Here is a 53024-nt window from a genome sequence, read left to right on the forward strand (position 1 = left end):
AGCCATGATCAAACTCTTCAGTTTAAGATCAATGCGATCCTTACTCGCTGCCCGAAGGCAACAAAAGCGGATCAAACTTGGCTCAAGGTTCAAACGAATTCACTGTGATACTCCGAAGAGTATCTTGGTGTTCGCTTGCCTTGATATTCGGTGATGATTCACCCTCATCGGCAAGCGCCCACATGAATTACCTGATCAAATTGTTAAAGAGCCATCTGTCGGCGTTGCCGTTCGATGTGGGGCGTATTCTACCCAATTCTTTTTGATCGTCAAGTTTTTTTCTCATTCACCGTTCAAGCACCTGCGGGTCACCAATGGCCGGAAAGTTGACCTGAGGCAAGCCCTGCCCTTCCCCGCTTTTTTAGACTTGTTGAAGCACCGCTGAAAAGAACGGTGCACACCAGACCGGTCAAACAGGAGGGGGAAACCATGACAACATCACGTATTGCCATCGGACTTGCGAGTGTCGCGCTATTAGGCACGACTTCACTGTGGGCAGACGACGAACTCGGTAGCTACCGCGACAGGTTCGAACCGCTGCCCCACTTACCACCTTTGCCTGCCCACAATTCACAGACCGATGAAAAGGTGATGCTGGGCAACATGCTGTTTTTCGAGCCCAGGATCTCCGCCAGCGGTGTCATCAGCTGTGCCACTTGCCATAACCCAGCGCTCGGCTGGTCAGATCGCATTCCTAGAGCCGTGGGCCATAACGGTCAGGTTGGCGAACGCAACACACCCACCGTACTCAACAGTGGTTTCCTGGGATCGCAATTCTGGGATGGACGAGAGCCGGATTTGGAGGGTCAAGCACTGGGGCCCATCGAAGCCGATGTCGAGATGGCCATGCAGTTGGAACACGCCCTGGACAGGTTGACAGAGTTCGAGCTCTACCAGGAACGCTTCACGGAAGCGTACCCCGACCAGGATGACCCCATCAATGCCGAGAACCTGGCCAAGGCACTGGCCGCCTTCCAGAGAACGCTCAACACGCCCAACGCACCTTTCGATCGTTATTTGCGGGGTGATATGGACGCCATCAGCGATCAGGCAAAAGAGGGTATGGTGGCTTTCGTGGATAATGGCTGTATCGCCTGCCATCGCGGCGCCAACTTTACCGATAGCCAGTTCCACGCCATTCAGGTGCCGGGGTCGAAAGATTTGGGTCGCTACGTGGTGACTGGCGAGGAAAGAGACCAGTACCGCTTCCGCACCCCCACCTTGCGCAATGTCGGCGTCACTTACCCGTACATGAACAATGGTGCCACCGAAACGCTTGAAGAAGCTGTGGCCATCATGGGCCAGGAAATGCTGGGACGTGAGTTTGACGAACCCACCATCGATAACATCACGGCGTTTCTGCACTCCCTGACAGGTGAAATGCCCGATTTCGAGGTGCCCGCTCTACCCTGATGCACTATGCCGCCGCCCATAGGGGCGGCGGCAGGCTATGTCAGGCTGCCTCCAGGCGCTTCAGCAGTTCGGCGCGTCGCGCGTCGCTGACGAAGGCTTCTTCCATGGCATTGCGGTTCAGCCATTTGAAGGTATCTTCTCCCCAGCCAAAGGCATCGGCACAGGCGATATGATTTTCGAGCAGCCCACCACCAAAATAAGCAGGATCGTCAGAGCTTATAGTGACCTTCAGCCCCGCTTCCAACAACGCCGGTAGCGGATGCTGATCCAATTGATCGACCACTTTCAAGCTGACATTGGAGAGCGGGCACACGGTCAGTACCGTTTGAGACTCCTTGAGGCGCTGCACGACGTCTTCGCTTTCGAGACAGCGCACGCCGTGGTCGATGCGCTGAACGTCCAACAGGTCCAGGGCTTGCGTAATGTAAGCGGCAGGCCCCTCTTCGCCCGCATGGGCCACACGCACCAGCCCAAGCTCTTTGGCGCGCGCAAACAGGGCCTGAAACTTCTCGGGCGGGTTGTCACGCTCGGCGCTGTCCAAGCCAATGGCATCCAGCATTTTCCAGTAGGGTGCCGCCTGCTCGAGAACGTGAAGTGCCTCGTCGGCTGGCCGATCTCTCAGGAAGGCCATGATCATGCCTACTGAAAGATCCAGCTGACTCTCGGCCTCCTGCTTGGCCCTGAGCAGTCCCGCCATGACCACCTCCAGAGGCACTCCACGCTGCAGGTGAGCCTGGGGATCGAAGTGCATATCGATATGCAGAACGCCTTCCGAGCGGGCACGCTTGAAATAATCCATAGCCAGGTCATAGAAGTCCTGTTCGCTGCGCAAGACGTTCATGCCCTGGTAATAAAGATTCAGAAACCCTTGCAGGTCTTTGAAATCGTAAGCTGCCTTGGCCTCTTCGACCGTGGCATAGGGGAGTTCGATGCCGTTACGCTCCGCCAGTTGGAACATCAATTCCGGCTCGAGAGAACCTTCGATATGCAAGTGAAGCTCAGCCTTGGGAAGGTGTCGTAAAAAGTCGTTCATGGTCGCCGCCTACTTGCCGATTCGGTGAATATCAAAGTGAAGTATCGTGAATTAACTTACCACCATCAAGCCACCATTGATGAGCCAAACCCGGCACCAGGGCCGCATCATCCACTTGATGAACAAAGAAAATCGCCGTACGGCCTACCAACCAGGCGTCCAGCGAGGCCGCCACGTGCCGGGCGGTTGCCGCATCCACTCCCGCGAAGGGCTCATCCAGCAATACCACCGAGGGCGAGCGTAAGAACAGCCTCGCCAACGCCACTCTGCGCGCCTGCCCGCCTGAAAGCTGCTGCCCTCTTTCTCCCACCTGAGTCGCCAACTGACGAGGCTGGCGTTTCGCCCAGTCCGAGAGAGCGACCTGGGCAAGCACCTGCCAAAGCTCTTCGTCTGTCGCGTCAGGCTTGGCGATCCGCAGGTTATCGGCCAGCGAGCCATCGAACAGGTCTATTTGCTGGGGGAGGTACCCCATATGTGCTGCGCTACTTTCGAGGGTAATGACAGAGGGTGCATGCTCCGCCACCCACACGTCCCCTTCAGTGGGAGAGATGCGGCCCATGATCAAATTGGCCAGCGTCGATTTGCCCGAACCCGAAATACCCATGATGGCACCGCGTTGACCGGCGGGCAGGGTCAGGGAAACCTGGCATATCGCCCAGCCCGCCGCATCCGGATAACGGAACATGACCTCACGCAGTTGCAGGGCATGGCCACCATCGTCATCCGGAAGCGAGCCCACACGCGTTTGCCCTTGTGTCGCCTGCAGAGCATTCAGCCGCTGGGCCGCCCCGTGGCTGGCGCCAAACCGCACAAAAGCAGCAGGCAGGCTGGCCAACACTTCGTTGATACCAAACACGGCAATCACGGCCATGACCATGATGGGGCCCACCACGCGCTGCTCGGCCAGTGCCAGACTACCCAGCCAGAGCACACCGATGATCAACAGCCCCGTTACCGCCATCAGTAGCGCATTTCCCAGCGCGGCCTTCGCGGCCAACTGACGCTGGTTATCCAGCGCTTGCTGTTCGTGCGCTCGTATTTTCCTGCGGTACCAGTCACTGGTTCGGTAGCTCATCAGCTCAGCGGACGCCTGTACCTGATCCAACACCAGCCGCCGAAGCTCCTCCTGATCATCCACTTGCCGATGGCTGTTGGTGAAACCCAGCCTGGCAAAGCCCAGGGTGATGACCAGCCACAGCAGCGTCAATACACAGGCCACGACGGCTCCCACCAGCGGTAACCAGATAGCGATGAAACCTGCGACGATCCAGACACTCAACAAGGCCACTACTGGCGGCACCAGTAGGCGCAGATACAGGCTATCCAGGGCATCGATATCCGCCGTCAGGCGACTCAACCACTCACCGACTCGCCGACGCCGCAGCGATGCGTCATCCAGGCGCGTCAAGTCACCGAAGACGCGATAGCGTAAATCCGCCAGCAGCGTCAGCACGGTATTGTGGTTGTATAGCCGCTCGGTGTATCGAGCGACGGTGCGCAGCAAGGCAAAAAAACGAATGCCGCCGCCGGGCACATAAATATCCAGTGATGACGGCAACCCAGCCGCCAGCGCAATGCCCGCCAGGGCACACGCCGCAATGAACCAGCCGGACAAACCCAGCAGCGCAAGGCCAGCCAGCAACGTTACCCATACCAGCAGCGCACCCACGAGGAAGCGCTGCCTGCGCCTTAACATGAGTGCCAGCCATGGGCTCAGGTCATTGTGCAGAAATTTCATGGCGCCACCTCGTGAAGCTGGCCGTCTCGACACACCCAGTGGCGAGTGGCAACGGCCATCACCGCAGGGTGATGTGTTGCGATGACTAACGTTCGCCCTTCCGCCGACCAGGCCAGCAGTGCGTCGATCACGCTCTTTTCCGTCGCCGAATCAAGGCTGGCCGTGGGCTCATCCAATAACACCAGCGGTGCCTGGCTGAGAAATACTCGAGCCAGGGTCAAGCGCTGCGCCTGACCTCCCGACAAGCCGACCCCGCGCTCCCCTACCACCGTCTCCAGGCCATGGGGCAAGGCAGCCAACAGCTCACCCAGGCCTGCGCTTTCCAGAGCCTCCTGCATGGCAGCCGGTGTCGCCTCAGGCGCCGCCAGGCGCAGGTTATCGGCCAACGAGCCTTGAATGATGCAGGGTGATTGATCCAGCCACGCCACTTGTTCGCCCTGGCGGACTCTGCAAGCACCACGCAGAGGCGCCATAAAACCGGCCATCAGCGCCAGCAAGGAAGATTTGCCACTGCCTGACTCTCCGGTAATGACCACCACATCTGCCTGACGTATCGTGGCCGAGACGCCCGTCAAGACCGTCGAGTGCCGACCATAGCCCACCTCGACATCCACCAATTCAATCGATGCATCTGGTTCGACGGGGGCGTCAAACCGGGTCGGCACCACGTCAGGCTCATTGAGGATGGTCACGATACTCTCTGCCGCCCCCAGCGCCGCAGCACGGTCATGATAATGCTGCGAGAGGGTGCGCAAGGGCTGGAAGAACTCCGGAGCCAGTAGCAACACCGCCAGACCACTGAACAGGGTCAGCGAGGGGGAAGGACCGTAATCGATATAGCCCAACAGACCAAACCCCACGTACATGGCGACGACGGCGATGGCCACCGAGGCAAAAAATTCCAATACCGCTGACGAGAGAAATGCCAGCCTGAGAGTGCGCATGCTCAGGCGGCGATACTGGTCGGTGGCATACCAGACGTCCTGCTGGGCAGCACGCGTATGACCAAATAGCTGCAGCGTCGTCATGCCGCGCACGCGGTCGACGAAATGCGCCGAGAGCCTGGCAACGGAAGCAAACTGTTCCTTGTTGAGACGCTCTGCCCCCATGCCTACCAAGGCCATGAACAGCGGAATCAATGGCGCAGAGAGCAGCAAGAAGATGGCCACCAGATAGTCGAGCCAGCCCACCACGACGGCAATCAGCAGTGGCAGCAAAAGCACGATGCGCATTTGCGGGAGGAAGCGCGCGAAATAGCCATCGAAGGCTTCGATGTGCTCGACCGACTGGGTCGCCAGGGCCCCGCTCTGCTGCCGCGTCATCCAGACCGGGCCTAGCGCGGCGACCTTGTTCAAGACCAGCTCCCGAGCATACTGGCGGATGCGCAAGCTGGCGGTTGCACTGAACGACTCTTGCAGGGCAAGAAACAGTGAGCGCAACGCCACGGCCACCACCAGGCCGAGCAGCACGGGTACCAGCGTGACAGGTGAGCGGCCATGAACGACCAGTTGCTCGATCGACCACGCCAACCCGACCACCAGCAGGATCGTCTGAGCGCCGGACAGCACGCCGAAGCACGCTGCCAGCGCTAGCCGAGCACGCTCACGACGAGCCAGCGTGCTCAGCCAACGGCGCGGCGTCAACGAATTCGACTGGGCCGCAGGAGAAGCCATGAATCAGTGGTACCCTTCGCCGACGCGCACCTTGCCGCGGAAGACCCAGTAGGTCCAGGCGGTGTAGGTCAGGATGATCGGAATGACGAACAGCACACCGATCAGCAGGAACAGCTGAGATTCAGGGGCGGAGGCGGCATCCCACAGCGTGTAGTTCGGTGGCACGATGATGGGCCACTTGCTGACGATCAGCCCCAGGTAAGTGAACACGTAGATGCCGATGGTGGCCACGAAGGGAATGCCCTCGTCACGACGTTTCACGGAGCGATACACCATGAAGGCCGACAGCAACGCCAATGCCGGGAACACCCAGATCAGCTGCAAATGACCGAACCAGCGCTCCCAGACCACCGGATTCACGAACGGTGTCCAGATGCTGATGATACCGAAGACGCCCAGTACCAGCGCCAACAGCAGCGGCGTGATCTTGTACGCCCACTCCTGAATATGGCCCTCGGATTTCAAGATCAGCCAAGTGGCTCCCAGCAACGCATAACCTGCCATCAGGCCGAAGCCGGTCAGTACCGAGAATGGCGTCAGCCAATCGAAAGCGCCACCTGCAAAGGCAAAGTTTTCGACATGAAATCCTTGAATGTAAGCACCGACCACCGCCCCTTGAGCGAAAGCGGCCACGCCGGAGCCCCAGCAGAAGGCGCGGTTCCACCAGCGACGATTGCGCCGGGACTTGAAGCGGAACTCGAAGGCCACCCCCCGAAAAATAAGCCCCGCCAGCATCAAGAACACGCCAATATAGAGTGCGGGCAGGAAGACCGAATAGACCAGCGGGAAAGCCCCGAGCAAACCGGCACCCGCCAACACCAGCCACGTCTCGTTGCCGTCCCAGACCGGCGCCACGGAGTTCATCATCACATCCCGGGCGTCTTCGTCCGGGGCGAAGGGATACAGAATCCCAAGCCCCAGATCGAAACCGTCCATCAGCACGTACATCATCAACCCGAACCCGATGATGCCTGCCCAGATTATCGTCAGATCAAACATTTCCATGTCTCAGTTCCTCACCGGGTCGACATCGTCATCAAAGGGAGTTTCCGTGGCCGACAGTGGACGCATGGGGCGTCTGAAATTGTCGCCTGCCGTTTCACGCTCTTCCTTGGGCAGCATGCCGTTACGCACCACGCGGGTCAGATAGTAGATACCGGCACAGAACACCACCGCGTACACCAGCACGTAGCCCACCAGCGTAAACAGCGCCATAGGGCCGGTCAGCGAAGGCGTAACGCCTTCCGCATGGGTCATCATGCCGTATACCAGCCATGGGGCACGTCCTGACTCGGTCACGATCCAACCAGCCAGCACGGCGACGAACGGCATGGGGATCATGTACACCAGCGTCTTGAGGAACCCGGTGTGCTGATGGAATTTGCCTTTGCGACGCAGCAACAGTCCTGTCAGGGCGGTGGCAATCATCAACAGACCGATCCCCACCATCACGCGGAACGCCCAGAAGACGATCCAGACCGGTGGCTGCTCTTCAGGAGCAAATTCATTCAGCCCCTGAATAACCCCATCCGTAGAGTGGGTCAGGATGAGGCTGGCAAGATTGGGAATGCCGATTTCAAAGCGATTGGTTTGCGCTTCCTGGTCCGGGATGGCGAACAGCAGCAACGGAACGTTGCCAGAGGTTTCCCAATGCCCTTCCATGGCCGCCACTTTGGCCGGCTGGTGCTCCAGAGTATTCAAACCATGGAAGTCCCCCACGACCGCCTGGGCTGGCGCCAGAAACAGCAGCAACCAAAGGCACATGGAAAGCGCTCGACGGTTGGCTTCCGGGTCGCGACCACGAAGCAGGAACCAGGCACTCACACCGGCCACCACGAAGCCACCGGTCAAGAAGGATGCCATGGCCATGTGCGCGAAGCGATAAGGAAAGGAGGGATTGAATATCGCTTCGGTCCAGGAAACCACGTGGAACCGATAGTCGATGAGTTCTACCCCTGCCGGTGTATGCATCCAGCTGTTGGCAGAAAGAATCCAGAACGACGAAATGAACGTACCGATCGCCACCATGATGGCAGCAAACAGGTGCACCCCTTGTGGCACCTTGCCTCGGCCAAAGAGCAGGACACCGAGGAATGCCGCTTCAAGGAAGAAAGCGGTAACGACCTCGTAGCTGAGCACCGGCCCGAGGAAGTTGGACGCTGCCTGGGAGAAGTTGCTCCAGTTGGTGCCAAACTGGAAAGACATGACGATCCCGGAGACTACGCCCATTCCGAAGACCACGGCAAACACCTTGGTCCAGAACAGTGCCAGGCGGTCCCAAGCGGGGTTGTTGGTCTTGAAGAACAGCCCATGAAGCAGCGCTATGTAAGACGCCAGTCCGATGGTGAAGACCGGAAAGATCGCATGAAACGATACAACGAAGGCGAACTGCATTCGCGATAGTACAAGGGGGTCGAGTTCCATCACACGCTCCTAAGACCTGGATCAATATCCCATCAATGGGTTACACAAGCTTAGTTGAGCCTTAATGGCACCGCATTTTAGTTATAAGCACTAAGCTTATTCTTTAGCTGTGTTGCATTTTAACGCTTCGACACCCGTTATACAGCGCAAGTTTGCCCAAAAAGCTGTGTCGCATTGACGCATGTCATTCAGGCAAACTGCTCTTTTTCAATTAAAAAAAGTCATGTCATCACCACCAGACTGACCATGTAGCCGGTGTAGGCGACAAACAGGGAAAACAGCACGCCACCCTCCAGACGATTGATCCGCCGCGGACGGCCACGCCAGGAGAATGCAAACAGCACCATCATCAGCGTCATGAAGGTCATCACGCTCCAGTCACGCACCAGCACCTCACGACCCGCTTCGATAGGCGTGATGACCCCCGCCAACCCTACCACGGCCAAACTATTGAACAGATTGGAGCCCACCACGTTGCCCAGCACCATATCGTGCTCTTTGCGCCTCAAGGCACTGATGGACGAGGCAAGCTCGGGTAGCGACGTACCGACGGCCACCACCGTCAAACCGATGATGAGATCGCTGACACCAAAGCCTACGGCAATTTCTACCGCGCCCCACACCAACAGACGCGAGCTGGCCACCAACAGCACTAACCCCACCAGCGTCCACATTACTGCCATACCACGTGACAGCGGCTTGCTGTCCAGACTCTCCGTCACTTCATCGGTCAGTGCATCCGCCTGATGACGCCGTGACTGGATGATACTGACCGTAATGAAGATCCCCAGCGCGGCCAGCAGCAACACTGCCTCACCGCGGGAAATCCAGCCATCCATCAGCATGTAACCGGTCAGCAGCATGACCGCCACCAATAGCGGCATCTCCTTGCGAATAACGCTGGAGTGCACCGCCAGCGGCGCTATAAGTGCCACAAAACCCAGCACCAGCCCTATGTTGGCAATATTGGATCCGTAAGCATTGCCAACCGCCAGCCCGGGATTACCCTGCATGGCCGCCAGCACGGAGACCATCATTTCAGGGGCCGACGTTCCGAATCCGATCACCAGCATACCGATCAGCAGTGGCGACAACCCCAACCACCGCGAGGTAGCAGCAGCGCCATCGATAAATTTTTCAGCACTCCAGATCAGCAGGAGGAGCCCTACCACCACTGCTACAAAGGCAAGCAACATTTCGGTTCCTTAATGTCATCGTATTAGGCACTATCGCGGCTGCATCCTTGTCGAACCGGGAGGCGGGGTCAAGCACCGAGTTCAAGAGAAGCGAGGTGTCCCTGATTTGACACTCACGTCTCGGCTCTATATTGATTTAAAATGCGCCAACTATCGAGAGTTTGCTATTACCTGATGTCTCTTTCATGAAACGACCCACCCTTTCCATGCATACCCCCGCCGTGGACTGCACGCCCCCCGAGGCACGCGTCCAGCGCAGGCGGCTGCGCGCCTGCCATGAGTGCGACTGGGTCTCGGCCCTGCCCCCTTTGGGCTCGGGTGAGAAGGCCTCCTGCCCACGATGCTCCCATGTGCTGGTCAAGCGCCACCGCTACCCCGCGCAACGTAGCATGGCACTGGCCATTGCCTCACTGGTGGCACTCATCCTGGCCGTTTCGTTTCCTTTCGTCAGCTTCAGCGTAGGCGGTATCGGCAACCGCATCGAGCTGACCCAGACGGCCACGGCGCTGATCAATTTTCATCAGCCTGTCGTGGCCATCGCAGTGATCATGACCATCGTGGTACTGCCTGCGGTCTACCTGACGGGGGTCATCTGGCTGCAGTTCGGGCTACTGCGCGCCCGCCCGCTGCCATTGAGTCGTGATATCGCTCGCTCACTGGCCCACCTGACCCCCTGGATGATGGCCGATGTATTCATCATCGGCGCGCTGGTCAGCCTGATCAAAGTGGCCGGCATGGCACAGATCGAGCTGGGCATCTCCTTTTGGGCCTTCTGTGTGTTCGCGATCCTGCTACTGATGACCACACAGTCCATCGACGCGGACTGGATGTGGTTTTCATTGGAGGGCGAGCCATTGGCCCCGGAAGGCACCCTGACGGGTGCCACGGCGGCGAGCCAGAACGTGACGGGCTGCCCCACCTGCGGGCTGGTCAACCGCCTGGACAAGGGCCATGGACGGTGCGTTCGCTGCCACGAAAAATTGCACACACGGCTTCCGTACAGCTTGCAGCGCACCTGGGCGCTGCTCTTTGCTGCGGCGATCATGTATATTCCTGCCAATGTCTACCCCATCATGACCACTACCAGCCTTGGCCATACGGCACCCTCGACCATCATTGGCGGTGTCGTGCAGCTTCTGCAAATGGGGTCATGGCCCGTGGCTGCGGTGATTTTCATTGCCAGTGTCATCGTGCCTGTCGGCAAATTGGTCGCGCTGGTATGGTTATGCCTGATGATCAATCGCAGCGACGAGCTCAACGCCAACAGCCGCACGCGGCTTTACCGCATCACCGAGTTCATTGGCCGCTGGTCCATGGTGGATGTATTCGTGGTAGCGATTCTCGTTGCCCTGATCCGTGCCGGTTCGCTGATGTCGATCACTCCCGGCCCCGCAGCACTCGCTTTTGGCGCCGTGGTCGTGCTGACCATGCTGGCCGCCATGACGTTCGACTCTCGCTTGATCTGGGACTCCCCGACTCCACGCCCTGCCCGCCGCACGACGGCCACCAAGGACGCTATTGATGGCTAATGATGTAACCCCCAACACCGATACTGACAACGAACTCCACCGAGCCAAAGCCTCTCGGCAGACACGCCTGTCGCCCATCTGGATCGTACCGCTCGTGGCCGTCATCATTGGCCTGTGGCTGGTGTATGACAACTACACCAGCCGTGGCACCTTGATCACGTTGACCATGAGCAACGCCGAAGGCATCGAGGCAGGCAGCACCTTGATACGCAGCCGCAACGTCGAGATTGGTCGCGTACAAAGTGTGCGCCTGTCGGACGACCTCTCACAAGCCGTGATGACCGCCCGAATCCAGCCCGAAGCCGAAGCCATGCTCAGAGAGGACAGCCGATTCTGGGTCGTCAAGCCGCGTATTGGCCGCGAAGGCATCAGCGGCCTGGGCACCGTGCTATCCGGAGCCTATCTTCAATTGGAGCCCGGCCAATCGGACGAACCGAGAAGGGAGTTCTCCGTCAGCGACGTGCCGCCGGTGGCCACGGCAGGACAGGCCGGGCTTCAAATCAGCCTGGTCAGCCAACTGGGCAACTCCCTGCGCGTCGGCGATCCGGTTTCCTATCAGGGCTATACCGTTGGTCGCGTCGAAGACACCCGCTTCGATGCGGATTCGCGCACCATGTATCACCAGGTTTTCATCGAAGAACCTTATTCCCAATTGGTGACCGACAGCACCCGATTCTGGACGGCCAGCGGCGTCGATTTTCGCCTGGATGCCAATGGCTTTCGGGTCAATGTCGAATCGCTCGAAGCATTGCTGGGCGGCGGTGTGACCTTTGGCGTGCCCGAAGATCTGCCCATGGGACGACCCGTTGAGCATAACGCGCGCTTCAATCTTTACGCCGATGAAGACGACGCCCGCGAAGGTACCTTCAACCGCTACCTGGAATACGTGCTGCTGGTCGACGACACGGTGCGTGGTCTTTCCCGCGGAGCGCCAGTGGAGTTTCGCGGCGTGCGCATCGGTACCGTGGCAGCGGTACCCTGGAATTTTACCGCGCCTCAGCCAGATTCCAGAGCGCGGTTCGCGATACCGGTACTGATTCGCATCGAGCCACAACGGCTGGGCATCGAGAATGCCGATATCGATCTGGAAGATTGGGACAATCGCTTCACCAGGATGTTTGGCCTGGGACTGCGCGCATCGCTGAAAAACGGCAGTCTGCTCACCGGGGCGCTGTTCGTCGATCTGAACTTCCAGCGCGACCTGGCCGATGAATACATAGCGGAAACTTTCTCGGAACGGACGGTATTCCCCACCGTCGCCGGTGGCTTTGCCCAGATTCAGGGGCAGATTACCGATCTGCTGGAAAAGCTCAACGCACTCGAGGTCGAACCACTACTGGCAGGTCTGGACCGCAATTTGCAAGCCTCAGAGCATGTGCTCAACGAAGTGCGTGACGTCAGCCGTTCGATCAACGAACTGTTGAGCGACCCGGATACTCGCGCGATTGGCGGCAATTTGAACAGCACGCTGGAAGAGCTGCGCAGCACACTGCAGGGGGTATCGCCGTCGTCGCCCGCCTATCAGGAGCTGACCACGGCCATCGAGCGGCTGGACCGCCTGATGCGAGACCTGCAGCCGCTTACGCGTACGCTGAATGAAAATCCTCGCGCCCTGCTGTTCGATAACCTCGACACCCAGGACCCGACGCCCCGCGCCCCGCGCTGACAGGAGAGATCATGATTCAACCTTTTACACGACTGCTGATCATTGCCGCTGCCTGCATGGCCCTGACCGCGTGCGCAAGCAGCGTCACTCCCCCAGCTCGCTACATGCTGCCCAGCCCCGCGGCCAGCAGCGCCCCTAGCCAACCCACGGGCACGCTGGCCATCCGCGCTCCACGCTTGGCGCACTATCTGGACGTGGATGGCATCGTCATGCAGCTGGACGACATCACGTTGAACCAGGCTCGTGAACACCAGTGGGCCGAGGGCATTGGCCGTCAGCTGGAACGTAGCCTGCGGGCGCAGTTGGCCCTGCAGCTCCCCCAGCTGCAGGTGGTGCGTTCAGAGGGCGCGCTGCCAGACGCCTTGACGCTTTCAGTAGAGGTGGATCAGTTCCAGGGGCGCCACGATGGCATGGCGGTAGCCAGCGGGCAGTGGCAGCTGCGCCGCGCAGACAATAGCCTGGTCACACTGCAAAGCTTCACTACGCAAACGCCCCTGGAAGAAGATGGCTACCCTGCCCTGGTACGCGCGCTGGGTGAAAGCTGGAACCTGCTGAGCGTGGAAATCGCCGAGCAGATTCGGCGCAATGGCTATTTCACTGGCGGCTAATTCACGTCCGCATCGACAGCGCTGAGTGAGACTTTCGTGTTACACTCGGCGCCAGCGCCTTTCGCAAGCGCACCCCATCACTTCCACGCAGCCCTGCGGGCAATGGCTGCGTGGCTTTAGAACGCCCATCGTGGCTGCCCGATCTGATTCTTAGATGCGCCTTCATGGCGCAATTACATCCTCGTATCTTGAACATGACGCCAACCCCTCACTTAGAGAGTGAGGGGTTGGCGACTGCGGAGAATGCATGAGCTTTTCTGACCTTGGTCTGCACCCTGATCTACTCAGCGCCGTTGGCGCACAGGGCTATCATCAGCCCACCCCGATTCAACGCCAGGCCATTCCCGTCGTACTAGAAGGCCGAGACCTGCTGGCCAGCGCCCAGACGGGCACCGGCAAAACCGCAGGCTTCACGCTGCCCATGCTGCAACGCCTGATGCAAGGCAAACGCCCCGGCAAACGCCAGGTCCGTGCACTGGTTCTAACCCCTACTCGGGAGCTGGCCGCCCAGGTCGGTGAAAGCGTCACCGCTTACGGGCAGCACTTGTCACTGCGCTCGCACATCATTTTCGGCGGCGTCGGCCAACAGCCCCAGGTAGACGCCCTGAAAGCCGGTCTGGACGTACTGGTGGCTACCCCGGGCCGCCTGCTGGACCTTCACCAGCAGGGGCACGTGGATCTGTCTGGCGTGGAAATACTGGTGCTCGATGAAGCCGACCGCATGCTCGACATGGGTTTCATCCACGACATCAAGCGCCTGCTGCGCCTGGTGCCCAAACAGCGCCAGAACCTGCTGTTCTCGGCCACCTTCTCCAACGAGATTCAGGCCCTGGCCCAGCAATTGCTGAACAACCCGGCGATGATCGAAGTGGCCCCGCGCAACACCACTGCCGAAAAAATCGAGCAGGCCATCTACCGCGTGGACCGCGACAAGAAACGCGACCTGCTGGCCCATTTGATTCAGCGTCATGGCTGGTTTCAAGTACTGGTCTTCACGCGTACCAAGCACGGCGCCAATCGCCTGGCAGAGCAGCTGACCAAGCAGGACATTCCGGCCATGGCGATCCATGGCAACAAGAGCCAGGGCGCGCGTACTCGAGCGCTCGGGGCCTTCAAGAGTGGTGACCTGCAGGTACTGGTCGCCACCGACATTGCCGCACGTGGCCTGGATATCAGCGAACTTCCCCACGTGGTCAACTTTGACCTGCCCAACGTCGCCGAAGATTACGTGCACCGCATCGGGCGCACAGGCCGCGCGGGCAGCAACGGTGAAGCGGTATCACTGGTATGCGTCGATGAGCATGGCCTGCTCAAGAACATCGAGCGGCTGATCAATCAAACGCTGCCCAAGCACGTCGAGCCCGGCTTCGAGCCTGACCCCAATGCCAAGCCCGAACCCATCGAAAATGGCCGCCGCAGCCAGCGTCAACCTCGCGCCCGTCGCGCGTCCGAGAGCCCGCAAGCCAACAACGGCGGCGAGCGCCGCCGTCGCGCTCGCCGCTAGCCCCAACGACCGGAATGTGCGAAGGTATCGCCTCGCATATTCCGGCGTTTCGCTGAACCAATTCATGGAGTGACTATGGCGTCTTCACAACTGATGGCAGATTATCGCCAGTGGCTGACTTTTCAGCGTCAGGAGCAGCTGAGCCGCGAGCATCAGGGTATCTCACAGCGTCTGGAAGATGCTCGCGCTTCCTCGGCACAGGTCATTCAGGCCTATCGCAGCATGGCTGAAAAAGCCTCGAACGAAGGCGCCTGCTATCGAACACTGTTTCTGCGTGAATGCGATGACAACGCCTCCCTGCCTTGTGAAGGCTGGCTGTTCGTGCGTCGCGTGCTGAGTGAAGGCAACAGCACTCGCATCAGAGCGACACTGCTGGAAACCTTCAATTTGGCGGATGGCGCCATTGCATTAGGCGACAAACCGGCACGCAAGCTGACCCTGGAAATCTACGACAAGCTGGACATCAACAAAGGCATGCGCACCCAGGTACGTGTGGATGCCATCGATACGCCCCAGGACTACCACTTCATCACCCTGCTGGATGCCGTACGCGGTGACCTGCGTCCTTACATGAAATAAGCGCTCGTCATGGTGACACGCCGCTCCGTCAGCTTCATCCTCTTGATGTTCGTGGTTGGGCTCAATCTACGCCCGGCCATGTCTTCGGTGGCCCCCCTGCTGCACAGGCTGCAGGAAAGCGCGGGGCTGTCGCCTACCGCTGCCGGTATTTTGACCACGCTGCCCGTGCTGTGCCTGGGTCTTGCCGCACCGCTGGCACCCTGGCTCAGTAAACGCCTGGGCAGTGAGCGGGCGTTGAGTGCCGCACTGCTGCTGTTGGCGACCGGCCTGCTGGTACGGGGCGCTCCCTGGCCAGGGTTGCTGTACCTGGGGTCGGCCATGGCAGGCGGTGCTATCGGGATAGCGGGCACACTGCTTCCCGCCCTGGTCAAACGCGAACTGCCGCACAGCGCCGACCTGCTGACAGGACTGTACACCATGGCGCTCTGCTTTGGTGGCGCCTTGGGAGCAGGACTGAGCGTCCCGCTACTGACTTGGCTGGGCAGTTGGCAACTCAGCCTGATGAGCTGGTCACTACTGGCCTTGGCAGCCTGGCTGCTATGGTCGGGCTTTGCGCCACGCCCCGTCGCAGCGCCATCGCTTCAGCCCACCTTCCGAGTGCCGCTTGCCGCCTTGCTACGCCAACCCTTGACGTGGCATGTGATGCTCTTCATGGGCATTCAGTCTTCCATGGCTTACATCGTGTTTGGTTGGCTGCCCACCCTGCTCATCGACCGTGGCTATAGCGAAGCAGACGCTGGCTGGACCATGGCCGTCTCCATCATGAGCCAACTGGCCTCGGCGCTGGCGGCCCCATGGGTTGCCCGCTGGCACAAGGACCAACGTCCTGCCCTTCTCATGGTACTGGCCGCCACGGCCATCGGCTTGGCGCTGCTGTTGATTGCCCCGATGGCTTGGCGCTGGCCGGGCGCCGTCCTGCTGGGCCTTGGTCAGGGTGGCAGTTTCAGCCTGGCCCTGGCACTGCTCGTACTCCGCACCGCCAACGCACCCTTGGCTGGACAGCTTTCCGGACTGGTTCAGGGAGGCGGTTACACACTGGCCGCACTGGGCCCTTTTGGCGTGGGTGTGATGCTGCAGATGGGCGCCTCGACCGCGCACATTGCCTGGCTGCTGATCGGCTTGATTCTGGTCTGTTGCGGCTTTGCCTGTCTGGCAGGTCGCAATCGGCAGCTGGATGATCAAGGCGGTCAGCTGCGCGTCTACCTTCAATAACTCTTTTTTGCCTTTACCAGGACATGGCCATGAGTAACGCTCCTCGTTTGACAGACACCCCCTACCCACATGAGCGGGTACTGGTCATCTACACCGGCGGTACGATCGGCATGCAGCCCACTTCCGAGGGTCTGGTGCCCGCGGGCAACTTTGCCGAGAGGTTGCAAAACGCCCTTCAACAGCTGCCTATCGCTCGCCAGCAGACATTGCCTGCCTACGACATCATCAGCCATGACCGCTTGATCGACTCCAGCGCCGCCACACCCATGACGTGGCAAACGCTGGCCGCCGACATCGCCGAACGCTTTGCAACCTACCGAGGCTTTGTCATCCTGCACGGCACCGACACGCTCAGTTGGAGCGCCTCGAGCCTGGCCTATCAGCTTCAGGGGCTGGACAAGGCGGTCGTATTGACGGGGGCCATGCAACCGCTGGAGGCAGCCAATAGCGATGCTCTGGACAACGTATGCGGCGCCCTGCAATTCGCGGCCATGAGCGCCCTGCAGGAAGTAGCGATCTACTTTGCCGGACGCCTGATGCGGGGTGTCAGAACGGTAAAGCAGCACTGTGAAGCGATGACCGCGTTTGCCTCCCCCAACTACCCCCTGCTGGGTGAACGGGTAGACGATGACTGCGTGCTGTATCCCAGCCGAGGGCTGGCAATGCATCAGCGCGGCGCCCCCCGTTTCGAACTCCCAGACTACAGGTGCCTTGCCCAGGGGCAAGTAGTGCGCATTGCGCTGTGGCCAGGCATGGCCGCCTGGCAGCTCTCCAGCTGGTTGGCTCACGACAGCGTCAAGGGAGCACTGTTGCAACTCTGGGGAGCAGGCAACCTGCCTGACGACCCGGACCTGTTAGCGGTACTGGCGCGTGCCAGCGGGGAAGGAAAACTGATCGCGGCGGTCAGCCAGTGCCCACAGGGAACCCTTCACCTGGGCGCGTATTCGGCGGGCCATGGCCTGACGGATGCTGGCGTGCTTTCCGGGGGCTCCATGACGCCCGAGGCGGCTTACACCAAGCTGGTACATTTGCTGGCGCAGCCGCTTGCTCACGAAGACCGGGCAACGCGCTTTGTCACTCCCTTAGTGGGCGAGCGATAGCCAGACTGGCATCCCGGCACAGAACGGCTATGGTTAAACAGAACACATGGAGTGCAACATAACCTTCTGAAAACAGGTGGAAACGTATGGATCAACCGGTACATCATTTTAGCGAACTGTTTGAGCAACTGGGGCTGCGCTCGGATTCAGCCTCCATCGAACGCTTTATCGAACGGAACTCCCCGCTGCCCAAAGAGATGCCCTTGGCCGACGCCCCCTGCTGGAACGAGGGCCAAGCGGATTTTCTACGCGAAGCAGTGGAAGAAGATGCCGACTGGGCCGAGGTCGTCGATCATCTGGATGCCTCGATGCACAAAGCCGAATAGGCCTTCGCATCACGCCTGCTCCCGCGCCGCTTCCAGGCGGCGCCGGTACCAGGCCCCCGCCAGCAACAAAGCCGTCAACGCCAGAAGCGGCAGCAGTACGTCCATCTGCAGCGGGTCTTCTTCTTCGATGGCTTCCAGCGCACCGTAAATGGCACTGCTGTAGACAGCCCACTTCACGGCCAGCCCCAAGGCTGCAGCCAGCAGATAACGCCCCAGGGCAATATGCCCCAAGCCTGCCGCAAAATTGATCACTGAATGTGGAAAGCCCGGCAACACACGCATGGCACATTGCGTCAGCAGATCGCTACGCGCTTTCAGCGTGTCCATGACCTTGAGGGTCAGCCCCTTGGGCTGCCAACGCTCGCCGACCCGTGCAGCAAGCAGATAGGCTCCCCAGGCACCCGCGACACTGCTGATGGTCAACATCACCGTAGCGACCAAGGGGGGATAAAAGGGGGCAATCAACCACAGTCCAATACTGCCAGGCAAGCCAATCGCCAGGGTGACCGCCATGGTCAGCATGACCGTCACCACGACCACGGGATGATGAGACATGGTCGCGGCCCAGCGTTTCACCGCCATCAGGTCCGGAGAGTACCAAAGCCATATGTAGGCCAGCATGGCAGCCACCGCAAACGCGGCCGCCCAACGCCAGGAATAGAGAGATAATTTACGCATTGAGGCGTGCTTCAACCCGCTCGAGAATTTGTCGACTGACCTTTCCGACCAGCGGTTTGGCCGCCTTGTTCACCGCTTTTTCCATCAGACGATTGCGGATGTCATAGCTCAGCGTCAGCGACACCTCCGTCCCTTCGGGTACGGCACGCAGCTGATAGCGCCCCTGGTTTTTGACACCTTCCAGGGACTCCCAGGCCAGCACCGTTGGAGGATCGATATCGGTTACCTCCACGTCAAACGCCCAATCCATGCCCACTGCCCGCACGTGCCAGCGGTAGCGGTTTTCGCCAAGACGATCGATCGAGCGTATCAGGTCCGAATAATCCGCAAAATCTTCCACTCGGCGTAACAAGTCAAATACGCGCTCCGGGGAGGCTCTAACGATTTCACTATGTTCTATGGTGGCCATGCGTCCATCTCTAGCGGCTGTAGATGAGTAGCTTATCACGCCAATTCCATTGGCACACCGGATGCCACCACCCAGAACACTGGTCAGCAAGAGCGGCATTGCGTAAACTGCCCGCCTTCCGGACCGGACCCCGGAACACCGCCCTGCTGCTTGGGCAGGCACGACATAAATTCTCCGACCATGAGTACCCAGCATGTCATCCACTGCATCATCCGGCGCCCAGGCGCCATCCACCGTCGTCATCTACTCCGGCGGCATGGACTCCTATACCGTCCTTCACCGTGCGCTACGCGAGGGCCTCGCTGTCCATGCGCTATCCTTCGATTACGGTCAGCGCCACCGTCGTGAACTGGACGTTGCACGTCAGGTATGTGAGTCCTTGGCCATCCCTCATCAGGTCGTCGATATTCGCGCCATCCACGGGCTGATCGACAACTCGGCATTGACCAACGCTGCGTTGACCATGCCTCAAGGGGAGTACGATGCCGACTCGCTCCACAGCACCGTGGTGCCCAATCGCAACATGATTCTGCTGTCGTTGGCCATTGCCAAGGCAGTCAATATCGGTGCCAGCCGCGTGGATTATGGCGCGCACGGCGGCGATCACGTGCTTTACCCCGACTGCCGCCCGGCCTTCGTCGAAGCCATGAACGATGTGGCGCAGATTGCCAATTTCGAACCCGTCACCGTCCATGCCCCTTATCTGGCTTCCAGCAAAGCCGACATCCTGCGTGATGGGCTCGCCATGGGCCTGGATTACCGCCATACCTGGACCTGCTACGAAGGCCAGCAGCTCGCCTGCGGGCAGTGTGGCAGCTGCCGTGAACGGCTGGCGGCCTTTGCCGCCAATCAGGCCACCGACCCCCTCGCGTATGCTCCCCTTGCCGAGCGAGACTGCTGATGTACCACGTCAAAGAAGCGTTTTACACGCTGCAGGGCGAAGGTGCCCAGGCGGGGCGCGCCAGCGTTTTCTGTCGCTTTGCGGGCTGCAATCTCTGGTCGGGGCGTGACGCCGACCGAGCCACGGCCAAGTGCACTTTCTGCGATACCGATTTCATCGGCACCGATGGCGCCAATGGCGGTCGCTTCGAAAGCCCGCAGCAGTTGGCACGGCATATCAAACAGCTGTGGCCAGCCAACGCAGGCAGCGCGGTGCCCTATGTGGTGTTTACCGGAGGAGAGCCGTTACTGCAGCTCGATACCCCGCTCATCGCCATGCTGCACAGCGAAGGGTTCGAGGTCGCCGTGGAAACCAACGGCACGCTGCCCGCGCCCGCCGGAATCGACTGGCTATGCGTCAGCCCCAAGGGCAGCAACCCGCTGGCCATTCACCAAGGGGATGAGCTGAAGCTGGTGTACCCACAGCACGACGCCCCGCCCGAGCAGTTTGCCGCGCTGCACTTTCGACACTTTTACCTGCAGCCCATGGATCACGTCGCCCAGCATGCCGACACGATCCATACCACTGTCGCTGAGCGCAATGCCGCCACGGTGGCCGCCACGACGGCCTATTGCATGACCCACCCCCAGTGGCGCTTGTCGCTGCAAACCCACAAGATCGCAGGATTCGATTGATGGCTTTATTCGTTCACCACCTGACCCATATCGATGTCTCCCTTTGGTGCCCTGAGCGCGGCTTGACCGGCTGCAGTTGGCAGGTCGACGCCCATCTGGATGGCGAACTGGGTGAAGACGGCATGCTGTTCGATTTTGGTGAAGTGAAACCCTGGATCAAGCGCACGCTGGACAACGGGCTGGATCATACGCTGCTGGTGCCCACCAAAGCGCCCGGCATAGACATCAGCGAGTGCCCAGAAGGCCTGTGCGTTCGCACAGCCACGCCCTATCCGATGGAAGTTCGCGGTCCTGCCCAGGCGTTCACACTGCTCCCCTGGGAACACATCTCGCTGGCCAGGGTGACTCAGCTCCTGAGCGAAGAGCTGACACGCGCTCGGCCTCGCAACGTCACCCGTGTCACCCTGAACCTGCAGGAAGAGCGTATCGAAGGCGCATCCTATGGTTACAGTCACGGCCTGAAACGTCACCTGGGCAACTGCCAGCGTATCGCCCATGGCCACCGCTCCCGGCTGCATGTCTATCAACAGCAACAGCGCCAACCTGCCCTTGAGGCACAATGGAGTGAATGGCTGGATAACCGCTACCTGCTGGAACAGGCCGATGTGGCGGAACAGACAGCCACCACACTGACCTGTCGCTACACAGCCGAACAGGGTGAGTTCTCGATCACCCTGCCCGCTCACCGCTGCAGCGTATTGCCAGCGCCCACGACCGTGGAAAATATCGCCCGTTGGCTGGCCGACAGTATCGCCCAGCAAACTCAGCAGGAAACCTACGTGGAAGCCTTCGAAGGTATCAACAAGGGGGCTACGGCACAGGCAGCGCCATGACGACTCTGATCACCAGTGACCGAAAGGGCAGTTGTCGCATGGGCTGTGGCGCCTGCTGCATAGCGCCGTCCATCAGCTCGCCCATTCCCGGCATGCCAGACGGCAAGCCCTCAGGCGTTCGCTGTGTTCAGTTGAATGAGCAACATCTCTGCATGCTCTTTGGAGATGCCCGTCGCCCTGCCGTATGCAGCCAGTTCGACTTCGACAAGGAGGTATGTGGCGAGGACCGAGAAGAGGCCCTCGCCACACTCTACTGGTGGGAAACCGCCACAGCCGGTTAGACCTCGCCTCCCAGGCTCACCGGGTGCGGCAAGCGACGGTCCAGCAGGCTGATCCAGCGCACCAGCACCGGCGCATCGCTATGGCTTACCTCGCCCAACAGTCGACGAAACACCTCTTTCGCTTTCTGGTCATTGGGCTCTATACGCGTAAGCCATAGCTCCAGCGCCGCCAACTCCTGATGGCGGTTGCCATGCTCGCGGGATTGCTGAATGGCCATTTCCGCCAACGCCTTGACCTCGTGGGCAGGGTGACCCAGCAGGTCACGCACGCGGGCCAGCTGGGTGGCCAGTTCGGGCAGGAAAAGCGTCGTGCGCTCACGGGCAATCACCAGGCACTGGTCGAGATACTCTTCGGCTGCGTGCAGCTCACCCAGCTCGATACAGGCATCGGAGTACCACAACACGGGCCGCTGGAAGCGGTCTCGGCCGTTCAATTCGGCCATCTGATCCAGGCTGTCGCGCATTTGCACCAAGCCCCCCTGATCCCCCGCCAACGCACGCTGCCAACCCAACACTCCCTGAGCGGAAATCTGCCACAGCTGAAGGTCTGGCGTTCCTGTCATGGCCGCTGCTCGCTCGGCATGCCGGGCCGCCAAATGCACATGGCCCAACTGACGATACAGCGCTGCTGCAAACATCAGCGCCATGGCCAGGGTGCCGGGATGGCCGATCTGCTCCGCTAGCCGAATGGCCGCCGAGACATGCCGCTCAGCGCGATGGTAATCACCTCGCAAGCAGAGCGCCCAGCCCTGAAAACAGGCCGCCGTTACCTGGGGATGGTCCGAGAACGGCAGCCACTCGATCATCATCGGGGCATTCAGCGGATCGATTTCGTCCAGATGGTCGTGGGCCTGCTGAATGCGCCCCGCCCAGTATTCACAGTGCGCTCGTGCGTAATCTGCCAGTCGACGGTAGCGCGGGTCTTCCAGCCGAGCGGCAATATCCGCCAGGGTCGATGCCAACGCAAAGGCGTCGGCATGGGCATAGCGCTGGCTACGCCCCACCCATAGCCCCCACTTGACCAGGAAAATCTGCTCGAGGTCTTCCGGGTCTTCAGGGGTGTCGCCGCCGCTTTGACGCAGCAGCTCCCGGGCTCTCACAAAGCTTTCATGGGCCGTAGGCGAACCGTGCCCTTCCAGGGCGAACGCTGCCTGGCCACGCACCGTCAGCAGGCTGACTTCACGCTCCACCTCATGGGCTACGTGGCGCAGGCTGGCCAGGCCGAAATCGGCCATGCGCAGCGCCGTGCGGTTGGCGCTCACTTTGAGCGCTTCGCGCGCCGAGAGCTCGAAGTAGCGGGCCCCACGTGCATAGTGGCCGCTGCGCCGCAGATGCGTGGCAAAGTCTCCCGGATGGCGACTGATCCATACCGGAAAACGCTCTTCGATCAAGGTCACGACCTGCTGATGCAGCTTGACCCTGACATCACGAGGACAGGAAAGATAGGCAGCCTCCTGAAGCAGCTGGTGGCTGAACTGGTACTCGTGATCACCGCCCTCCTTGTCGATGGGTTCGATGATCTCCAACGCGCGCATGTGCTCCAGCGCCTGGCACAATCGCGGCTTTTCCCAACCGCTGCATTCCGTCAGAAAATCCAATCGGAAACGTTTGCCCAAGACCGCTGCGATATGGGCAATGACACGATCACCTTCCAACTGATCGATTCGGCTGGCCAGGAGCCCCAGCAGCCCCTTGGGCAGCTCGTCCAGGTGCACGCTGCGACCTTCGCGACGATCCATGTCGAGGCGCCGACAAATTTCCTGCATGTAAAGCGGTACGCCATCACAGCGCTCAATGATCTGGTTGCGCAGCCGTGGGCTCAGATGAATACGGTAGCGACGAGAAAGCTGCGACAGCAGCCGTGAGGACTGCAATGCATCCAGCCTGCCCAGGGTGATCTGCTGGTCCCAGTGCAGCTTGACCGGTAGCGGTTCGCGGCCGTGGTGGCTGGCCACCATCATGAAGGCCGTATTGATCGGCAGGCGGGCCTGCAGCCCTGCCAACACCTTGAAAGACGGCTCATCGAGCCACTGAAGGTCATCGATCATCAGCACCAGCGTTTGTGTCGCGGCACGATGGTCGATCAGCCGGTGCAAGAGCTTCACCACCAGCTCCACGGCTTCGCCATTTTGAGTCAGCTGGGTGATTTCCTGAACTTCACGAACCCCCAGAGCTTCTTCGAGCAGCTGTTGACGCGCACCGTCAGCAGTATCGAGCCCCAACGTTGCCTGCAGTGCATGCACCGACTCGAGCGTTGGTGGGTGCTCAAGGTGCCAAGCCAGCAGTGAACGCGCCACCCCGTAAGGGTCCAGTACCGAAAGCCGAGTGGTCGGAAGCCAGCAGATTGCCGCATCGCGACTCAACTCCAGCTGCCGGAATCCCACCATCAGCGCCGACTTGCCCATGCCCGAGGCACCACGCACCAGCACGCTTTGCCGCAAACCGATGCCAGCACGTGCCAGCGCATCGCGCAAGGTGCGTAGCGAGGTTTCCCTTCCCACCAGGCTCGGCGGCAAAGCGTCACGCCCGCCTTCGTTCTGACCCAGCACCAGCGCACGCAAACGCACTCGGCCATCGCTGGCCACCAAGCGCGATACCAGCCTGGGCTGCAGATCCAGCGCGGGGGGCATGTGCTGGCTGGCCTCCTGAGAGATGACCAGCTCGCTTCCCTCGGCGGCACTCATCAGCTCCAAAGACTCTTGCGTCACCTGGCCCAGCGGGTCGGCCAGCTGGCGCTCGGGCAAGTAGACCACGCGCCCGCTGTGCAGTCCGGCCGCCAGTTCGAACACCGGCGGTTCGGCGTCCCCGGCCCAGTGGCGACGGCTCTCCTGGGGTAGCGCCTGACGGCAGTGTTCATAAAGCGCCACCAGCTCCGCCAGTTGATGGGCGGGGCCATGGGTACCGAAGCAGGCCAGACCCAAGCCCCCCGTTGCCCCCGGCAGCCAGAAACCGCCCAGATGGTGGCACTGCTGCTCCAACCATCTCAACAGTTCCAGCTGCAGGGCCAAGCAGTTGCGTGTAGCCGCGCGATCCGGCCAGTCACCCTTCAAGCGCAAGCGGATGGCCATCACCGAAAGCTGACGCAGCTCGATCTCATCTTCGCGCAGCGGCTTGCTGTCCGCAGCCAACGCGCGCGAAAAGGCCCCTTGTGGCGACATCGCGCGGGGGTCGTGGTGACCATCCGACCAGAAACTGGCCAATTGCACGAAACTGGGCTCAGGCTGTTGTCCGGAGAGCGCCAGCAGTTGAAGGTAGCTGTTGTACTGCTCGTGAGCCGCAGCCATCTGGTTCTGCTCGGCTAGCTGCCGCACCCAGCGCTCGTGGAACGGGCCGTAGCCTGAAAAGCGGCTGACCAGTCCTTCCAGCATGGCATCCGGCACTTCGGCGTGTGCTTCCAGCACCTGTTCGGCAAAACGGATGACTCGTTGGCGCCACTCATTGCGCACTTGCACCAGCCAGCGCTGGAACTCGCTGCAGTTGCTGAGCTGCAGTTCCTCGATCAGATCCCCCTGGTAGCACTCCATCAGCGCTTCCAGCGTCTCCAGATCCTTGGGCCCTTCCAGCAGTTGCTGCAGCTCATGCAAATCCACCTGCCAGTGGGACGGCAGATGAAAGGCAATGGTCTGCCGCGACACATTCAGTACGTGATCGGCATGCTCGCCCATGGATTGGCGCAGGCAGTGCAGCGCATGGCGCAGGTTGGTTCTGCCCGAGGAGAGGCCTTGGTCTGGCCACAGCAGCTCCGCCAGGGCGGCACGATTGACGGGCTGGCGATGAAGTAGCAGGTACACCAGCAGCGCCTTGACTTTGTCGTAGCTGAAATGAGTGAGCACGTCCTCCCCTTGAGTCAAGGAGAAGTGACCAAACAGGGTCAACTGATCTGTCTGTTGAGCATCACGCATGTTACACATCCTGCCTTGGCTAGCGGCGCATCACGCAGGCACGCCACTATGAAAACGAAAAGCCGTATCTGGAGACATGATCAGCTCCGCCTCACGAGCAACGAAGAAGGCGATGCGTTCGTCGATAGGCGCATCGGTCTGCTGGCGAGCCAGCAAGAGATAGTCTTCGAAATGACGCCCTTCGGACTTGACCAGGGTGCGATAGAACTTGGCCAGCTCTTCGTCCAGGTAAGGAATGAGTCGCGCAAAGCGCTCACAGCTGCGCGCCTCGATCAGAGCGCCGATGATCAACAAGTCGATCAAGCGCTCAGGATCCTGACTGCGTAAATGCTTTCTAAGGCCTTCGGCGTAACGTGACGCCGTCAGATGGCGATAAGGAACGCCACGGCGTTCCATCAAGCCCACTACCTGCTCGAAATGAAGCAGCTCCTCGCGGGCCAATTGCGACATCTTGCTCAACAGCAGCGGCTGATCCACGTAGCGATACAGTAGGCTCATGGCCGTGGAAGCCGCTTTTTTTTCACACTGTGCGTGATCGATCAGCAGTGTTTCCGGGTTGGCCAATGCCCATTGCAACCAGGCATCGGGGGTCGGGCAAGCTAAAAAGTCATGCAAACTTTCTGGCAACAGATCATCCGCTTGCAGCGCATGTTCCGCTGTTTGCAACGCCATTAATTGTATCGACATAACACTAGCACCAAGCGTTTATCACACTATTGTACAATATATAAACGCCAATGGCGTCCGTTCCCTGATTGGTTCGAGGATGAACAAACGTGTCTTCCAGCCTCGCTTAAAAATGCATTGACACTAATGTATAGCAAGCCTGAATCACGCTCCACACGGGAATCCGGCTTGCCGAGGCTACCCAGCTCTACAGGCCAGCACTCGCTTGGCAACCATGGTAACGCGGCATCACGATAATCACACCAGCCGTCACCTAAAAACACGCCTCTCGGTAAAAATCTTTCATGTTTACGGCACATTAATCAAAAAAACCGCCCTCAGGAAAGCGGCTTTCAACATCTCAACACAAAGTACAAGTAGGCATCCCGCCTGACTTCTTAACATTGTCGACAGTTTCCCGTAGAATCCGAGCCATCCACCAGACGCTGATTCTCAAGCGTATGTCATGTGATCGAAGGATGTCCTTGTTACCGTGCAGGCGTCTTTTGCTACCACTGATGATCACTACCAAGAAGATGAGAGGGCCCCAACGTGCTTGAAGCTTACCGCCAACATGTCGAGGAACGCGCTGCAGAGGGCGTCCCAGCCAAGCCCCTGACCGCCGAACAAGTCGCCGACCTGATCGAGCTGCTGAAGAACCCGCCGGCCGGAGAAGAAGAGTTCATTCTGGACTTGATCACCAACCGGGTACCGCCGGGCGTCGATGAAGCCGCCTATGTCAAAGCGGGCTTCCTGACCGCGTTGGCCAAAGGCGAGGCGTCCTCGCCGCTGATCGACAAGGTCCATGCCGTCAAACTGCTGGGCACCATGCAGGGCGGCTATAACATCGTTTCCATGGTCGAGCTGCTCGATAACGAAGAGCTGGCCCGTGAAGCAGGTGAGCAGCTCAAGCACACTCTGCTGATGTTCGATGCGTTCCACGACGTGGAAGAGCGCGCCAAGAATGGCAACGCCGTCGCCAAGGACGTCATGCAGTCCTGGGCCGACGCCGAGTGGTTCCTTTCCAAGCCTGCGCTGGAAGAAAAAATCACGCTGACCGTCTTCAAGGTCCCGGGTGAAACCAACACCGACGACCTGTCGCCCGCGCCGGATGCCTGGTCGCGCCCTGACATCCCGCTGCACGCCAACGCCATGCTCAAGAACGAGCGTGACGGTATCGAGCCCGAAGTGCCCGGCACCACTGGCCCGCTCAAGCAAATCGAAGCCGTCAAAGCCAAAGGCTACCCAGTGGCTTACGTAGGCGACGTAGTCGGCACAGGCTCTTCGCGCAAATCAGCCACCAACTCGGTGCTGTGGTTCTTCGGTGACGATATCCCTTACGTGCCCAACAAGCGCGGCGGCGGTTTCTGCTTTGGCGGCAAGATTGCCCCGATCTTCTTCAACACCATGGAAGATTCAGGCGCCCTGCCGGTAGAGATGGATGTTTCCAAGCTTGAAATGGGCGATGTCATCGACATCTACCCCTATGAAGGCAAAGTGTGCAAGCACGGCACCGATGAAGTGCTCTCCACCTTCGAGCTGAAAACACAGCTGATTCTCGATGAAGTGCGTGCAGGCGGTCGTATTCCGCTGATCATCGGCCGTGGCCTGACCGGCAAGGCGCGCGAGTCCCTGGGCTTGGCGCCGTCAGACGTTTTCCGTCTGCCGGACCAGCCTGCCGATACCGGCAAAGGCTTCACGCTGGCACAGAAGATGGTTGGCAAGGCCTGCGGCCTGAACGGCGTTCGCCCCGGCATGTACTGCGAGCCGAAGATGTCTACCGTCGGCTCCCAGGACACCACTGGCCCGATGACCCGTGACGAGCTGAAAGACCTGGCCTGTCTGGGCTTCCAGGCCGACCTGGTCATGCAGTCCTTCTGCCACACGGCAGCCTATCCCAAGCCGGTGGACGTGGACACTCACCACACCCTGCCCGACTTCATCATGAACCGTGGCGGTGTCTCACTGCGCCCCGGCGACGGTATCATCCACAGCTGGCTGAACCGCATGCTGCTGCCGGACACGGTCGGCACCGGCGGTGACTCCCACACCCGCTTCCCGCTCGGCATCTCCTTCCCGGCAGGTTCTGGTCTGGTTGCCTTTGCTGCTGCCACTGGCGTCATGCCGCTGGATATGCCGGAGTCCGTTCTGGTGCGTTTCAAGGGTGAGCGTCAGCCTGGCGTCACGCTGCGCGACCTGGTTCATGCCATTCCTCTCTACGCCATCAAGCAGGGTCTGCTGACGGTCGAGAAATCCGGCAAGAAAAACGCCTTCTCCGGCCGCGTGCTGGAAATCGAAGGCCTCGAAGACCTCACCGTCGAGCAAGCTTTCGAGCTTTCCGATGCCTCGGCCGAGCGTAGTGCGGCTGGCTGTACCATCACGCTGTCCGAAGAGAGCGTGACCGAGTACCTGAAGTCCAACATCACGCTGCTGAAGTGGATGATTGCCAACGGTTATGGCGATGCCCGTACCATCAGCCGCCGTATCGAGGGGATGGAAGCCTGGCTGGCCAACCCGTCACTGATGCGTGCGGACAAAGATGCCGAGTACGCCGAAATCATCGAGATCGACCTCAGCGAGATCAAGGAGCCGGTGCTCTGCGCTCCCAACGATCCGGACGACGCTCGCCTGCTCTCCGACGTGGCTGGCGAGAAGATCGACGAAGTGTTTATCGGTTCGTGCATGACCAACATCGGTCACTTCCGTGCCGCCGGTAAGCTGCTGGAGAAACAGCCTGCGGGTAGCCTGAAGACCCGCCTGTGGTTGGCGCCGCCGACCAAGATGGATCAGCACCAGCTGACCGAAGAGGGTTACTACGGCATTTACGGCCGTGCAGGCGCCCGCATGGAAATGCCGGGATGTTCACTGTGTATGGGTAACCAGGCGCGTGTGGCTGCCAAGAGCACCGTCGTGTCTACGTCTACACGTAACTTCCCGAACCGCCTGGGAGATGGCGCGAACGTCTACCTCGCCTCGGCGGAGCTGGCAGCGGTCGCAGCGGTGGAAGGCCGTTTGCCGACAGTCGCTGAGTACCAGCGTTACATGGGCGAATTTGACGCCTTGGCTGGCGAAATCTATCGTTACATGAACTTCCACGAAATCGAGGAGTACCAGAAGGTCGCCTCGAACGTGATTCCAGTAGCCCAAGAGGCCTAAGCGCCACGGCTACTGCCCCATCGCCGATGCTCGCAACATCGCAGAGACGCCACGCGACTCTGAGCCGATGACCGAACGCCCCTTCCTTCGCAGGTCGGGGCGTTTTTATTATCAGCGGCTTCACTCACTGACAGGAGACCCTCATGACGACCACACCTTACGTCGTTACCCCCGATCTGTGCGACCAGTACCCCGAGGTCAAGGTGCTCGAGCCGATGTTTGCCAACTTCGGCGGCGTCGATCACTTTTACGGGCCTATTCGTACCGTCAAATGCTTCGAAGACAACTCCATGGTCAAGCAGGCCCTCGCCGAGCCCGGTGAAGGCGCCATCCTGGTAGTGGATGCAGGCGGCTCTCATCGCTGCGCCATGCTGGGCGACATGCTGGCTGAACAAGCCGCCAAAAACGGTTGGGCAGGCGTCATCATGTATGGCTGTGTGAGAGACGTGGACATTCTGGCGACCCTGCCACTTGGCGTGCAAGCGCTGGGCAGCCACCCTCGTCGCAGCGAAAAACATGGCGAAGGCCAGCGCGACGTGGCGGTGACCTTTGCAGGCGTCACGCTGCAGGTGGGTCAATGGCTCTACGCCGACAATAATGGCATCATCGTCGCCGAACAGCCGCTCAAACTCTCTTGAACGCGCCTAACCCCGGCTAACCCGCCAGACTTGTCAGTGGTGGCAGATAGTGCCACCCTGATATTTCATTTTCATGCCACGGACACCATGCAGCCGCTCAAGCCACTGGGCTATGCCCTACTTCGCACCCTTCGTGACCACCTGCGCCCACTGATTGCCTACCACCTGCTGTTCACGCTGTTGGCATCGGCCGTGGTGTTGCCGCTGGTGGCTTGGGCTTCCCAGCGATTCATGGCGCAGCTCAACCGAACCGTGGTCACCAACGATGCCTTGCTGGCGCTGCTGTTCAGCCCCCTGGGCCTGTTCACCCTGCTGGCGGGCCTTGCGGTCACTTTCTTGCTGATCTACTGGCAGCAAGCGGGCATGCTTCAAGTGGCCAGCAGGCCCAAGGACAACCACTACCGCCTGGCACTGGAGGCCCTGTGGCTCAGCACTCGGCGCCTACCAGCACTGCTGCTGCTGGTGATCCTGCAGGTGGGTGCCCACCTGCTGCTGCTGGCCCCCTTCATGGTCGCCATCGCCTGGCTATACGACCTATGGCTCAGCGGTCTTGACCCCTACTATCTACAGCGTGTACGCCCGCCGGCACTGTGGTACTTCATTGCCTGTGCGTTGCCGGTCGTGCTGCTGTGGATGAGCCTGGCTGCCTGGCTGTATCTGCGCTGGCTACTGGCTCTGCCGCTGGTGGCGCTGGAACAGTGCCACCCGCTGCAGGCCCTGAAGCGCAGCGTGCATCTTACCCGGGGCTGGCACCGCTCCATTGGCGCGGCGGTGCTGCTGTTACTGCTCGTCATCATTGCCTTGCCGATTGCCACCACCTGGCTCTACGACAAACTCATCACGCCGCTGCTATGGTGGCTGCCCGAGCACAGTGCCGTTCTGGTACCGGCGATGCTGGCCTATCTGACCGGCTATGTCCTGATCACCCTGACCATCACGTTTCTGGGTATTACCACCCACGCGCTGCTGTCGGCCTGCCTTTACTTGCAGCTTGCCTATCGGGAGGCCCGGCCTGCCGCTCCCGAGAGCGAACAGACAGGCCGCCTGGCCTGGGCATTGGAAGTGTGCGTCTTGCTGATTGCCGCGCTGCAAGCCTGGTGGATACTCAACAGCTTCGAAATACGCGACAACGTCGCCATCATCGCCCACCGAGGCAGCTCCATGGTGGCGCCTGAAAACACCTTGGCCGCCGTGCGCCAGGCACTGGACGATGGTGCCGATGCCGTCGAGCTGGACGTGCGTCTCAGCGCCGACCAGCAGGTCATGCTCTACCACGACCGCACGCTGGCTCGGCTCACGGGTGACCCCAGGGAGTTTGGCGAACTGACCCGCGACGAACTGAGCGAGTTCGATGTGGGCAGCTGGTTTGGCGATGCCTTCCAGAACGAACGAATCGCCGGGCTGGACGAGACCCTGGCGCTGGTGAAGGGCCGCGCCGCGCTGATGATCGACATGAAACCGCTCCCGGGCCAGGAGGAAGCGCTGGCTCAAGCGGTACTGGATGAACTGGATGAAGAAAACGATCGTCGCTACCGCTGCTGGGCCACCCAGCACGATGCATTGAATGGAATGGCCGCCTGCGGATTCCCGCATACGCTGCTGGAAATGCGCATGGCCACCATGTCGCCCGCACTGGTCAACTTCATCAAGCAGCGGGCGCCCGAGCTGAGGGTGACACTACTGGCGCAGCTGATACTCCCCGGCACGCTCGACCGTCGTCAATTCGATGCGCTGGGCTTGCGACATAACCGCATTACCCGACAGGAAATCCGTCTGGCGGCACTGTATGGTTATGAAATCCATGCCTGGACGGTGAATGACCGAGCCAGGATGTCGACGCTGATCGACCTTGGCGTGGATGCCATCATCACCGACTATCCTGACCGCTTGAGGGAACTGATCGAAGACCGCCATGCCATGAGCGATGGCGGCCTGATGCTGGTAAAACTGCGCAACTGGCTACGTCAGTAGCGCGAGACGGCGGGCAAGGACATCACTCACCCATGACCACGCCCTCACGACGCGGGTCGGCGCCACCGTACAAGGTGCCGTCCTCCAGCTTCATGATGGCTTGCAGGCCACTGGTCAACTCTCGCTCACTCACCTGATGTTCGCGCCCACGCAGTGCCTCGGCGGTCTCCTCCGAGAATCGTCCCTCCTCCAGGTAGACATCGCCTCCCAAGGTGATGGCATGAGGCAGATCCAGCGCTTCCTGAGCATCGAGCCCCCAGTCACGCATGGCCACCAGGCTTCTGGCCGTGTAATGAATGATCGCTGCGCCACCTGGCGAGCCCAGGCTGGCCACCAGCTCACCGCTTTCCAGATCGAAGACCAGCGTCGGGCTCATGCTGGAACGGGGACGTTTGCCGGGCTCAACGCGGTTGGCCACGGGGAGGCCTTCGCTTTCCGGCTCGAAGGCGAAATCGGTCAGCTCGTTATTGAGCAGATAGCCCCCTGCCAGCCCCGTGCCCCCGTCTGCCAGGATACGTGACCCAAAGGCTTGCTCGATGGTCGTGGTCATGGCCAGCGCATTGCCATCGCCGTCCACGATGCTGATGTGGCTGGTGCCATACTCAGGCTGTTCGGGCTGGCTGGCAAAGCTCACTTCCAGCTCACCGGGGTTGCCAGGCTCGACGCTATCGCCCAGTGACGCTTCGCCCATCAGGCGACTACGCTGATTGAGGTATTCAGGGGCCAGCATCGTGCGCCAATCGCCTCCCGGCGCCTCGACAAAATCAGGATCACCGATGTAGCGACCTCGGTCGGCAAAGGCCAGCCGAGACGCTTCGAGGAACTGATGCAGCCAACCGCTACTGGGAGCACCATTATCCAGCGGTGCTTCGATCAACGGCTGCTGATCGAGAATACCGAGGATTTGCATGACGGTGATATGACCCGACGACGGCGGCGGGAAGCCACACACTTCCCACTCCTGCCAAGGCGTACAGATCGGCTCACGCTCCACCGGCTCATAGCCGCTGAGGTCGTCCAGGCTCATCTCGCCCGGACGCTGCGGATGGGACTGCACTCGGGCCACCAGATCCTCGGCAATCGCACCTTCGTGGAACGCGCTGCTGCCCTCTTCTGCCACTCGGCGCAAAATGGCGGCCAGCGCGGGATTGGTCAATGTGTCACCAACGGCCAGCGGCTCGCCTTGCTCATCGTAGTAGAACGCTCGGGCCAACGGGTCCTCGCGCAGCGCCGTATCGTTGGCCAGGCTGGTATGCAGCCGATGGCTGACGGCAAAGCCCTCTTCCGCCAGCGTAATGGCAGGGGTGAAAAGCTCTCGCCAGGCGAGTTGACCATGTTCGGCGTGGGCCTGCTCCAGCATACGCAGTACCCCCGGCACCCCCACAGAGAGACCGCTGGCCACCGCCTCCATGAACGGCAGCGGCTCGCCATCTTCCATGAACAGCTCACCGGTGGCCGCGGCAGGCGCGGTCTCGCGACCATCGAAGGCCTGCACATTGCTGCCGTCGTAGTGCATCAAGAAGGCGCCGCCGCCGATCCCACTGGACTGCGGCTCTACCAGGGTCAGCACCATTTGCACGGCCACCGCCGCATCGATGGCGTTGCCACCGGCCTTGAGCACTTGATAACCCGCGTCAGTGGCCAGCGGGTTCGCCGCAGCAACGGCAAAGGATTCAACGGCCCAACCGGGCTTCTCCTCATACCCTGAGCCTACTTCCGGCGACATCTCGGGGGCTTGGTAACTAAACCCCCAGCTCACCATAGGAACGAGTAGTAGGCCCGTCAGGGGGATTGCCCGTTTAGGCAGCATAATTTCTCTCCTTTTAACCAGGACACAGGCAGACATCGCACAGCGCCTCGGGGGCGCCGTCATCCAGAGCGGTGTTATCCAGAACAAAGCGTAGCCTATAAAACCCGTGCGCCCGGCACAATGGCCGGGCGCAAAATCAAACAGCAGGCTAACGAATGTCATGCCACTCAGGCGATACTCTCTCCGGCCAGCATGAACCAGGTTTCGAGGACCGCGTCCGGGTTCAGCGACACCGAGTCGATTCCTTGCTCCATCAGCCATTTGGCCAGGTCCGGGTGATCCGAAGGCCCCTGACCACAAATCCCCACGTACTTGCCTCGTGCCTTGCACGCCTGAATGGCCATGGCCAAAAGTTTTTTCACCGCCGGATTACGTTCATCGAACAGGTGGGCCACGATGCCCGAGTCACGATCCAGCCCAAGGGTCAACTGTGTCAGGTCGTTGGAGCCAATCGAGAAGCCGTCGAAATATTCGAGGAACTCGTCGGCCAACAGCGCATTGGCAGGCAGCTCGCACATCATGATGACCTTGAGGCCGTCAGGGTCGCTGCTGCCACCGCGCTTCAGGCCGTTGGCGGCCAGCAGCTCGACTACTTCACGGGCTTCATCCGTGGTGCGTACGAAAGGCACCATGATCTCGACATTGGTGAAGCCCATCTCTTCACGCACGCGCTTCAGCGCCCGACACTCCAGCTCGAAACAGGGGCGGAAGGCATCGGAAATGTAGCGAGAAGCGCCACGGAAGCCCAGCATGGGGTTCTCTTCACCTGGCTCGTACAGCTTGCCGCCTATCAGGTTCTCGTATTCGTTGGATTTGAAGTCCGAGAGGCGAACGATCACCCGCTGCGGATGAAACGCCGCCGCCAAGGTGGAAATCCCCTCCACCAGCTTGTCGACGTAGAAACTGACCGGGTCGGCGTACCCTGCCGTACGCAGGTCGATCACCTGCTGAAGGTCAACCGGCAGCGTTTGATAATCCAGCAGCGCCTTGGGATGCACACCAATCATGCGGTTGATGATGAACTCCAGACGCGCCAGCCCCACGCCCGCATGGGGAAGGCTGGCAAAGCCAAAGGCACGGTCCGGGTTGCCCACGTTCATCATGATCTTGAAGGGAATCTCCGGCATGGCATCGACGCTGGAGACGTTGCAATCGAAGGCCAGCAGGCCTTCATATACATGGCCGGTATCGCCCTCGGCACAGGAGACCGTCACGTCGCAGCCTTCCTGCAGCTGCGTGGTGGCATCTCCACACCCCACCACCGCGGGAATGCCCAGCTCACGGGCAATGATCGCCGCATGACAGGTACGCCCGCCCCGGTTGGTGACGATGGCCGATGCCCGCTTCATGATCGGCTCCCAGTCGGGGTCGGTCATGTCGGTGACCAGAATGTCACCCTCTTGAATCTTGTCCATCTCGTCAGGACTGAGCACGATCTTGACCGCACCACGACCAATGCGTTGCCCGATGGCCCGGCCAGTGATCAGCGTGCGGCCCTTTTCGCGCAGCTGGAAGCGCTCCAGCTTGCCGCCCTCCTGCTGGGAAACGACGGTTTCAGGACGTGCCTGCACGATGTACAGCTTGCCGTCATCGCCATCCAGCGCCCACTCGATATCCATGGGCCGCTGGTAATGCTGCTCGATGGTGACCGCCTGACGGGCGAGGTCCATGATCTGCTCGTCGTCGATACAGAAACGCCCGCGATCCTTGTAAGGCACGTCAACGGTTTCCACCGAACGACCTGCGCTGGCATCCTTGCCGTACACCATCTTGATCAGTTTCGACCCCAGGGTACGACGCAACACGGCCGGACGCCCGGCGGCCAGCGTGGGCTTGTGCACATAGAACTCGTCAGGGTTGACCGCCCCTTGCACTACGGTCTCGCCCAGCCCCCAGGAGGCGGTGACGAACACCGCGTCCCGGTAGCCGGACTCGGTGTCCAGGGTAAACATGACACCGGACGCACCGGTCTCGGAGCGCACCATTTTCTGCACACCGGCCGACAGGGCAACGTTCTCATGGGCATAGCCCCGATGGACGCGGTAGGAAATTGCGCGATCATTGAACAATGAGGCAAAGACTTCGTGAACCGCATGCTTGATGTTGGCCAGGCCTTCGATATTGAGGAAGGTTTCCTGCTGACCGGCGAACGATGCATCCGGCAGGTCTTCCGCCGTTGCCGAGCTGCGCACCGCAACCTTCAGGCCGGGGTGTTTTGCCTGCAACTGCTGGTACGCCTGCTCCAATGCCGCTTCGAAGGTGGGCGGCAACGGCGTCTCGATGATCCACTGGCGGATACGCTTGCCAGCCTCGGCCAGCGCCTTGACGTCGTCGACGTCGAGCCGTGCCAGGGTGTCGTTGATACGGTCGTTGAGGCCTTCGTGGGAGAGAAACTCGCGGTATGCATGGGCCGTAGTGGCGAAACCGCCGGGCACCGTGACACCCACACCGGCCAGGTTGGAGATCATTTCGCCAAGCGAGGCGTTCTTACCACCCACGCGTTCGACGTCCGCCATACCCAGCTGATCGAACCACAGAATGTACTCTTCCACGCAACCCCCTCACTCAGACATTGATGCAACCGTTGGGACGACACCCATTCACGCTGTCACCCTAGCATCGCGGCCCCCTATTCGCCATTGGTCTAACAGCGCAGGGAGTGGAGGATTTTTACAACAACGGCCGGAAACACGGCGTTTATGTAGTCAGGACAGGACGCAGACCTGTTTGCGCGAGCACAATTGCGAGCCCAATCGCAAGTACCCTGCACACGCAAACCCTGCTCACGAAAACCCCCTGCACTCGAAAACGTTGTACTGCCATGGCGCACGGCACACAATGAGCGTTCGTAAATCAGTTGGATGAGGGTGGCGGACAGACTATGAAACGAACAGCCTTTTTTATTTCCGATGGCACGGGGATCACGGCAGAAAGCCTGGGGCGCAGCCTGTTGGCGCAGTTCAGTGACGTGGACATCAACATGATCACCAAGCCCTACATCGACACGTTGGAAAAGGCTCAGGCCGTCGCCGAAATCATCGAGTCCACCGCGATGCGCGACGGTGTTCGCCCCATCATCATCGACACCATCGTCGACCAGCAGATCCGCAACGTCATCCGACAGGCCTCCGGCTTCAAGGTCGATATCTTCTCGACGTTTCTGGAACCGCTGGAGCAAGAGCTGGGAACGCACTCTTCCTATAGCGTGGGGCGCACCCACTCCATAGGCAGCGACGATGTCTACATGGACCGTATCCACTCGGTGCATTTTGCACTGGATAACGATGACGGTGCCCGCACCCATCAATACGACAAGGCAGACATCATTCTGGTGGGGGTATCTCGCTGCGGTAAAACGCCGACGTCCTTGTACTTGGCGCTTCAATTCGGCATTCGCGCGGCCAACTATCCGCTGACCGAGGACGACTTGGATGAAGATGGCCACTTGAAATTGCCGAAAGCGCTGGCACCGCACCGGCACAAGCTGTTCGGCTTGACCATCGATGCTCGGCGACTGGCGGCCATTCGCAACGAGCGTCGCCCCAACAGCCGCTACAGCTCCATGGATCAGTGCCTGCAGGAAGTCGAGCAGGCCGAATCGCTCTACCGCAGCATGAACATTCCTTTCATCGACACCACACGCTTCTCCGTGGAGGAGATCTCCACCCGCATGATTGCCGAAACCGGCCTGGCAAGACGTTTCTCGCCCCGCTAGGCCAGTGCTTTACATGCCCTTGGGCGCAAAAATCCCCGGGGCATTCCGCCAGTAGCCTTTGTAGTCCATGCCGAAACCGAAGACGTAGCGGTCGGCGACTTCCAGACTGCAGTAATCGGCCTTCAGGCCAGGCACCGCTTTGCGGTCGTGCTGCTTGTCCACCAGGACGGCAGTGGTCACGCTGGCAGCCTGGGCTTCCTTGCAGTACGCCAGGATGGCCGCCAGGGTGGCGCCTTCATCGAGAATATCGTCGACGATCACCACATGCCGACCCGCCATGGGGACTTCCGGAGAGACCCGCCAGAACAGCTCGCCGCCGCGCAGTTCATTGCGGTAGCGGGTAGCGTGCAGGTAGTCCACTTCCAGAGGGAAACCCAGACGCGTCAGCAGATGACCGGTGGTGATCAACCCCCCGTTCATGACGCAGTAGAAAACCGGCAGCTTATCGCCCAGGTCTCGGGTAATCTCTTCCGCCATACGGTCCAGCGCACGCTCGACCTGCTCCTGTGAAATCAAGCAGTCGGCGTTGTCCATCAACTCGCGCATGGAGTCCAGCGACTCCAGCGCCTCTTTATCCAATTTGGACATCGAGCCTCTCCAAAACAGTCTATGGGTCAATTAGCTGGCGTCAGCGACCAGCGCTTCCAGCCTGGCGTGGGTCTTGCGCCAACGGCCCAGCGCGGCCAGTGCTTCCAGCTGCGGTCGCGCGCGACCATAACGCAGCTTGGCGGGCCGCTTGTTGAATACGTCATGACAGGCCTGCACCACTTCCAGCGCAGCCTCACGGTCGTTGCAGATCAGCAGCATGTCGCAGCCCGCTGCCAGGGCAGCCTTGGCACGCTCGGCGGGGCCACCCGCCTCATGAGCCCCCGCCATGCTCAGGTCATCCGAGAAGATGCAGCCTTTGAAGCCCAGCGACTCACGCAGCATGCCTAGCCAACTGGGCGAAAAACCGGCCGGACGCGAATCGAAGGCAGAGTAGACGATATGGGCGGGCATGACGCCGTTGAGCAGCGTGGCAAGCTGGCTGAAGGGCACCAGGTCGTGCTCCTTGATGGCCGAGAGCGGACGCTCATCGACAGGGAGGGCGGTGTGCGAATCGGCCCCCACGCCGCCGTGGCCGGGAAAGTGCTTGCCCACAGCTGCCATTCCCGCCTCATGCAATCCGTGCACGAAGGCTTGCCCCAGCAAGGCGACGTGCTGAGGGTCTCGGCTGAAGCTGCGCTCCCCGATCACGCTGGAAATACCGCTGTCCACGTCCAGCACGGGGGCAAAGCTGATGTCCAGGCCACAGGCGGCCATTTCCATGCCCAGCAGCCAGCCGGTATCTTTGGCCAGCGCCAGCCCTACCGACTGATCATGGGCAAACACGTCGCCAATCCGAGCCATGGGCGGCAGGCGCGTCACGCCTTGCCGGATACGCTGGACCCGACCGCCCTCTTGGTCGACGGCCAATAGCAGGTCGCCGCGCACACGACGAATGCTGTCACACAGCTCCCGCACTTGGGTGGCGCTTTCCACGTTACGAGCAAACAGAATCACGCCACCTACCGCGGGATTCTTCAGCAGGCGCTTGTCTTCCTTGGTCAGGGTCTGGCCTTCCAGGTCGAGCATGACCGGGCCTAAAGGTTGAGTCATCGTACTGGGTCCAGGAAAAAGGGCGTCATTCTAGACCACCCGTGTGATCTTTCAAAATGTGGAGTATGCCAGCGGGGAAAACGTCAATGCAGCCATACTGGCGTACCCGGCACAGCCCGTTTGAAAAGCCAGAGCAGGTCGGGATTACGTAGACGCACACAGCCGTGAGAAGCAGCAAGGCCCATGGGCTGGTCAGGGGGAGTACCGTGCAGGTAGATGTAGCGACGCTGGGAATCGACACAGCCGCCGCGATTGATACCGCGCTCCAGGCCACATAGCCACAGTATGCGGGTCAAGATCCAGTCGCGCTCGGGGAATTCGACCGCCAAATCGGCAGAGTAGACCTCTCCGGTCCAACGACGCCCCCGAAAGACCGCATCCTCGGGTTGCCCATCGCCAATCGCTGCTCGAATGTAGTGCCAACCCAACGGAGTACGTCCACTGCCCTCTTCTTGCCCTACGCCGGCCTTGCCCGTCGAAATGGCGCATTCGTGCTCTAACGCGCTCCCCTGCCACCAGCGCAGGCGTTGGGCCTCGGTGTCGATTTCCATCCAGCCACCTTCAACGGGCGGCAGGTCAGCCAATCTGGGCGTGTGCATGGGGCTTCTCATCCACGGTTGCTGCGGGCAACGGCATCGGCGCGCTCATGGCCGCCACCACGACGGGGCGCAGACGTCGGATCAAGTCGCGTACCGTTACCTGCTCTTGATAATCCTTGGCGGCGATATCGCGCAGTGCATCCAGGCCAGACAGAGTGAAAATCACCGTGCCCAGCATGAAGTGCAGCCGCCAGAAACGCTCGGCATCTGGCAGCTCGGGGGTCGCCCGGCGCACCAGCTCCGTGAAGCGCGTGAAGACATCGCCATACTGCTGCTGAATGTAGCGACGCAGGTGTCCTTGCGCCTGGCTGTAAGCCAGCCCCAGCAGCCGCATGAACACTTTCAGGCTATGCCGCTCGGCAGGCACGGCCAGCACGGTGGTGGCCATGGTTTCCAGCAGCACCTCCAGAGGAATGGCCTGGCCTTCGTAGCGCGCTTCCAGCTCGTCGAGCGCAGTATGGAAGCGTTCGGAGAACGGGTCCAGGTAACGGGCAAATACCGCCTGTATCAGCGCTTTCTTCGACCCGAAGTGATAATTGACGGCAGCAAGGTTGACCCGCGCTTTGCTGGTGATATTGCGCAGTGATGTTTCGGCAAACCCCCGCTCTGCAAAGAGCACCTCTGCCGTATCCAAAATACGTGTGACCGTATCCGACTGGGCCATAGCGCCCTCCCAAAACAGGTGTTTAAAACATGGCGATCGCGTTGGCGAATAGTATGCCATTACCCCTGCTGGCTCAAACGATTATCCCGCTCAAGGTTCAGGCCGCGTCCCCGGTACGGATTGCAACTCATCATGTACTGGACAGAGCAACATACTGTATACTTAAACACATACTGATTTTACGGACATGTAGCGACTGTCTTTTCACTGTTTGGAGTCTGATATGTCACGCCCACTCACCGCACGCCAGCAGCATGTATATGATTTTATCGTGAAGACCATGGGCGAGCTTGGCTACCCCCCTACCCGCGCCGAAATCGCCAAGGCGCTGGGCTTTCGTTCCCCCAACGCCGCCGAAGAGCATCTGCGCGCTCTGGAGCGCAAAGGTGCCATTCGCATCATTCGCAATACGTCCCGCGGCATTCGCCTGCCCAACCAGGAACCGCTCGACGCCACGCCCCCGGCAGCCGAGCCTGCCAGCGCCGCCAACGATGCCACGCCCAACGGGCTGCCGGTCATTGGCGAAGTCGCGGCAGGCAGTCCCATTCTGGCAGCGGAGCATATCGACCGTTACTGCCCGCTCCCTGCAGAGTACTTCACCCCCAAGGCCGACTATCTGCTGCGAGTTCGCGGCCTGTCGATGAAGGACGTGGGCATTCTGGAAGGCGATCTGCTGGCGGTGCATCGTACCGACCGCGTGCGTGACGGTCAGATCGTCGTCGCGCGCCTGGAAGACGAAGTCACGGTCAAGCGTTTTAAACGCCAGGGGCATCACGTCACGCTGCTCGCCGAGAACGAAGACTTCGCCCCCATCGAAATCGACCTGAGAACTCAACAGCTGGATATCGAAGGCGTCGGGGTAGGCGTCATCCGAGGCGGGAACGGCCAGGCACTGGGCTAAAATACTGGGCCAGGGCACTGGACCAAGCCACCGCCTACTGCATATCGATGTAACGATGGTCGTTGAACGTGGCGACCCAGTGCGGGTGGTAGACCAGCAAGATACTCAGCAGCATGCCGGTGATGAAGGCTTCCGAGGGCATCAGCAAGGGTAAAAAGCGGGCATACTCCTGAGCCAGATAGATCGCTTCAGGGTCGGTGCCCGCCACCAGAATCAGCCCCACGGCCGCCAGCCCGCCTCCTAGCGTGGCCAGCGCAGCACCGAAAAAACCGCAGGCAAACAGAAACACCATCAGATTGTCCGGCAAGCGGCGATCCACGATACGCCATACCACCCCCGTGATCACGGCGGGCACCAGTCCCGTCACCAACACGTTGGGCCCCAACAGCTCCCAGGCATTGCGCCCGATCACCACCATCGCCACGTTGAGCAGCAGGTTGCTGATCAAGGCCAGGGGCACCTTGAACACCAATGTCATCAGCACCGTGAACACCAGATGCAGGGTCAACCAATCGACCGCCTGGGCCCGCAGCTGCCACATCAGCATCACGGCAAGCGTCGCGGCCATCCAGCGATGCTGCAAACCGGTATCTTCCAGCAGCGGCTGCCAGGGGCGCTGCCAAAGCACCCACCCCAGCGCACCTGCCGACACCAGCCAGGTAACCAGCAGTGCCCAGGTGGCCAGCACGCTTTGTGCAAAGGACATGGCGCCCCTCCCCGGTGGGCGAGTTAGCTGAACACGACGGTCTTGTTACCGTGAATCAATACGCGGTCTTCCAGATGCCAGCGCAGGCCGCGAGCCAGCACGGCTTTTTCCACATCACGGCCAAAGCGCACCAGGTCGGTGGGCGTGTGGCAGTGGCTTACCCGATGGATATCCTGCTCGATGATGGGCCCCGCATCCAGCTCTTCGGTCACGTAATGGCAGGTGGCACCGATCAGCTTGACGCCACGCTCGTAAGCCTGGTGGTAAGGCTTTGCCCCGGCAAAGGAGGGCAAGAAGCTGTGATGAATATTGATGACGCGTCCGGCATAGCGCTCGCACAACGAGGGGGGCAGTATCTGCATGTACCGCGCCAACACGACACAGTCGGCCCGTGCCGCATCGATCTGGGTTTGTACCTGCTCGAAAGCCGCCTGCTTGTTGGCCGGGTCCACCGGCACGTGATGATAAGGAATGCCGTACCACTCGGTGAGCGAACGCATGTCGTCATGATTGGAAATGACGCTGACGATATCGCAATCCAGCTCGCCTGCCTGCCAGCGATACAGCAGATCCACCAGGCAGTGGGATTCCCGCGACACCATCAACACCACGCGGCGGCGCTTCTGGGTGTCCACCAGTGACCACTGCATATCGAATTCGGCGGCGACGGGTTCGAACGCCGTGCGCAGCGCCTCGGCCGACATGCCCAATGAATCGGCGAGAATTTCGTAACGCATGAAAAAGCGACCCGTCTCCAGGTCGGAGTGCTGGCTGGCCTCGGTAATCGAGCCGCCCTGCTGGGCAATGAAGCTGGAAACACGCGCCACGATGCCCACCTGATCCGGGCACGACACAACTAAACGGTAATAATGAGACATCAATGAACACTCTTGCGTATGTAACGGCACGTTCGCCAGGGACTTACCTGCCGACAGGCAAGCCTCACCAGGCGCGCTAGTGTAACGCAAGCGCTGCGACCAAGCACTGTGGTGCAGTGCCGCGATGATTGTTACAGGCCCCTCCCTTCCCGTATAGTTAAGAGATTACTTCCCAGGCTTTTCATGACCGATGCATCCACCACGCGTTCAACTTCGTCCCCGTCGCCGCCCGCCCCTGCACCTGCTTCCGCTAGGTGGATGCGGTGAAATTGGAATGAATCTTACGCTGTATGGATACGACGATCAGTGGATCGCCGTCGATTGCGGCATGATGATTCGTCAGGATCTGCCCAACTCGCCGCTGCAGGTACCCAACACCGACACCCTGCAGACCCTCGGTATCACGCCTGCCGCGCTGTTCATCACCCATGGTCATGAAGACCACATCGGCGCCGTGGCCTGGCTATGGCCGCGCTGGGGCTGCCCCATTTTTGCCACCCCGCTGGCAGCGGGCCTGCTGCGCCACAAGTTTGCCGAACACCAGCTCAGCAGCGCTGCCATCGAAATCATCGAACCCGGCGATGCAGTTGAGCGCGGGCCCTTTACCCTGCGTTACTTGAGTGTCACCCACTCCATACCTGAAAGCTGCGCCATCATGATGCAGGCAGGCGACTATCGGGTTCTGCACACAGGTGACTGGAAACTGGACCCGGAGCCGCTCATCGGCGCGCCGGTGAATGCCGCCCATTTCCGCGCGCTGGCCCCTCTGGACCTGGTGGTGGGTGACTCCACCAACGCCCCCATGCCAGGGCAGTCGGCCAGCGAAGGCGATGTCGCCAAGGCACTGGCCAGCACCCTTGCGAAGTGCAAGGGGCGCGTCGTGGTGTCGTGTTTCGCCAGCAACCTGGCGAGGGTTCTGGCCATCGGGCGTGCCGCACAAGCCTGCGGACGCCGCGTCAGCTTGATGGGCCGCTCCATGGAGCGCATGGTGAGCGTGGCCAGAGGGTTGGGCTACCTGGACGATTTTCCGGCACTGGTACCGCCCCACGATCTTGGCTATTTACCCCCCGAAGAAGTCGTGATCATTGCCACGGGCAGTCAGGGTGAGCCACGCGCTGCGCTTCAACGACTGGCGCAACGCCGTCATCCCTTCGTCGACCTGGAGCCCGGTGACAGCGTCATTTTTTCCGCCAAGGCCATCCCGGGCAATGAGCGCCCCATCGAACAGCTTAAAAAACGTTTGTTACAGCTGGGTGTCGATCTCTTCGATGAAAACAATCATCCCGAGCTGCATGCCACGGGACACCCAGCCCAGGAGGAGCTGAAAAAGCTCTATCAATGGGTGCGCCCCAAGGCCCTGCTACCCGTGCATGGTGAAGCGCGTCATCAGCAGGCTCATCAGGCACTCGCCGAGCAGCTAGGCATCAGTGCCCCCCTTACGCCCGTCAATGGCGACCTGATCCTGCTGGACAATCAGGGCCTGCGCCTGGAAACGCGCCATCCACAGCCGCCCTGCATCGTCGATCAAAACAGCGTAAGGCCCCACCCTGGCCTCGAACATCAGTCGTCTGGTTCACGGCGCGGCAGCCTGTTTCTGGCGCTACCGGTCACCGCCACCGAGACCGGCTGGTGGCGCATCGGGCGGATGATGCTGGATACCACGGGGGCCAGCCCGCTGGATGAGGAGAGTTTCAGCGATTGGCTGGACGAGCAGTTGGAAGAGATCGAGGCCGAGACCCTGGCAGACTTGCGCCAGGCGCTGCAACCGCGCCTGATGCACTGGCTGGCCAACCACCTTCAGCACATGCCTGAGGTGCACCTGCAGATCATGGCCGCCGACATGCCCACCGAAGAGGAACTGGACCAACAGTAGTCCCTTTCCAGGTCAGCAGGCTGAAGAGCAGCTCACGACCAGCGCTCGGCATCCTGCTGATCGGTTTTGCGCTCCTTGACCCAATACGTCCCCTGGCGTGCGCGCTCCTTTTTCCAGAACGGCGCCTGGGTCTTGAGATAGTCCATGACGAAGTCGCAGGCCAGGAAGGCATCCCGGCGATGGGCACTGGCGACCAGCACGCGAACGATAGGGTCACCTGGCGCCAAATCTCCCACCCGATGAATGATGCGCACCGCCTGGAGCGACCAGCGTTGCCAGGCCTGCTCGGCGATCTCCATCAGGCTGCGCTCGGTCATTCCGGGGTAATGCTCCAGCGTCAAGCCCAGTACATCGGGCGACTCGTTGAAGTCGCGCACCAGCCCGGTAAAGCTGACCACCGCGCCGATATCCGTGCGACCCCGAAGCGCCTGCTCGTAGCCATGCGCCATGGAGAAGCTGTCCTCGGTGACCTCGACCACGAGCGCTTTATGCGGATGCTCAAGCAGCGCCATGGCTTAGCCTCCCGTGACCGGTGGGAAGAACGCCACTTCGTCATCGTCGGTAATGCGCGAACTGTCGCTGGCCATGACCTGGTTGATGGCACATAACGTACGCTGATCGGACAACAGCGCATAGCGCGCATCCTGAGCGCTGAGCGCCGCCTTCAGGCCCGCGACGTTGCGGCTCGGCAAACGATCCAGATCCACCGACACATCGCTTTCCCCGACCCGCTCGCGCAGCTCGGCCAGAAACTTGACCCGCACGCAGGGAGATGAGCAACGCTCCCCAAGGCTTACTTCCCCCGATGCCCCTTCGCCGGTCACGATGGGCGCGGGCATCAGGCGCTGGTAATCTCCCCGGCTACCCCCCTGCTTGCTCTCCAACTGCACGGCTTCGATACGCATCTCTTTATCGACGGCCTTGCACATGTCATATAGCGTCAGGCATGCCACGGACACGGCCGTCAGGGCCTCCATCTCTACCCCCGTCCGGCCATTCAGGCGGCACAGCGCCGTAACGTTGACCCAACCGTTGTCGTGGTCGATCTCGAAGTCCACCGACACCTTGGAAAGCGCCAAGGCGTGGCACAGCGGTATCAGCTCATGGGTACGCTTGGCCGCTTGAATACCGGCGATGCGCGCCGTGGCCAGCACATCACCCTTGGGCAAGGCACCGTCCGTCAGCAGCTGAAGCGTCTGAGCGCTCATCACGATTCGTCCAGAGGCGACGGCCTCTCGGCGTGTCTCAGCCTTGTCGCCAACATCGACCATGTTGGCTTCGCCTTGGGCATTGAGGTGGGTTAACTGCATCGTGTCACCTTTTGCTATCAATCAGAGAGTGGCGCTGCTCGGCAGCCCAGTCGAACACCCAGCGGGCAATACCATCAATGTCGTCGAGGTTCAGCCGCATCACATCCTCACGCAGAGGCACAGGCGCCGCGCCACTCAGCGCAACGCCCACCCCATGCGGGTCATCGAGGATGTGCGCATCACCAATGCCCTCTCGGTAGAGCACCAGCTTGGCGATGGGCCAGGCTTTGAAACCTTCGACGATGACCAGGTCAGGTGCATGCGGTGCCATGAGCGAAAGCAGATACGCCAGATCCGGCTCTTCCTCTGTCGGCAGATCCATCATCAGTGCCAGACGGCGACTCGATGCCACCAGCATCGGGGCCGCTCCGGCCTTGCGCAACTGGTAACTATCCTTGCCAGGCTGATCCACCTCGAACTGGTGATGGGCATGCTTGATCACCGCCACCGACAGGCCAAGTGCTCGCAGCCGAGGCAGCAGCTGTTCGAGCAGTGTGGTCTTTCCCGTCCCGCTCCACGCGGCGACGCCCAGCACCGGAAACGCACAGTTTGGTGGCTCTTTCATGGCATACCTCGTCAACTGAGCGACTATTCGCCTTCTTTCTCTGCAGGCAACAGCCAGTTTAACGCAATGCCCACCAAGGCTGCCAAACTTACGCCCTGCAAGGTGAATTGACCACCCCCGAACTGCATGCCGCCAATGCCGAAGACCAGAATCAGCGACACCACCACCAGATTACGCGCCGCCGTCAGCGACTGCCCTGCGCGCACCAGGGTATTCATGCCCACCACGGCAATCGAGCCAAACAGCAGAGTCATGATGCCGCCCATCACCGGACCGGGAATGGTTTGCAGCAAGGCACCCAGCTTGCCGACGAATGCCAGCACGATGGCCAGCACGGCGGCAATCACCATGTATTTCGGGTTGAACGCCTTGGTCAGCGTCACCGCGCCGGTCACTTCGGAATAAGTGGTATTGGGCGGACCACCGAACAGCGCCGCCGTGGTAGTAGCCAGGCCGTCACCCAGCAGCGTGCGATGCAGGCCGGGTTTTTCCAGGTAGTTCTTGCGAGTCACCGAACCAATCGCCACCATGTCGCCGATATGCTCCACAGCGGGGGCGATCGCCACCGGAATCATGAACAGAATTGCGGCCCAGTGAAAACTGGGGGCAGTGAAATTGGGCACCGACAGCCAGGCCGCTTCCCTGACCGGGGCAAAATCGACCACCCCCATCAGCAGGGCCAGTACGTAGCCCACCGCAATACCGCCCATGATGGGCACCAGACGCAGCAAGCCACGCCCGAAGACGGCCAGCACCAGGGTCACCAACAGGCTGGCCATGGAGAGAAAGATCGCCGCACCGTAACCAATGTTGTCACTGGTTTCACCCGTGGCCATGCTGACCGCCACTGGCGCCAGAGCAAGACCAATGACCATGATGACCGGCCCCACCACCACCGGTGGCAACAAGCGGTGCAACCAGGCCGTGCCTTTCAGTCGAACGGCCTGTGAAATGGCCACGTATACCAACCCGGCGGCCATCAGCCCGCCCATGGTGGCAGAGACTCCAAAGCTGGCAATCGACCCCTGAATGGGGGCAATGAAAGCGAAGGAAGAAGCCAAAAAGACCGGCACCGTCTGGCGCGTAATGCCGTGGAAAACGAGCGTGCCCACCCCAGCGGTAAACAAGGCCACGCTGGGGTCCAAGCCCGTCAGCAGCGGCACCAGCACCAAGGCACCAAACGCGACGAACAGCATTTGTCCGCCGGTCAGCAGTAGTTTAGGCCACGACTCTTGTGCACTATTCGTTGTCATTGCACCACTCCAGGAAGGTCTATCGTAGATAACGGAGGCAAAAAAATGCCCCCAACGCGGCGCGTAAGGGGCTGTATGTCACGGAGCGCTTAACGCGTTCCGAAAATCTTGTCGCCGGCATCTCCCAAGCCGGGGACGATGTAGCCATTCTCATCGAGTCGGTCATCTACCGACGCGGTGTAGATTTCTACATCAGGATAAGCATCTTGCACCCGTTTGATCCCTTCAGGGGCAGCCACCAGCACGATCACTTTCATGTGTTCACAACCGCGCTCACGCAGCATGTCCAGTGTCGCCACCATGGAACCACCGGTCGCCAGCATGGGGTCGATGACGATGGCCATACGCTCTTCGATATCGTTGGCAAACTTGGCGAAGTATGGCACCGGCTGCAGCGTTTCCTCATCACGATAAAGGCCTACCACGCTAACCCGCGCACTGGGGATGAGGTCGGTCACGCCTTCCAGCATCCCCAGGCCTGCGCGCAGGATAGGCACGATGGTCACCTTCTTACCCTTGAGGCGCTGTGTCGCGATAGGCTCACCGTTCCATCCCTGAATCTCGTGATTTTCAAGCTCCAGACCCTTGGTCGCTTCGTAGGTCAGCAGCTTGGCCACCTCACCCGCCAATTCACGAAAGCTTTTCGTGCTCAGGTCAGCTTCACGCATGAGTCCCAGTTTATGCTGAACAAGCGGATGGTTAATGGCGTACACACTCATGGGACTTCCTCACTACAGGGGATTCGGGATGGCAATCAGGATCGCATCGACACGCGATCAAAATTGCGCGCCATTCTACCCGCAACTGACCATCAGGTTAAGGCTTTTCCGGCAATTGCCACGTAATAGGCGTACGGCCCTGCTGCTGGAGGAACTGATTTGCCTTGGAAAAATGGTGATTACCGAAGAAACCACGGTGTGCCGACAGTGGCGAAGGATGTGGCGACTCCAGTACCAAATGGCGCTGGGTATCGATCAGCGCTTTCTTCTGGCGGGCATGGCTGCCCCAGAGCAGAAACACACAGGGCTCGCCGTGCTGGCTGACGGTTTCGATGGCCCGGTCGGTGAACGACTCCCAGCCCTTGCCGCGATGCGACGCTGCATTGCCCTGCTCCACGGTCAGCGCAGTGTTCAGCAACAACACGCCCTGCTTGGCCCAGGGTTCCAGGAAGCCATGGCGCACCGGTGTAAAACCTACGTCCGCCGCCAACTCTTTATAGATGTTGACCAGCGACGGCGGCACCGGCACCCCTGGCTGCACCGAAAAACACAGGCCATGTGCCTGGTTGGGGCCGTGGTAGGGGTCCTGACCGAGAATGACCACCTTGACCGAGGCCAGCGGGGTCAGCTCGAACGCACGAAACCAGTGGGACGAATGAGGATAAATGACCTTCTTGGCCGCTTTTTCCTGAGCCAGAAAGGCTTTCAAGGCCGACATGTAGTCGGCCTTGAACTCTTGCCCCAGCCACTGTTGCCAGTCATTGGGTAGCGGAGTCGACATGTTACTTCTTCATCTGGTCGGCGAGAGGCTCGACATAGGCAATGCCCATGTCCCAGGGGAACTGAATCCAGCACTGCTGTGCCACTTCGGTCAGGTACTGATCCACCAGCGGCCGACCTTCGGGCTTGGCGTAGATGGTCACGAAATGCGCCTTGGGCAGCATTTCACGCACCGCACGCGCCGTCTTGCCGGTGTCGACCAGATCATCCACCAGCAGCCAGCCTTCGCCGTCGTGGTCGACACCCTTCATGATGTCCAGGCCACCCTGGTTCATGTGGTCGTAGCTCTTGATGCAGATCGTGTCGATCAGGCGGATGTTGAGTTCACGGGCAATCAGCGCCGCAGGAATCAATCCGCCTCGGGTAATCGCCACGATCCCCTTGAAGTCACGTTCGATCAGCAAATGGCACAGCTGACGAACGTCACGATGAATCTGATCCCAGGAGACGGTGAAGTGTTGGTGGTAGCGTTCGCTGCTCATGGGGCGTTACTCGTCTTCATTAAAGGAACAGACCGCGAATACGCTATAGCCCGCATCGCGAATTTTGGTAGAGCCACCCAGTTCAGGCAGGTCGATGATCGTTGCCGTCTCGACGACCTGGCCGCCGCAGCGCTGAATGAGGTTGGCCGCTGCCAGCATGGTACCGCCGGTGGCAATCAGATCATCCATCAACAAAATACGGTCATTCTGCTGAAAAGCGTCGGCGTGCAGCTCGACTTCCGAATGACCATACTCCAGCGTATAGGTCTCGCTGATCGTCTTGAACGGCAGCTTGCCCTTCTTGCGCACCGGCACGAAGCTGCAGCCCAGCTCATAGGCCAACGGGGCGCCAATAATGAAGCCACGAGCGTCAATCGCCGCGATGGCATCCAGGTTCATCTCCTGGTAGCGGTGCACGAAGCTATCGATCAGCTTGCGAAAGGCAGCGCTGTTTTGCAGCAGCGGAGTGATGTCACGGAAGTTCACTCCTTGCTCTGGCCAGTCAGGAACCGTGCGAATAACGGACTTAATGTAATCGCCGTAGATGCTCATCGCGTCTCTCATTGATTAGTCAAAATGCGGGCAGTTAGCCCAGGAACAGGAATTTTGCTGCAAACAGCAGCGCCAGCACGACCACTGCCGGATTCAGGTCGCTGAACCGGCCTGACAGGGTCTTGATGGCAACGTAGCTGATGAAGCCCAGGGCAATACCCTCGGCAATCGAGAAGGTCAGCGGCATGGCCAGCGCAGCGATCAGCACCGGCGCGGCGTCTGTGGGGTCTTCCCAGTTGGCATGCGCCAGGCTACCCGCCATGAGCACCGCCACGTACAGCAGAGCGCCCGCCGTGGCATAGGCCGGAATGGAACCCGCCAGCGGCGCAAAGAACAGGCTGATCAAAAACAGTACGCCAACGACCACCGCCGTCAGACCGGTACGGCCGCCCGAGGCAATGCCCGCTGTCGACTCGATGTAACTGGTCGTGGTGGAAGTACCCAGCGCAGCACCGGCCATGGACGCCGTGCTATCGGCCATCATGGCACGACCAATGCGCGGCAACTTGCCATCCTTGTCCAGCAGCTTGCCACGGTGCGCCACGCCCACCAGCGTACCCGAGGTGTCGAACAGGTCCACGAACAGGAACGCAAAAATCACGCTCAGCATGGCCACGTCCAGCGCACCCATCAGATCCATGGCCATGAACGTCGGCGCGATGGAAGGCGGCATGGACATGATCCCGCCATACTGGTTGTGGCCCAGCACCATGGCCATGACGGTCACACCCAGAATACCGATCATCACCGCACCGGTCACGCGCAGGTAGGCCAGCGCGGTAATCACGAAAAAGCCCAACAAGGCGTAAATGGCCGGCGGCTGGGACAGGTCGCCCAGCGCCACGTAGGTCGCCGGATTGGACACCACGATGCCCGCATTTTTCAGGGCGATCATCGCCAGGAACAGGCCGATACCCGCCGCAATGCCCAATCGCAGCGACAGCGGAATCGAGTTGATGATCCACTCACGAATTTTGAAGATACTCAGCAGGAAGAAGGTCAGGCCCGAGAAGAATACCGCCCCCAGCGCGGCCTCCCAGGTGTAGCCCATTCCCAGCACGACACCATAGGTAAAGAAGGCGTTCAAACCCATCCCCGGCGCCTGGGCAATGGGGTAGTTGGCCCATAGTCCCATCACGAAACAGCCAATGGCCGCCGCCAGACACGTCGCCACGAACACGGCACCGTAATCCATGCCGGCTTCGGAAAGAATGCTCGGGTTGACGAAGATGATATAGGCCATCGTAAGGAACGTGGTGACCCCTGCAATCACCTCGGTTTTTACGTTGGTCTTCTGCTCGGCGAGCTTGAAGTAGTTGTCCAGAAATTTCATGTCGTTTTTATCCTTCGCGCTTACGCTGGATGCGTCCCTTGGTGCGAGAAAAGCCGCACATACTACCGAAAGGCACTGCGCGATGCGAGTACCCCGTGTGCAGCGAATGAAAGGGGCGATAGCGCCCCTATCTTATGATTAGCAAACTTCAGGCCATAAGCTAACCGATTGGTCAACACTGGCCGATAATTTTCTACAGCCGACTCGCCAGCACCCGCTCCACGGTCTCCACGATGACCTGGGTTTGCGGGTCGATCTCGATATTGACCCAGTCCCCGACCAGTCGCTCCTTGAGCATGGTGCGCGACAGCGTTTCGGGAATCAGGTTGACGCTGAACTCCACCCCTTCCCCAGCGCCAGCCGGCCGTACGTCCCCCACGGTCAAGCTGATACCATCCACGCCAATGTAGCCTTTCTCGAACACGAACTTGGCCATCGAGGGGGGCAGCAAAAACCACAGCCGACGATTGTTGGGGGCTTCCTCGATGGTCACGACCTTGGCCATACAGATGACGTGCCCGGACATGGAGTGCCCGCCAATTTCATCACCAAAACGGGCTGCACGCTCTATATTGACGCATTGCCCCACCTCGATTGCACCAAGATTAGTCAATCGCAGCGTTTCACGCATCAAATCAAAGCTGACCTTCTCACCTTCGATGCGCGTGACGGTCAAACAGACCCCGTTATGTGCTACCGACGCACCAATTTCCAGCCCCTCACGCAGCTCTTCGGGCAGCGCCACCACGTGGGTACGAAACGCCTCCAGCTCCAGCACTTCGACGACTTCGGCGATACCTTGCACAATACCGGTGAACATGGACTTTCCCTCTGTTGATTCGCCAGCGAACTGGCTCAAGCTGTAAAAATTTCCGCAAGCTTACACCCTATGCCCCAACCTTGTGCAGTGCAGGCCCGGCAAGTGCTTGAACAGCGTGTTTTTTGCTGTCCAACGCAGCCTGAAAAGGCTCAATTCAGAACCAAAAACTAAAAACAAGTCCTAAAAAAGCGGAAAACTCTGTATAAGCACGCTTAAGGAACCGCTGATCAATTCGTCTCTGAGCGGCTAAAGCACTCTGGGCGGCATATTCACCGCGTCAACGGTCACTTTCTGGCCACGGAAGGTGGCCTTTTTA

47 protein-coding genes are annotated in these 53024 nt (G+C 60.2%); 19 read left to right on the forward strand and 28 right to left on the reverse strand.

What is annotated here, in order from left to right; genetic code table 11:
• The first annotated feature begins 429 nt into the window (after positions 1 to 429).
• Complete coding sequence (locus IE091_RS15155; RefSeq protein ID WP_144983344.1) at positions 430 to 1413, forward strand: cytochrome-c peroxidase; 984 nt, start codon at positions 430 to 432, stop codon at positions 1411 to 1413.
• Between the two features lie 40 nt (positions 1414 to 1453).
• Here IE091_RS15155 and IE091_RS15160 read toward each other — a convergent pair whose 3' ends face one another.
• The 6 genes from IE091_RS15160 to IE091_RS15185 all read right to left on the reverse strand — a co-directional run bounded on the left by IE091_RS15160 (position 1454) and on the right by IE091_RS15185 (position 9477).
• On the reverse strand, positions 1454 to 2446 hold the full coding sequence (locus IE091_RS15160) for an adenosine deaminase (protein ID WP_039182118.1): 993 nt from the start codon (positions 2444 to 2446) through the stop codon (positions 1454 to 1456).
• A 31-nt stretch (positions 2447 to 2477) separates the two neighbouring features.
• Complete coding sequence (cydC, locus tag IE091_RS15165; RefSeq protein WP_144983341.1) at positions 2478 to 4184, reverse strand: thiol reductant ABC exporter subunit CydC; 1707 nt, start codon at positions 4182 to 4184, stop codon at positions 2478 to 2480.
• On the reverse strand, positions 4181 to 5857 hold the full coding sequence (gene cydD, locus IE091_RS15170) for a thiol reductant ABC exporter subunit CydD (protein WP_189464032.1): 1677 nt from the start codon (positions 5855 to 5857) through the stop codon (positions 4181 to 4183). Before cydD ends, cydC begins: the two co-directional genes overlap by 4 nt.
• Before the next feature lie 3 nt (positions 5858 to 5860).
• Entirely contained in the window at positions 5861 to 6862 is a 1002-nt protein-coding gene (gene cydB, locus IE091_RS15175; protein ID WP_039182126.1) for a cytochrome d ubiquinol oxidase subunit II, read from the reverse strand.
• A 3-nt stretch (positions 6863 to 6865) separates the two neighbouring features.
• A complete protein-coding gene (locus IE091_RS15180; protein ID WP_189464033.1) occupies positions 6866 to 8281 on the reverse strand; it encodes a cytochrome ubiquinol oxidase subunit I in 1416 nt (471 codons plus the stop codon).
• 221 nt (positions 8282 to 8502) lie between these two features.
• Positions 8503 to 9477: a calcium/sodium antiporter gene (locus IE091_RS15185; RefSeq protein ID WP_189464034.1), complete on the reverse strand. Its 975-nt coding sequence runs from the start codon at positions 9475 to 9477 to the stop codon at positions 8503 to 8505.
• Between the two features lie 185 nt (positions 9478 to 9662).
• Between IE091_RS15185 and IE091_RS15190 the strand changes: the two genes are divergently transcribed.
• From IE091_RS15190 to IE091_RS15225, 8 genes are all read left to right on the forward strand, one after another.
• Entirely contained in the window at positions 9663 to 11006 is a 1344-nt protein-coding gene (locus IE091_RS15190; protein WP_189464035.1) for a paraquat-inducible protein A, read from the forward strand.
• Entirely contained in the window at positions 10999 to 12672 is a 1674-nt protein-coding gene (pqiB, locus tag IE091_RS15195; RefSeq protein ID WP_096922906.1) for an intermembrane transport protein PqiB, read from the forward strand. The genes IE091_RS15190 and pqiB overlap by 8 nt, the downstream gene beginning before the upstream one ends.
• A gap of 11 nt (positions 12673 to 12683) precedes the next feature.
• Positions 12684 to 13280, forward strand: coding sequence for a PqiC family protein (locus IE091_RS15200; protein ID WP_096922905.1), 597 nt, complete (start codon positions 12684 to 12686; stop codon positions 13278 to 13280).
• Between the two features lie 247 nt (positions 13281 to 13527).
• Positions 13528 to 14784 (forward strand): DEAD/DEAH box helicase, encoded by a 1257-nt coding sequence (locus IE091_RS15205; RefSeq protein ID WP_189464036.1) that lies wholly within the window; start codon positions 13528 to 13530, stop codon positions 14782 to 14784.
• A 75-nt stretch (positions 14785 to 14859) separates the two neighbouring features.
• A complete protein-coding gene (locus IE091_RS15210; RefSeq protein WP_039182141.1) occupies positions 14860 to 15363 on the forward strand; it encodes a hypothetical protein in 504 nt (167 codons plus the stop codon).
• Positions 15364 to 15372: 9 nt separating this feature from the next.
• The gene (locus IE091_RS15215) at positions 15373 to 16575 is read left to right on the forward strand and encodes an MFS transporter (RefSeq protein ID WP_096922904.1); all 1203 of its coding nucleotides are present in this window, start codon (positions 15373 to 15375) and stop codon (positions 16573 to 16575) included.
• A gap of 29 nt (positions 16576 to 16604) precedes the next feature.
• A complete protein-coding gene (locus IE091_RS15220; RefSeq protein ID WP_189464037.1) occupies positions 16605 to 17675 on the forward strand; it encodes an asparaginase in 1071 nt (356 codons plus the stop codon).
• 86 nt (positions 17676 to 17761) lie between these two features.
• Positions 17762 to 18001 (forward strand): DUF2789 domain-containing protein, encoded by a 240-nt coding sequence (locus IE091_RS15225; protein WP_039182146.1) that lies wholly within the window; start codon positions 17762 to 17764, stop codon positions 17999 to 18001.
• Between the two features lie 9 nt (positions 18002 to 18010).
• On the opposite strand, the gene IE091_RS15230 is transcribed toward IE091_RS15225, so the two are convergent.
• Together IE091_RS15230 and IE091_RS15235 are read right to left on the reverse strand one after the other, a co-directional pair.
• Positions 18011 to 18679 (reverse strand): VTT domain-containing protein, encoded by a 669-nt coding sequence (locus IE091_RS15230; RefSeq protein ID WP_096922902.1) that lies wholly within the window; start codon positions 18677 to 18679, stop codon positions 18011 to 18013.
• Positions 18672 to 19088, reverse strand: a complete 417-nt coding sequence (locus tag IE091_RS15235) for an SRPBCC family protein (protein WP_039182150.1) — start codon at positions 19086 to 19088, stop codon at positions 18672 to 18674. Before IE091_RS15235 ends, IE091_RS15230 begins: the two co-directional genes overlap by 8 nt.
• Positions 19089 to 19281: 193 nt before the next feature.
• Here IE091_RS15235 and queC point away from each other — a divergent pair, with 193 nt between their 5' ends.
• From queC to IE091_RS15255, 4 genes are read left to right on the forward strand one after another with little or no spacing between them, the layout of a single operon-like run.
• The gene (queC, locus tag IE091_RS15240; RefSeq protein WP_039182152.1) at positions 19282 to 19989 is read left to right on the forward strand and encodes a 7-cyano-7-deazaguanine synthase QueC; all 708 of its coding nucleotides are present in this window, start codon (positions 19282 to 19284) and stop codon (positions 19987 to 19989) included.
• Complete coding sequence (gene queE / locus IE091_RS15245; protein WP_039182154.1) at positions 19989 to 20663, forward strand: 7-carboxy-7-deazaguanine synthase; 675 nt, start codon at positions 19989 to 19991, stop codon at positions 20661 to 20663. Before queC ends, queE begins: the two co-directional genes overlap by 1 nt.
• Positions 20663 to 21496, forward strand: a complete 834-nt coding sequence (locus IE091_RS15250) for a 6-carboxytetrahydropterin synthase (protein ID WP_039182156.1) — start codon at positions 20663 to 20665, stop codon at positions 21494 to 21496. Before queE ends, IE091_RS15250 begins: the two co-directional genes overlap by 1 nt.
• Entirely contained in the window at positions 21493 to 21777 is a 285-nt protein-coding gene (locus IE091_RS15255) for a YkgJ family cysteine cluster protein (RefSeq protein WP_052196469.1), read from the forward strand. Before IE091_RS15250 ends, IE091_RS15255 begins: the two co-directional genes overlap by 4 nt.
• On the opposite strand, the gene IE091_RS15260 is transcribed toward IE091_RS15255, so the two are convergent.
• Both IE091_RS15260 and IE091_RS15265 read right to left on the reverse strand, forming a co-directional pair.
• Complete coding sequence (locus IE091_RS15260) at positions 21774 to 25679, reverse strand: ATP-binding protein (RefSeq protein ID WP_189464038.1); 3906 nt, start codon at positions 25677 to 25679, stop codon at positions 21774 to 21776. The two genes, IE091_RS15255 and IE091_RS15260, sit on opposite strands and share 4 nt — an antisense overlap.
• A 30-nt stretch (positions 25680 to 25709) precedes the next feature.
• The gene (locus tag IE091_RS15265) at positions 25710 to 26366 is read right to left on the reverse strand and encodes a MiaE family protein (protein WP_026001703.1); all 657 of its coding nucleotides are present in this window, start codon (positions 26364 to 26366) and stop codon (positions 25710 to 25712) included.
• Between the two features lie 531 nt (positions 26367 to 26897).
• Here IE091_RS15265 and acnB point away from each other — a divergent pair.
• The 3 genes from acnB (at position 26898) to IE091_RS15280 (ending at position 32110) form a co-directional block, all read left to right on the forward strand.
• Positions 26898 to 29501: a bifunctional aconitate hydratase 2/2-methylisocitrate dehydratase gene (acnB, locus tag IE091_RS15270; protein ID WP_039182164.1), complete on the forward strand. Its 2604-nt coding sequence runs from the start codon at positions 26898 to 26900 to the stop codon at positions 29499 to 29501.
• 143 nt (positions 29502 to 29644) lie between these two features.
• Positions 29645 to 30139: a ribonuclease E activity regulator RraA gene (gene rraA / locus IE091_RS15275; protein WP_189464039.1), complete on the forward strand. Its 495-nt coding sequence runs from the start codon at positions 29645 to 29647 to the stop codon at positions 30137 to 30139.
• Between the two features lie 87 nt (positions 30140 to 30226).
• Positions 30227 to 32110 (forward strand): glycerophosphodiester phosphodiesterase family protein, encoded by a 1884-nt coding sequence (locus tag IE091_RS15280; protein ID WP_422822532.1) that lies wholly within the window; start codon positions 30227 to 30229, stop codon positions 32108 to 32110.
• A gap of 22 nt (positions 32111 to 32132) precedes the next feature.
• Here IE091_RS15280 and ggt read toward each other — a convergent pair whose 3' ends face one another.
• Entirely contained in the window at positions 32133 to 33920 is a 1788-nt protein-coding gene (gene ggt, locus IE091_RS15285; protein WP_189464041.1) for a gamma-glutamyltransferase, read from the reverse strand.
• Between the two features lie 167 nt (positions 33921 to 34087).
• The gene (gene ppsA, locus IE091_RS15290) at positions 34088 to 36472 is read right to left on the reverse strand and encodes a phosphoenolpyruvate synthase (protein WP_189464042.1); all 2385 of its coding nucleotides are present in this window, start codon (positions 36470 to 36472) and stop codon (positions 34088 to 34090) included.
• 329 nt (positions 36473 to 36801) lie between these two features.
• Between ppsA and ppsR the strand changes: the two genes are divergently transcribed.
• Entirely contained in the window at positions 36802 to 37635 is an 834-nt protein-coding gene (gene ppsR / locus IE091_RS15295; protein WP_016913992.1) for a posphoenolpyruvate synthetase regulatory kinase/phosphorylase PpsR, read from the forward strand.
• Between the two features lie 9 nt (positions 37636 to 37644).
• Here ppsR and IE091_RS15300 read toward each other — a convergent pair whose 3' ends face one another.
• From IE091_RS15300 to IE091_RS15315, 4 genes are all read right to left on the reverse strand, one after another.
• Positions 37645 to 38223 (reverse strand): hypoxanthine-guanine phosphoribosyltransferase, encoded by a 579-nt coding sequence (locus IE091_RS15300; RefSeq protein ID WP_096922894.1) that lies wholly within the window; start codon positions 38221 to 38223, stop codon positions 37645 to 37647.
• 30 nt (positions 38224 to 38253) lie between these two features.
• Positions 38254 to 39273 (reverse strand): beta-N-acetylhexosaminidase, encoded by a 1020-nt coding sequence (gene nagZ / locus IE091_RS15305; protein ID WP_039182183.1) that lies wholly within the window; start codon positions 39271 to 39273, stop codon positions 38254 to 38256.
• 83 nt (positions 39274 to 39356) lie between these two features.
• The gene (locus IE091_RS15310) at positions 39357 to 39872 is read right to left on the reverse strand and encodes a L,D-transpeptidase (RefSeq protein ID WP_189464043.1); all 516 of its coding nucleotides are present in this window, start codon (positions 39870 to 39872) and stop codon (positions 39357 to 39359) included.
• Positions 39850 to 40536 carry a TetR/AcrR family transcriptional regulator gene (locus IE091_RS15315; RefSeq protein ID WP_039182189.1) on the reverse strand — a complete coding sequence of 229 codons (687 nt, stop codon included), beginning with the start codon at positions 40534 to 40536 and terminating at the stop codon, positions 39850 to 39852. The genes IE091_RS15310 and IE091_RS15315 overlap by 23 nt, the downstream gene beginning before the upstream one ends.
• 223 nt (positions 40537 to 40759) lie before the next feature.
• On the opposite strand from IE091_RS15315, the gene lexA reads away from it, so the two are divergent.
• Entirely contained in the window at positions 40760 to 41437 is a 678-nt protein-coding gene (lexA, locus tag IE091_RS15320; protein ID WP_039182192.1) for a transcriptional repressor LexA, read from the forward strand.
• Positions 41438 to 41471: 34 nt separating this feature from the next.
• On the opposite strand, the gene IE091_RS15325 is transcribed toward lexA, so the two are convergent.
• Together IE091_RS15325 and purU are read right to left on the reverse strand one after the other, a co-directional pair.
• Complete coding sequence (locus IE091_RS15325) at positions 41472 to 42143, reverse strand: energy-coupling factor ABC transporter permease (RefSeq protein WP_189464044.1); 672 nt, start codon at positions 42141 to 42143, stop codon at positions 41472 to 41474.
• Positions 42144 to 42166: 23 nt separating this feature from the next.
• Positions 42167 to 43021, reverse strand: a complete 855-nt coding sequence (gene purU, locus IE091_RS15330; protein WP_189464045.1) for a formyltetrahydrofolate deformylase — start codon at positions 43019 to 43021, stop codon at positions 42167 to 42169.
• A 274-nt stretch (positions 43022 to 43295) separates the two neighbouring features.
• Between purU and IE091_RS15335 the strand changes: the two genes are divergently transcribed.
• Positions 43296 to 44894 (forward strand): ribonuclease J, encoded by a 1599-nt coding sequence (locus IE091_RS15335; protein ID WP_189464046.1) that lies wholly within the window; start codon positions 43296 to 43298, stop codon positions 44892 to 44894.
• A gap of 32 nt (positions 44895 to 44926) precedes the next feature.
• Here IE091_RS15335 and moaE read toward each other — a convergent pair whose 3' ends face one another.
• The 10 genes from moaE to IE091_RS15385 form a co-directional block, all read right to left on the reverse strand.
• Positions 44927 to 45406: a molybdopterin synthase catalytic subunit MoaE gene (gene moaE, locus IE091_RS15340; protein WP_096922888.1), complete on the reverse strand. Its 480-nt coding sequence runs from the start codon at positions 45404 to 45406 to the stop codon at positions 44927 to 44929.
• Between the two features lie 3 nt (positions 45407 to 45409).
• On the reverse strand, positions 45410 to 46204 hold the full coding sequence (moaC, locus tag IE091_RS15345; RefSeq protein ID WP_039182206.1) for a cyclic pyranopterin monophosphate synthase MoaC: 795 nt from the start codon (positions 46202 to 46204) through the stop codon (positions 45410 to 45412).
• 4 nt (positions 46205 to 46208) lie between these two features.
• On the reverse strand, positions 46209 to 46769 hold the full coding sequence (gene mobB / locus IE091_RS15350) for a molybdopterin-guanine dinucleotide biosynthesis protein B (protein ID WP_189464047.1): 561 nt from the start codon (positions 46767 to 46769) through the stop codon (positions 46209 to 46211).
• Between the two features lie 23 nt (positions 46770 to 46792).
• Entirely contained in the window at positions 46793 to 48022 is a 1230-nt protein-coding gene (locus IE091_RS15355) for a uracil-xanthine permease family protein (protein WP_039182211.1), read from the reverse strand.
• Between the two features lie 89 nt (positions 48023 to 48111).
• Positions 48112 to 48741: a uracil phosphoribosyltransferase gene (gene upp / locus IE091_RS15360; protein ID WP_039182214.1), complete on the reverse strand. Its 630-nt coding sequence runs from the start codon at positions 48739 to 48741 to the stop codon at positions 48112 to 48114.
• Between the two features lie 97 nt (positions 48742 to 48838).
• A complete protein-coding gene (gene ung / locus IE091_RS15365; RefSeq protein ID WP_189464048.1) occupies positions 48839 to 49522 on the reverse strand; it encodes a uracil-DNA glycosylase in 684 nt (227 codons plus the stop codon).
• A gap of 1 nt (position 49523) precedes the next feature.
• Positions 49524 to 50003, reverse strand: a complete 480-nt coding sequence (gpt, locus tag IE091_RS15370) for a xanthine phosphoribosyltransferase (protein WP_016914007.1) — start codon at positions 50001 to 50003, stop codon at positions 49524 to 49526.
• A 6-nt stretch (positions 50004 to 50009) separates the two neighbouring features.
• Positions 50010 to 50555 (reverse strand): adenine phosphoribosyltransferase, encoded by a 546-nt coding sequence (locus IE091_RS15375; RefSeq protein WP_039182221.1) that lies wholly within the window; start codon positions 50553 to 50555, stop codon positions 50010 to 50012.
• Positions 50556 to 50589: 34 nt separating this feature from the next.
• Positions 50590 to 51888 (reverse strand): NCS2 family permease, encoded by a 1299-nt coding sequence (locus IE091_RS15380; RefSeq protein ID WP_039182223.1) that lies wholly within the window; start codon positions 51886 to 51888, stop codon positions 50590 to 50592.
• A gap of 193 nt (positions 51889 to 52081) precedes the next feature.
• Positions 52082 to 52708, reverse strand: a complete 627-nt coding sequence (locus IE091_RS15385; RefSeq protein WP_039182228.1) for a riboflavin synthase — start codon at positions 52706 to 52708, stop codon at positions 52082 to 52084.
• Positions 52709 to 53024 lie beyond the last annotated feature (316 nt).

The sequence above is a fragment of the Vreelandella hamiltonii genome (assembly GCF_014651775.1).
GTDB classification, from domain to species: domain Bacteria; phylum Pseudomonadota; class Gammaproteobacteria; order Pseudomonadales; family Halomonadaceae; genus Vreelandella; species Vreelandella hamiltonii.

Coding starts and splice junctions, on each gene's coding strand:
- IE091_RS15155 (WP_144983344.1), top strand. CDS start 430: ATGACAACATCACGTATTGCCATCGGACTTGCGAGTGTCGCGCTATTA.
- IE091_RS15160 (WP_039182118.1), bottom strand. CDS start 2,446: ATGAACGACTTTTTACGACACCTTCCCAAGGCTGAGCTTCACTTGCAT.
- cydC (WP_144983341.1), bottom strand. CDS start 4,184: ATGAAATTTCTGCACAATGACCTGAGCCCATGGCTGGCACTCATGTTA.
- cydD (WP_189464032.1), bottom strand. CDS start 5,857: ATGGCTTCTCCTGCGGCCCAGTCGAATTCGTTGACGCCGCGCCGTTGG.
- cydB (WP_039182126.1), bottom strand. CDS start 6,862: ATGGAAATGTTTGATCTGACGATAATCTGGGCAGGCATCATCGGGTTC.
- IE091_RS15180 (WP_189464033.1), bottom strand. CDS start 8,281: ATGGAACTCGACCCCCTTGTACTATCGCGAATGCAGTTCGCCTTCGTT.
- IE091_RS15185 (WP_189464034.1), bottom strand. CDS start 9,477: ATGTTGCTTGCCTTTGTAGCAGTGGTGGTAGGGCTCCTCCTGCTGATC.
- IE091_RS15190 (WP_189464035.1), top strand. CDS start 9,663: ATGAAACGACCCACCCTTTCCATGCATACCCCCGCCGTGGACTGCACG.
- pqiB (WP_096922906.1), top strand. CDS start 10,999: ATGGCTAATGATGTAACCCCCAACACCGATACTGACAACGAACTCCAC.
- IE091_RS15200 (WP_096922905.1), top strand. CDS start 12,684: ATGATTCAACCTTTTACACGACTGCTGATCATTGCCGCTGCCTGCATG.
- IE091_RS15205 (WP_189464036.1), top strand. CDS start 13,528: ATGAGCTTTTCTGACCTTGGTCTGCACCCTGATCTACTCAGCGCCGTT.
- IE091_RS15210 (WP_039182141.1), top strand. CDS start 14,860: ATGGCGTCTTCACAACTGATGGCAGATTATCGCCAGTGGCTGACTTTT.
- IE091_RS15215 (WP_096922904.1), top strand. CDS start 15,373: ATGGTGACACGCCGCTCCGTCAGCTTCATCCTCTTGATGTTCGTGGTT.
- IE091_RS15220 (WP_189464037.1), top strand. CDS start 16,605: ATGAGTAACGCTCCTCGTTTGACAGACACCCCCTACCCACATGAGCGG.
- IE091_RS15225 (WP_039182146.1), top strand. CDS start 17,762: ATGGATCAACCGGTACATCATTTTAGCGAACTGTTTGAGCAACTGGGG.
- IE091_RS15230 (WP_096922902.1), bottom strand. CDS start 18,679: ATGCGTAAATTATCTCTCTATTCCTGGCGTTGGGCGGCCGCGTTTGCG.
- IE091_RS15235 (WP_039182150.1), bottom strand. CDS start 19,088: ATGGCCACCATAGAACATAGTGAAATCGTTAGAGCCTCCCCGGAGCGC.
- queC (WP_039182152.1), top strand. CDS start 19,282: ATGTCATCCACTGCATCATCCGGCGCCCAGGCGCCATCCACCGTCGTC.
- queE (WP_039182154.1), top strand. CDS start 19,989: ATGTACCACGTCAAAGAAGCGTTTTACACGCTGCAGGGCGAAGGTGCC.
- IE091_RS15250 (WP_039182156.1), top strand. CDS start 20,663: ATGGCTTTATTCGTTCACCACCTGACCCATATCGATGTCTCCCTTTGG.
- IE091_RS15255 (WP_052196469.1), top strand. CDS start 21,493: ATGACGACTCTGATCACCAGTGACCGAAAGGGCAGTTGTCGCATGGGC.
- IE091_RS15260 (WP_189464038.1), bottom strand. CDS start 25,679: ATGCGTGATGCTCAACAGACAGATCAGTTGACCCTGTTTGGTCACTTC.
- IE091_RS15265 (WP_026001703.1), bottom strand. CDS start 26,366: ATGTCGATACAATTAATGGCGTTGCAAACAGCGGAACATGCGCTGCAA.
- rraA (WP_189464039.1), top strand. CDS start 29,645: ATGACGACCACACCTTACGTCGTTACCCCCGATCTGTGCGACCAGTAC.
- IE091_RS15280 (WP_422822532.1), top strand. CDS start 30,227: ATGCAGCCGCTCAAGCCACTGGGCTATGCCCTACTTCGCACCCTTCGT.
- ggt (WP_189464041.1), bottom strand. CDS start 33,920: ATGCTGCCTAAACGGGCAATCCCCCTGACGGGCCTACTACTCGTTCCT.
- ppsR (WP_016913992.1), top strand. CDS start 36,802: ATGAAACGAACAGCCTTTTTTATTTCCGATGGCACGGGGATCACGGCA.
- IE091_RS15300 (WP_096922894.1), bottom strand. CDS start 38,223: ATGTCCAAATTGGATAAAGAGGCGCTGGAGTCGCTGGACTCCATGCGC.
- nagZ (WP_039182183.1), bottom strand. CDS start 39,273: ATGACTCAACCTTTAGGCCCGGTCATGCTCGACCTGGAAGGCCAGACC.
- IE091_RS15310 (WP_189464043.1), bottom strand. CDS start 39,872: ATGCACACGCCCAGATTGGCTGACCTGCCGCCCGTTGAAGGTGGCTGG.
- IE091_RS15315 (WP_039182189.1), bottom strand. CDS start 40,536: ATGGCCCAGTCGGATACGGTCACACGTATTTTGGATACGGCAGAGGTG.
- lexA (WP_039182192.1), top strand. CDS start 40,760: ATGTCACGCCCACTCACCGCACGCCAGCAGCATGTATATGATTTTATC.
- IE091_RS15325 (WP_189464044.1), bottom strand. CDS start 42,143: ATGTCCTTTGCACAAAGCGTGCTGGCCACCTGGGCACTGCTGGTTACC.
- purU (WP_189464045.1), bottom strand. CDS start 43,021: ATGTCTCATTATTACCGTTTAGTTGTGTCGTGCCCGGATCAGGTGGGC.
- IE091_RS15335 (WP_189464046.1), top strand. CDS start 43,296: ATGAATCTTACGCTGTATGGATACGACGATCAGTGGATCGCCGTCGAT.
- moaE (WP_096922888.1), bottom strand. CDS start 45,406: ATGGCGCTGCTTGAGCATCCGCATAAAGCGCTCGTGGTCGAGGTCACC.
- moaC (WP_039182206.1), bottom strand. CDS start 46,204: ATGCAGTTAACCCACCTCAATGCCCAAGGCGAAGCCAACATGGTCGAT.
- mobB (WP_189464047.1), bottom strand. CDS start 46,769: ATGAAAGAGCCACCAAACTGTGCGTTTCCGGTGCTGGGCGTCGCCGCG.
- IE091_RS15355 (WP_039182211.1), bottom strand. CDS start 48,022: ATGACAACGAATAGTGCACAAGAGTCGTGGCCTAAACTACTGCTGACC.
- upp (WP_039182214.1), bottom strand. CDS start 48,741: ATGAGTGTGTACGCCATTAACCATCCGCTTGTTCAGCATAAACTGGGA.
- ung (WP_189464048.1), bottom strand. CDS start 49,522: ATGTCGACTCCGCTACCCAATGACTGGCAACAGTGGCTGGGGCAAGAG.
- gpt (WP_016914007.1), bottom strand. CDS start 50,003: ATGAGCAGCGAACGCTACCACCAACACTTCACCGTCTCCTGGGATCAG.
- IE091_RS15375 (WP_039182221.1), bottom strand. CDS start 50,555: ATGAGCATCTACGGCGATTACATTAAGTCCGTTATTCGCACGGTTCCT.
- IE091_RS15380 (WP_039182223.1), bottom strand. CDS start 51,888: ATGAAATTTCTGGACAACTACTTCAAGCTCGCCGAGCAGAAGACCAAC.
- IE091_RS15385 (WP_039182228.1), bottom strand. CDS start 52,708: ATGTTCACCGGTATTGTGCAAGGTATCGCCGAAGTCGTCGAAGTGCTG.